52 protein-coding genes (2 of these 52 cut by a window edge) are annotated in these 57,671 nt (G+C 70.5%); 11 read left to right on the forward strand and 41 right to left on the reverse strand.

What is annotated here, in order from left to right; genetic code table 11:
* From ACOQPP_RS04970 to trxA, 5 genes are all read right to left on the reverse strand, one after another.
* A protein-coding gene (locus ACOQPP_RS04970; RefSeq protein ID WP_419166347.1) for an asparagine synthetase B crosses the window boundary here: on the reverse strand, positions 1-682 show its 5' portion. It extends 632 nt beyond the left edge of the window; only the first 682 of its 1,314 coding nucleotides appear in the window; it begins with the start codon at positions 680-682; the stop codon falls past the left edge of the window.
* Positions 682-2,472, reverse strand: a complete 1,791-nt coding sequence (locus ACOQPP_RS04975) for a hypothetical protein (protein ID WP_419166346.1) — start codon at positions 2,470-2,472, stop codon at positions 682-684. Before ACOQPP_RS04975 ends, ACOQPP_RS04970 begins: the two co-directional genes overlap by 1 nt.
* A 1-nt stretch (position 2,473) precedes the next feature.
* Positions 2,474-5,839 (reverse strand): hypothetical protein, encoded by a 3,366-nt coding sequence (locus ACOQPP_RS04980; protein ID WP_419166345.1) that lies wholly within the window; start codon positions 5,837-5,839, stop codon positions 2,474-2,476.
* The gene (rsmI, locus tag ACOQPP_RS04985; RefSeq protein ID WP_419166344.1) at positions 5,832-6,680 is read right to left on the reverse strand and encodes a 16S rRNA (cytidine(1402)-2'-O)-methyltransferase; all 849 of its coding nucleotides are present in this window, start codon (positions 6,678-6,680) and stop codon (positions 5,832-5,834) included. The genes ACOQPP_RS04980 and rsmI overlap by 8 nt, the downstream gene beginning before the upstream one ends.
* Positions 6,681-6,815: 135 nt before the next feature.
* The gene (gene trxA / locus ACOQPP_RS04990) at positions 6,816-7,154 is read right to left on the reverse strand and encodes a thioredoxin (protein ID WP_419166343.1); all 339 of its coding nucleotides are present in this window, start codon (positions 7,152-7,154) and stop codon (positions 6,816-6,818) included.
* A 204-nt stretch (positions 7,155-7,358) separates the two neighbouring features.
* On the opposite strand from trxA, the gene mce reads away from it, so the two are divergent.
* Positions 7,359-7,793 (forward strand): methylmalonyl-CoA epimerase, encoded by a 435-nt coding sequence (gene mce, locus ACOQPP_RS04995; protein WP_419166342.1) that lies wholly within the window; start codon positions 7,359-7,361, stop codon positions 7,791-7,793.
* Positions 7,790-8,533 (forward strand): TIGR04283 family arsenosugar biosynthesis glycosyltransferase, encoded by a 744-nt coding sequence (locus ACOQPP_RS05000; RefSeq protein ID WP_419166341.1) that lies wholly within the window; start codon positions 7,790-7,792, stop codon positions 8,531-8,533. The genes mce and ACOQPP_RS05000 overlap by 4 nt, the downstream gene beginning before the upstream one ends.
* A gap of 4 nt (positions 8,534-8,537) precedes the next feature.
* Here ACOQPP_RS05000 and ACOQPP_RS05005 read toward each other — a convergent pair whose 3' ends face one another.
* Together ACOQPP_RS05005 and clpB are read right to left on the reverse strand one after the other, a co-directional pair.
* On the reverse strand, positions 8,538-8,996 hold the full coding sequence (locus tag ACOQPP_RS05005) for a hypothetical protein (protein ID WP_419166340.1): 459 nt from the start codon (positions 8,994-8,996) through the stop codon (positions 8,538-8,540).
* Entirely contained in the window at positions 8,993-11,623 is a 2,631-nt protein-coding gene (clpB, locus tag ACOQPP_RS05010; RefSeq protein WP_419166613.1) for an ATP-dependent chaperone ClpB, read from the reverse strand. Before clpB ends, ACOQPP_RS05005 begins: the two co-directional genes overlap by 4 nt.
* A 367-nt stretch (positions 11,624-11,990) precedes the next feature.
* On the opposite strand from clpB, the gene ACOQPP_RS05015 reads away from it, so the two are divergent.
* Genes ACOQPP_RS05015 through ACOQPP_RS05035 form a run of 5 tightly spaced genes read left to right on the forward strand, consistent with a single transcriptional unit; the run spans position 11,991 to position 16,879 of the window.
* Positions 11,991-14,048 (forward strand): OPT family oligopeptide transporter, encoded by a 2,058-nt coding sequence (locus ACOQPP_RS05015; RefSeq protein WP_420635934.1) that lies wholly within the window; start codon positions 11,991-11,993, stop codon positions 14,046-14,048.
* Positions 14,009-14,428: a hypothetical protein gene (locus ACOQPP_RS05020; RefSeq protein WP_419166338.1), complete on the forward strand. Its 420-nt coding sequence runs from the start codon at positions 14,009-14,011 to the stop codon at positions 14,426-14,428. The genes ACOQPP_RS05015 and ACOQPP_RS05020 overlap by 40 nt, the downstream gene beginning before the upstream one ends.
* The gene (locus tag ACOQPP_RS05025; protein ID WP_419166337.1) at positions 14,425-15,210 is read left to right on the forward strand and encodes an MlaE family ABC transporter permease; all 786 of its coding nucleotides are present in this window, start codon (positions 14,425-14,427) and stop codon (positions 15,208-15,210) included. The genes ACOQPP_RS05020 and ACOQPP_RS05025 overlap by 4 nt, the downstream gene beginning before the upstream one ends.
* Positions 15,207-15,959, forward strand: coding sequence for an ABC transporter ATP-binding protein (locus tag ACOQPP_RS05030; RefSeq protein WP_419166336.1), 753 nt, complete (start codon positions 15,207-15,209; stop codon positions 15,957-15,959). Before ACOQPP_RS05025 ends, ACOQPP_RS05030 begins: the two co-directional genes overlap by 4 nt.
* Positions 15,956-16,879 (forward strand): MlaD family protein, encoded by a 924-nt coding sequence (locus tag ACOQPP_RS05035; protein ID WP_419166335.1) that lies wholly within the window; start codon positions 15,956-15,958, stop codon positions 16,877-16,879. Before ACOQPP_RS05030 ends, ACOQPP_RS05035 begins: the two co-directional genes overlap by 4 nt.
* Positions 16,880-16,915: 36 nt before the next feature.
* On the opposite strand, the gene ACOQPP_RS05040 is transcribed toward ACOQPP_RS05035, so the two are convergent.
* The 28 genes from ACOQPP_RS05040 to murA all read right to left on the reverse strand — a co-directional run bounded on the left by ACOQPP_RS05040 (position 16,916) and on the right by murA (position 46,210).
* Entirely contained in the window at positions 16,916-17,698 is a 783-nt protein-coding gene (locus ACOQPP_RS05040; protein ID WP_419166334.1) for a Nif3-like dinuclear metal center hexameric protein, read from the reverse strand.
* A gap of 5 nt (positions 17,699-17,703) precedes the next feature.
* Positions 17,704-19,242 carry a glutamine-hydrolyzing GMP synthase gene (gene guaA, locus ACOQPP_RS05045; RefSeq protein ID WP_419166333.1) on the reverse strand — a complete coding sequence of 513 codons (1,539 nt, stop codon included), beginning with the start codon at positions 19,240-19,242 and terminating at the stop codon, positions 17,704-17,706.
* A gap of 25 nt (positions 19,243-19,267) precedes the next feature.
* Positions 19,268-20,593: a histidine--tRNA ligase gene (gene hisS, locus ACOQPP_RS05050; RefSeq protein ID WP_420635935.1), complete on the reverse strand. Its 1,326-nt coding sequence runs from the start codon at positions 20,591-20,593 to the stop codon at positions 19,268-19,270.
* Positions 20,594-20,606: 13 nt separating this feature from the next.
* The gene (locus ACOQPP_RS05055) at positions 20,607-21,029 is read right to left on the reverse strand and encodes a BrxA/BrxB family bacilliredoxin (protein WP_419166331.1); all 423 of its coding nucleotides are present in this window, start codon (positions 21,027-21,029) and stop codon (positions 20,607-20,609) included.
* 10 nt (positions 21,030-21,039) lie between these two features.
* Positions 21,040-22,350: a bifunctional folylpolyglutamate synthase/dihydrofolate synthase gene (locus ACOQPP_RS05060; protein WP_419166330.1), complete on the reverse strand. Its 1,311-nt coding sequence runs from the start codon at positions 22,348-22,350 to the stop codon at positions 21,040-21,042.
* Entirely contained in the window at positions 22,344-23,180 is an 837-nt protein-coding gene (gene accD / locus ACOQPP_RS05065) for an acetyl-CoA carboxylase, carboxyltransferase subunit beta (protein WP_419166329.1), read from the reverse strand. The genes ACOQPP_RS05060 and accD overlap by 7 nt, the downstream gene beginning before the upstream one ends.
* Before the next feature lie 60 nt (positions 23,181-23,240).
* Positions 23,241-24,455 carry a rod shape-determining protein RodA gene (gene rodA, locus ACOQPP_RS05070; protein WP_419166328.1) on the reverse strand — a complete coding sequence of 405 codons (1,215 nt, stop codon included), beginning with the start codon at positions 24,453-24,455 and terminating at the stop codon, positions 23,241-23,243.
* Positions 24,452-26,290, reverse strand: coding sequence for a penicillin-binding protein 2 (mrdA, locus tag ACOQPP_RS05075; RefSeq protein WP_420635936.1), 1,839 nt, complete (start codon positions 26,288-26,290; stop codon positions 24,452-24,454). Before mrdA ends, rodA begins: the two co-directional genes overlap by 4 nt.
* 33 nt (positions 26,291-26,323) lie before the next feature.
* Entirely contained in the window at positions 26,324-26,782 is a 459-nt protein-coding gene (locus tag ACOQPP_RS05080; protein WP_419166326.1) for a hypothetical protein, read from the reverse strand.
* Positions 26,779-27,651, reverse strand: coding sequence for a rod shape-determining protein MreC (locus ACOQPP_RS05085; RefSeq protein ID WP_419166325.1), 873 nt, complete (start codon positions 27,649-27,651; stop codon positions 26,779-26,781). Before ACOQPP_RS05085 ends, ACOQPP_RS05080 begins: the two co-directional genes overlap by 4 nt.
* 45 nt (positions 27,652-27,696) lie before the next feature.
* Positions 27,697-28,731 (reverse strand): rod shape-determining protein, encoded by a 1,035-nt coding sequence (locus ACOQPP_RS05090; RefSeq protein ID WP_419166324.1) that lies wholly within the window; start codon positions 28,729-28,731, stop codon positions 27,697-27,699.
* Positions 28,732-28,913: 182 nt separating this feature from the next.
* Positions 28,914-30,029: an alanine dehydrogenase gene (ald, locus tag ACOQPP_RS05095; RefSeq protein ID WP_419166323.1), complete on the reverse strand. Its 1,116-nt coding sequence runs from the start codon at positions 30,027-30,029 to the stop codon at positions 28,914-28,916.
* Positions 30,030-30,051: 22 nt separating this feature from the next.
* On the reverse strand, positions 30,052-31,269 hold the full coding sequence (locus tag ACOQPP_RS05100; protein WP_420635937.1) for a M16 family metallopeptidase: 1,218 nt from the start codon (positions 31,267-31,269) through the stop codon (positions 30,052-30,054).
* A 155-nt stretch (positions 31,270-31,424) separates the two neighbouring features.
* Positions 31,425-33,521 (reverse strand): polyribonucleotide nucleotidyltransferase, encoded by a 2,097-nt coding sequence (locus ACOQPP_RS05105; RefSeq protein WP_419166321.1) that lies wholly within the window; start codon positions 33,519-33,521, stop codon positions 31,425-31,427.
* A 247-nt stretch (positions 33,522-33,768) separates the two neighbouring features.
* Positions 33,769-34,032: a 30S ribosomal protein S15 gene (rpsO, locus tag ACOQPP_RS05110; protein ID WP_420635938.1), complete on the reverse strand. Its 264-nt coding sequence runs from the start codon at positions 34,030-34,032 to the stop codon at positions 33,769-33,771.
* A gap of 166 nt (positions 34,033-34,198) precedes the next feature.
* On the reverse strand, positions 34,199-34,561 hold the full coding sequence (locus tag ACOQPP_RS05115; RefSeq protein WP_419166319.1) for a hypothetical protein: 363 nt from the start codon (positions 34,559-34,561) through the stop codon (positions 34,199-34,201).
* A 50-nt stretch (positions 34,562-34,611) separates the two neighbouring features.
* The gene (locus ACOQPP_RS05120; RefSeq protein WP_419166318.1) at positions 34,612-35,355 is read right to left on the reverse strand and encodes an ATP-binding cassette domain-containing protein; all 744 of its coding nucleotides are present in this window, start codon (positions 35,353-35,355) and stop codon (positions 34,612-34,614) included.
* Positions 35,352-36,455 carry a hypothetical protein gene (locus ACOQPP_RS05125; RefSeq protein ID WP_420635939.1) on the reverse strand — a complete coding sequence of 368 codons (1,104 nt, stop codon included), beginning with the start codon at positions 36,453-36,455 and terminating at the stop codon, positions 35,352-35,354. Before ACOQPP_RS05125 ends, ACOQPP_RS05120 begins: the two co-directional genes overlap by 4 nt.
* Before the next feature lie 40 nt (positions 36,456-36,495).
* The gene (locus tag ACOQPP_RS05130; protein ID WP_419166316.1) at positions 36,496-37,419 is read right to left on the reverse strand and encodes a bifunctional riboflavin kinase/FAD synthetase; all 924 of its coding nucleotides are present in this window, start codon (positions 37,417-37,419) and stop codon (positions 36,496-36,498) included.
* On the reverse strand, positions 37,416-38,330 hold the full coding sequence (gene truB, locus ACOQPP_RS05135) for a tRNA pseudouridine(55) synthase TruB (RefSeq protein ID WP_419166315.1): 915 nt from the start codon (positions 38,328-38,330) through the stop codon (positions 37,416-37,418). Before truB ends, ACOQPP_RS05130 begins: the two co-directional genes overlap by 4 nt.
* On the reverse strand, positions 38,320-38,676 hold the full coding sequence (rbfA, locus tag ACOQPP_RS05140; RefSeq protein ID WP_419166314.1) for a 30S ribosome-binding factor RbfA: 357 nt from the start codon (positions 38,674-38,676) through the stop codon (positions 38,320-38,322). Before rbfA ends, truB begins: the two co-directional genes overlap by 11 nt.
* 28 nt (positions 38,677-38,704) lie before the next feature.
* A complete protein-coding gene (locus tag ACOQPP_RS05145; RefSeq protein ID WP_419166313.1) occupies positions 38,705-38,989 on the reverse strand; it encodes a DUF503 domain-containing protein in 285 nt (94 codons plus the stop codon).
* A gap of 16 nt (positions 38,990-39,005) precedes the next feature.
* Positions 39,006-41,705 carry a translation initiation factor IF-2 gene (gene infB, locus ACOQPP_RS05150; RefSeq protein ID WP_420635940.1) on the reverse strand — a complete coding sequence of 900 codons (2,700 nt, stop codon included), beginning with the start codon at positions 41,703-41,705 and terminating at the stop codon, positions 39,006-39,008.
* Positions 41,702-42,061 carry a L7Ae/L30e/S12e/Gadd45 family ribosomal protein gene (locus ACOQPP_RS05155; RefSeq protein WP_419166311.1) on the reverse strand — a complete coding sequence of 120 codons (360 nt, stop codon included), beginning with the start codon at positions 42,059-42,061 and terminating at the stop codon, positions 41,702-41,704. The genes infB and ACOQPP_RS05155 overlap by 4 nt, the downstream gene beginning before the upstream one ends.
* A gap of 16 nt (positions 42,062-42,077) precedes the next feature.
* Positions 42,078-43,538: a transcription termination factor NusA gene (nusA, locus tag ACOQPP_RS05160; protein ID WP_419166310.1), complete on the reverse strand. Its 1,461-nt coding sequence runs from the start codon at positions 43,536-43,538 to the stop codon at positions 42,078-42,080.
* Entirely contained in the window at positions 43,535-44,167 is a 633-nt protein-coding gene (rimP, locus tag ACOQPP_RS05165) for a ribosome maturation factor RimP (protein WP_420635975.1), read from the reverse strand. Before rimP ends, nusA begins: the two co-directional genes overlap by 4 nt.
* Positions 44,168-44,234: 67 nt before the next feature.
* Positions 44,235-44,924 carry a polyphenol oxidase family protein gene (locus tag ACOQPP_RS05170; protein ID WP_420635941.1) on the reverse strand — a complete coding sequence of 230 codons (690 nt, stop codon included), beginning with the start codon at positions 44,922-44,924 and terminating at the stop codon, positions 44,235-44,237.
* A complete protein-coding gene (gene murA / locus ACOQPP_RS05175) occupies positions 44,921-46,210 on the reverse strand; it encodes a UDP-N-acetylglucosamine 1-carboxyvinyltransferase (protein WP_419166308.1) in 1,290 nt (429 codons plus the stop codon). The genes ACOQPP_RS05170 and murA overlap by 4 nt, the downstream gene beginning before the upstream one ends.
* 127 nt (positions 46,211-46,337) lie before the next feature.
* On the opposite strand from murA, the gene ACOQPP_RS05180 reads away from it, so the two are divergent.
* Entirely contained in the window at positions 46,338-46,805 is a 468-nt protein-coding gene (locus ACOQPP_RS05180; RefSeq protein WP_419166307.1) for a hypothetical protein, read from the forward strand.
* A gap of 10 nt (positions 46,806-46,815) precedes the next feature.
* Here ACOQPP_RS05180 and ACOQPP_RS05185 read toward each other — a convergent pair whose 3' ends face one another.
* From ACOQPP_RS05185 to ACOQPP_RS05200, 4 genes are read right to left on the reverse strand one after another with little or no spacing between them, the layout of a single operon-like run.
* Complete coding sequence (locus ACOQPP_RS05185; RefSeq protein WP_420635942.1) at positions 46,816-49,116, reverse strand: ATP-dependent helicase; 2,301 nt, start codon at positions 49,114-49,116, stop codon at positions 46,816-46,818.
* Positions 49,113-50,315 (reverse strand): sensor histidine kinase, encoded by a 1,203-nt coding sequence (locus ACOQPP_RS05190; RefSeq protein WP_419166305.1) that lies wholly within the window; start codon positions 50,313-50,315, stop codon positions 49,113-49,115. The genes ACOQPP_RS05185 and ACOQPP_RS05190 overlap by 4 nt, the downstream gene beginning before the upstream one ends.
* Complete coding sequence (gene serS, locus ACOQPP_RS05195; RefSeq protein WP_419166304.1) at positions 50,312-51,634, reverse strand: serine--tRNA ligase; 1,323 nt, start codon at positions 51,632-51,634, stop codon at positions 50,312-50,314. Before serS ends, ACOQPP_RS05190 begins: the two co-directional genes overlap by 4 nt.
* 31 nt (positions 51,635-51,665) lie before the next feature.
* A complete protein-coding gene (locus tag ACOQPP_RS05200) occupies positions 51,666-52,274 on the reverse strand; it encodes a hypothetical protein (RefSeq protein ID WP_419166303.1) in 609 nt (202 codons plus the stop codon).
* Positions 52,275-52,422: 148 nt separating this feature from the next.
* On the opposite strand from ACOQPP_RS05200, the gene ACOQPP_RS05205 reads away from it, so the two are divergent.
* The 3 genes from ACOQPP_RS05205 to ACOQPP_RS05215 are packed head-to-tail and all read left to right on the forward strand — an operon-like array spanning position 52,423 to position 55,489.
* Positions 52,423-53,469, forward strand: coding sequence for a mannose-1-phosphate guanylyltransferase (locus ACOQPP_RS05205; RefSeq protein WP_420635976.1), 1,047 nt, complete (start codon positions 52,423-52,425; stop codon positions 53,467-53,469).
* Positions 53,466-54,662: a putative sugar nucleotidyl transferase gene (locus ACOQPP_RS05210; protein WP_420635943.1), complete on the forward strand. Its 1,197-nt coding sequence runs from the start codon at positions 53,466-53,468 to the stop codon at positions 54,660-54,662. The genes ACOQPP_RS05205 and ACOQPP_RS05210 overlap by 4 nt, the downstream gene beginning before the upstream one ends.
* A complete protein-coding gene (locus ACOQPP_RS05215; RefSeq protein ID WP_419166301.1) occupies positions 54,659-55,489 on the forward strand; it encodes an MBL fold metallo-hydrolase in 831 nt (276 codons plus the stop codon). Before ACOQPP_RS05210 ends, ACOQPP_RS05215 begins: the two co-directional genes overlap by 4 nt.
* Here ACOQPP_RS05215 and rseP read toward each other — a convergent pair.
* A complete protein-coding gene (gene rseP / locus ACOQPP_RS05220; protein ID WP_420635944.1) occupies positions 55,482-56,594 on the reverse strand; it encodes an RIP metalloprotease RseP in 1,113 nt (370 codons plus the stop codon). The genes ACOQPP_RS05215 and rseP overlap by 8 nt on opposite strands.
* A protein-coding gene (dxr, locus tag ACOQPP_RS05225; protein WP_419166299.1) for a 1-deoxy-D-xylulose-5-phosphate reductoisomerase crosses the window boundary here: on the reverse strand, positions 56,591-57,671 show its 3' portion. The gene runs 116 nt beyond the window's last position; only the last 1,081 of its 1,197 coding nucleotides appear in the window; the start codon falls outside the window, past its right edge; its stop codon occupies positions 56,591-56,593. The genes rseP and dxr overlap by 4 nt, the downstream gene beginning before the upstream one ends.

Below are 57,671 nucleotides of genomic sequence, written 5' to 3' on the forward strand. Positions count from 1 at the left end.
CGGCGACCGCCTTCTTCAGCGCGGGCACGTTCGGAAAGCCGAGTTCGCGCGCGATCGTCTCGTTACGCGTGACCTCCTCCTGCAACCATGCCGACGAGGCGTACGTGAGATAGAACTTCGAGTACTGCCCGGTGAAATCCTCGTGGTGCAGGTGAAGCCAGTCGTAATTTTCGAGTTCCTCGGACAGGACCTCCCGGTCCCAGATCTGCTCGTACGGGATTTCCGCGTATTCGAGCGCCATCGTGACGGCGTCGTCCCAGGGTGAGCTGTTCGGGGGCGTGTAGACGGCGATGAGCGGCGCCTTCTCCAGGGGTACGGTCTCCATGTTCCGGGTCTCGATCTCGCGGCGGATCCTCGCCACATCCGCACCGCCGAGCGTCTCCACGGTCACGCCCATGAGGGCGGCCTTCCGGCGGTTGTCGGGGAGATCCGACACGAGGAAGGACCCGGCCCGATAGTTGAGGAGCCACTCGGCGGACTGGCCTTCCGAGAGGATGCCGAACGCATACCCGTACGCCTTGAGATGGTTCTCCTGCTCCCGGTCCATCGGGACGAGGAGTTGCCCCGCAACGTCCGGCGGCGCCGCAAGGAGGAGCAGGCCGGCCAGCCAGATGCGCCACGGGAGGCTCCTCGGCCCGGGCCCGCGGGCGGAACCGGTCCACCGGACGGGGGTCGGGGGCATCAGAGGCCTCCACCGAGTTCGGTCAACAACCGCCGCGCGATCGGCGCCAGCGCACTTCGGGGATACTCCACGATGAGATGTTCGAGCCAAACGGCGGCCGCGGCCGCGGGGGCCGCGCGCGCGAGGTCGAGGAGCGCCGCGGGGGCTTCGGGGCTCCCGGGGTGACGCTCGACGATCCGCCGGCGCAGCCCGTCCGCGATTTCCGCGCGCCCGGCCGCCGCCGACGCGTCGGCCAGGAAGGCGAGGGCCGCGGGCCGGCCTTCCGACGCGGTCGCACCGGCCAGCGTCCGGAGGGCCGGGCCGGGATCGAACGCCTCCGGCGAGCCGAGGAGCCCGAGCGCGGCGGCCCCGACGATGCGCGTCTCGGCCGAGTCCGCCGTCTGCACGAGCGTGAGCAGCGCGAGGCGGCGCGTCCGTTCGGCCGCATCGATTCCCGGGTCGCGCACGCTGCGCCTCGCCCGCTCGCGTGCCGAATCGCGACGCCCCGCGTAGAGCGACAACCGGGCCGCCGCGGCGTCGAGCGGCCCGGTCCAGGCGACGCGCAGCCGCGCGCGCGCTTCGGCGAGGACGGCCTCCCCGGCCGCCAGATCTCCCGCGCGCGCGTGGCCGATGGCCAGCTCGCCCCGCATCGCGGCCTCGGCGGCCGCCGAATCCGGGTACTGCCGCAGGTACCGGGCGAGCACGTCGGTCGCTTCGCCGAGCGATGCGGGGTCCGCCGAGAGGAGACCGAAGAGCCGGCGCGAGGCGGCCTGATGCGGGGCGTCACCCGGATCGCTTTCCCGCGTCAGAGTTTCGAGGGCCCACCGCGCCGAACCCGAGTCGCCCGCCGCCAGCGCCTGCTCCGCGGCCAGGGCCCGCCAGCGGAACCGGTCCACCGGACGGGGGCTGAGTCCGGCCAGGAGCCCCGCCGCCCAGGCGACCTCGCTCGAGAGTCCGGCTGCTTCGGCTTCCCGCGCGTACTCCCGCAGGAACGCCGCGTCTTCGGCCTCGCCGACCCCGCGCCCGCCCTCGGCCAGTTCGCGCGCCGCCGCGGCCCGACCCACGCGGAGGGCGACGATGGCCCCGGCGCGCGCCGCGTCGTCCGTGCGGCCTCCGAGTTCGCCACGCAGCCGGTCGAAGTAGGCTTCTCCGGCCTCGCCCGCCGCCCGGAGGCCCCGCTCCACGTCGTCGGTGGCTGGCGGATCCAGCGCGAGCAATCCGGCCCACGCCGCCGCGAGCCGTTCGGCATCGCCCATGGCGAGGAGGAGGTCGGCGAGACGGCCGAGCACCTCCCCCTGAGGCGCCGCCGCGTCCCCCAGGGTGCGCGCCGCGGCGGCGGAATCACCGTCCGTGAGCTGCACATCCGCGCGGGCGAGCCGGGCCCCCGCGGCGCGGGGCGCCCGCTCGAGCCAGCGGCCCGTCACCGCGAGCGCGGAGTCGAGCAGGCCCGCCCCGGTCAACGCGCGGACCCACCAGAACCGCGCCACCTCGTCGTCCGGCGCCGCGGTGACCGCGGCTTCCGCGTAGGTCACGAGGTCCCTCGCCTCCCCCGCCTCGAGTGCGATTTCGCCCAGCAGCGCGAGGGCGGCCGGCGAGGCCGGGACCCGGTCCAGGTGTTCGCGCAGTGCCGCCGCGGCCTCGGCGGGCCGCCCCGCTTCCCGGAGCCTCTCGGCGCGGGCCACCGTCCGCTGCTCTGACGCCGCGGCCGCCTGCGCGGCGAGTGCGGTTTCGCTCGCCGCCGGGCCCGCCGAGAAAGCCAGAAAAGCCACGGCCGCGCGGACGCCGAAACTCCGCAGGGTCCCGCAGATCACGTCACGGATCCCGTCGCGCTCCGCCGTCCGCCGGCGGCACGCGGTTCAGCCGGTCGAAGTACTCGAAGATCAGCGAGCGGTAGAAGAGCGGCAGCTCCCGCAGGAGCGCTTCGGCCGGGAGCGGGAAGCGCCGCCCCCGCAGCAACTCGGGGTCGATCGGCGGGGGCGCCCGCGGCTCCGCCGTCGCCTCCCTCGATTCCCTCTGGTTCGGGTCGAGGTCCCCGTCCTCGAGCGACCGGCCCGCGTCCAGCATACGCCGGAAGAGCTCCCGCTGGCGTTCGAGCGTCTCCTGCGACGGCCCCTGCAGTTCGAGCTCGCGGGAGAGTTCCGCCGCCTCTTCCGCCAGCTCTTCGGGGCGCCCCAGCAGGTCACCTTCCGGGTCCTCCAGCTGTCCCAGTTCTTCGGCGATCTCCTCTTGGCGGCGCGCCACCTCCTCCCGGCGGCGCTCTTCCCCCGCCGGACGGGGACCGGGCACGAGGAGCGAACTCGTCTGCTGCGTCACCGACTGCTGTTGCTGGGCGAGCTGGTTCATCTGCTCGGCCGCGTCCTGCCCCGCCGACTGCTGTTGCGCCGCCCGCGCCGCCTCTTCGCTCGCGAGCAGGTGTCGAGCAAGCTCGTTCAGCGACTCCTGGATCGCCTCGGCCTCGGCGCGCGCCGGCAGACGTCGCGCGCCGTCTTCAGCCAGCCGCTCCAGCAGTTCATCCATCAGTTCGGCCGCCTCGCCCGCCGCCGCCCCGGTGCGCTGGTCGAGCATGGCGGCCTCGTTCCCGGCCTCGGAGAGCCGCTCGACGAGGTTCTCGAGCCCCTGACGGACCGCGTTCTGCTGTGCCCGCCAGGATTCGGGATCGGCCGTGTCCTCCCCGCGCGTCGCCTCGGACAGACGGCCCTCCTCCTCGGCCAGTCCGAGCGCCTCGCTGCGGGCGCGGGCCAGCGATTCGACCGCGGCCTCTCCCTGCTCGCCGCTCATCTCCTGCTGCGAAGATCCGAGCGCCCCGGCCGCCTGCTCGAGCGCTTCGGCGGCCTCTTCCGCCGCCTGCCGTGCAGCTTCGCCGACCTCGCTCCGGCCGCCACCGCCGGCCTCCGCCGACTGGTTCTGCGCTTCGGCCATCTTCCCGAGCGCTTCCTCCGTCCGTTCCCCGGCGGCACGGGCCGAGTCGGCGGCGGCCCCCCGTTCGGCCGCGGAAAGCTCCTGCTCCAGCTCCTGCAGACGCTCCGCCAGCGCCTCCGCCTGCTCGGCAAGCGCCTCCTGTTCCCGCTGGAACGCCTCGGCGTCGGTCTCCCGGGCCACTTCCCTCTGTTCGCGGGCCAGGTCGTCCGCGTTCGCCTGCGCGGACTTCATCGCCTGCTCGAGCGCGGCCTGCTCCAGCATGCCCAGCGTCTGGTCCACCTGTTCGCGGAGGGCCTCGTAGTCGTCAGCCAGCTGTTCGAGCGCCTCCCGTACCGCCTCCGGGTCGAGGTCACGCAGCGCTTCGGCGAGGGCTTCGATCTGGTCGTCGAGCCCGCTCTCGGTCAGTTCCTCGTACCGTTCCGCCAGCCGCTGCAGCTGCTCCTGCAGCGCGGGGTCCGAGAGCGGCGAGGCCTCCAACTCCTCCCGCAGCGACTCGAGGTCCTCCGAAAACTCCCCGAGTTCCTCCTCCGAGCGCCGGGCCTCGTCGAGCACGCTTCGCGCCTCCTCCGTGGCCTCGAAGCGGACATCCTCGCTGTCGTCGCCGGCGGCGTCCGTCTGGCGAGCCGCATCCGCGGCGGCCTCCGCCAGCGCCTCCATGGCTTCCTCCAGCTCCTGCCCGGCGTCGGACAGCGCCTCGGTCTGTTCGGTACGCTCGTCCCGAATCTCCGTGAAGGTCGGGACGCGCAGCAGGAAGGTGTCAGACACCGCCGGGCCCCGCCGCGGATGTACGTCGAAGGCCTCGAACCGATAGAAGAGGGTGTCCCCCGGGAGGAAGGATTCCGCACTCCGGTCGAGCAGATGGCGGAAGACCGCTCGTTGGGCGCCGGCCGGTTCCGGGGACAGCGGCTCCCGCCGTTCCGCGACCTCTTCGCCCAACCCCGAACGCCAGCTGCGGAGGAACGCCCGCTGGAGCCCGATGTCGTCCTCGATGTCGACGATGATCGGCATCACCCGCTCGTAGCCCAGCGTCGTGTCGGGAGCGGGGTAGAGAAGGTGGATCCGCGGCTGGAGGTCCGGGACGAGGAGCACCCGGATCGGATCCGGGACGATCTGCTCCCCGAGCGAAGACGACGCACGCATCTCCCACGCCCAGGCACCCGTCCGCTCCGGCACCCATGTGGCCGCAAAGCGGGGTCCCGACACGTCGAGGGGGATCCGCGGGCCCTCCTCCTCTTCATTCCCGGCGGCGGGCTGCCAGAGGAGGGCGCCTCCGTCGAGCGGGAGGTTCGCTTCTCCGCTCAGCCGCAACCGCGTCCCCTCGGGAACCACGAGCGGCGGGACCTGGCCCCGGTACGTCTCCGAACCGCGGCCCAGATAGGCTGGATACTCGAGGATGACCTGGAGGTCCTGCACGAGGAGCGGCTCCAGCGGCCGGACGTGCAGGGTGTCGCGCGACGGACCGTCGTCGTCCTCGACCCACACCGTCACGGGCGATACGACGCGGCCGGTGCGGCCCTCGGCCGAACCCGCCGCGGAAACCTCGAGCACCCGCCGCTCGAGTGCCCGGCCGGCGGCGCGCCACACCAGGGTCACGCGGTCCCGCCCCACGGCCGAGATGACGACGGTCGCGGGTTCGCCGCGCGGTACCCCCGCCGCGCCGTCCAGGCCGAGCGGCGGAAGCGGAGCCGGAAAGGCGGTCCGCCAGGGCGCGCTCAGCGCGAAGGCGGCGGAGAGCGTCGGCTGCGGCCGCAGGAGCCCGGCCAGCGAGAGCGCGACGAGCGTGACCGCCACGGAGAGGCCCGACCGGCGCGCTCGCCGACTCCAGCCCGGCCCCGTCACCGGGAGCAGCCGCCGGGGCGCGACGCGCCCCAGCGCCCCGGACACGCGGATGCGGTGGAGCGCCGCGAGCCCGCTCCCGCCCCGCCGCACCGAGCCCTCCAGTTCGAGCGCCACGCGCACGTCGCCCGCCCCCAGGCCGGCCGCCGCATCGGCCTCCTCCGCAACCTCGCGCGGGTAGAGCGCGAGCCATGCTCTGCGGCCCAGCCAGGCCAGCGCGGCCACGCCGGCCCACAGCACGAGCGCGAGCGCGAGCGGAACCAGGGACCCGCGACCCTCGCGCACCGACGCAGGCAACATGGACAGCACGAGCACCAGCGACCCGACCAGCGTGATCGCGGCGGCGGCGGCCGTCGCGGCCGCGCGTGCCCGTGCCGCCAGGCACACGGCGGCCAGCCGTTCGAAGCCGAATCCGTCAGTCATCCGAGGGCGTCCCTTCGACCCGCAAGCTCACGCGATAGGCCTCGTTCCGGCTCAACCCGCATTCCGCGGCTAGGCGGTCGGCGACCTCGCGCCGACGCAGCCCTGCGCGCGACAAATGTCGCGCCTGTTCCATGATGACCGCCAGATCGGGCCCTTCGTTGCCCGCCGGCGCACCGGCGAAGACCAGCGTCACCTCACCCCTGGCGGTCCGGCTTGCCCAGTCCGTTGCCAGTTCCGCCACCGAACCGGCGATGATTTCCTCGTGGAGCTTCGTCATTTCTCGGCATACGACCGCGTGCCGCTCCGACAGGCCGGCGTGCGACAGTTCCTCCAGGAGGGCGCCGACCCGCCCCGGCGCCTCGAAGACGACCGCGGTGTCGGGGCACGCGCGGAGGTCGTCGATCCACGCGGCGCGCGCCCTGCCCCGCCGCGGGACGAAGCCGAGAAACAGGAAGCGGTCCGCCGGCAGACCGGAGACGGACAAGGCCGCCAGAATGGCAGATGGCCCCGGGATCGGGCACACGTCGTACCCCGCCTCGCGTACCGCGGCGAGCGCGCGTCGCCCCGGGTCCGACACTGTCGGCGTCCCCGCGTCCGAGACGAGGGCAACGGACCGGCCGGACTCCAGATGTGCGAGGAGTTCGTCCACGCGGGAGCGCTCGTTGTGCCGGTGGAGCGACCGGAGGGGGACGTCGGCCTCCAGCCGCGCGAGCAGGGTACCGGTACGCCGCGTGTCCTCGGCGTAGCACACGTCGGCCGTACGCAGGATGTGCGCCGCCCGACCCGGCATGTCGTCCAGGTTGCCGATCGGCGTCCCTACCACATAAAGGGTTCCCGTCACGACGCGCGTTCCTCGCTTCCCGTTCACCGCCCGACGCGCCCGCGCCCCCCGGAGCCAGGCCGGCCGCGGGGGGCGCGAGGTCTCCTCTGTGCGGCGAGCAGCCGGTCTCGGCCGGCGGCGGCAAGACGACGACTGCTAGGCGTGCTCGAGAATCTTGTTCTCGAGCGAGGTCCGCGGGTGCGCACCCACGATCGTATCCACGACCTCCCCACCCTTGAAGAAGAGGATGCTCGGAATCGAGCGGACGTTGAAACGGAACGCAGTCTGCGGGTTCGCGTCGACGTCTAGCTTCCCGATCTTGACGCGACCCGCGTACTCCCGCGCCAGCTCGTCGACGACCGGCCCCACGAGACGGCAAGGTCCGCACCACTCCGCCCAGAAATCCACCATAGAGAGCCCCTCGGCCGCTTCGATCTCGTCCGCGAAGTTCGCGTCCGTGATTTCGACGGGTCCGCCATTCCCTGCGTCAGTCATTCAGATCTCCCCCCGGCATCCGGGTCCGTGTATTCGTTTCGTCCATTCCGTGCCCCCCTCACCGCCTCCACCCCGGCACCACGGGCCTCGCTGGCTCCGGTTCCGTCTCGCGGGTACGTTCCCGGACGCTCGGCCCGACCCGGGTTCGGCGGCCCGAGTCCTCGACCTCGGTACCATGCGATACAAGGAGGGGTTCCCGGCCGCGTGAACGACCGCAATGAGTCTCCGGAAGCGCCCATAATCGATCACGTCGGAATCGCGGTCAACTCGCTCCGCGAGGCCGCCGCGCGGTGGTCCGCCATCCTGGGTGAACCTCCGGCCGGAGAGGAGACCGTCCCTTCCGAGGGGATCCGCGCCGCCTTCTTCGGCGAGGGGCCGGCCCGGGTCGAGCTCCTCGCGCCGCTCACGCGCGAATCGCCCATCGCCCACTTCCTCGAACGACGCGGCCCCGGCATCCACCATCTGTGCGTGCGAGTCGCGGACCTCGAGGCCGCCGTCGAGCGGGCCGAGCGCTCCGGAGCCGAGGTGATTCCGCCGCGCGTCCGGACCGGCGCCGGCGGGGCCCGCATCGCCTTCCTGCACCCGCGCTCGGTCGGCGGCGTCCTCCTGGAGATGCGGGAGGATCCCGCGGCCGGGTGACCCGAGATCGAGGGCGAGCCGCGGCGGAAGCCGGGACGGGAGGACACGCCGGGCCGGAATTCTCCGCCATCGTCCCGACCCTGGACGAAGAAGCACAACTCGAAGAAACGCTCCGGCGGGCGAGGTGCGCGCTCGGGCCGGAGACCGAGTTCATCATCGTCGACGGCGGCAGCCGGGACCGGACGCCGGAAATCGCCGCGCTCTACGGGCGGCTCCTGATCGCCCCGCGCGGCCGGGGCGTTCAGCTCGCGGCCGGGGCGCGGGAGGCGACGGGAAGGGTCCTCGTGTTCCTGCACGCGGACACGTGGCTCCCGGAGGGAAGCGCGGCGGCGTTGCGGGAGTCCGTGCTGGCCGGCGCGGGCGCGGGGTGCTTCCGGTTCGCCCTGCACCCGCGGGCACGCGAGGTGCGCTACCGAGTGCTCGAGTGGGGCGTGAACTGGCGCACCCGGCGCTTCCGGACCGCGACGGGAGACCAGACGATCTTCGCCTCGCGCGGCGCGTACGACGCGTGCGGCGGCATCCCCGCCCTTCCCCTCTTCGAGGACGTAGCGTTCGTCCGGGCCGTGCGCCGCGTGACCCGGTTCGAGCCGCTCACCGAGGCGGCCCGCACGTCGAGGAGGCGCTGGGAAGGCGCCTTCCTGCGCACGATCGTGCGGCACTGGGGCCTCCGGGCGGCGTTCGCGGCGGGCGTGAACCCGCACCGCCTGAGCCGCTATCACGAGCGCGGGGCCCCGCCGTAGACGGTTACGAACCGACCAGCGCCTCCGTCAGGATCCGCTCCACGAACCAGCGCCCCCGATATGAGACGGTGATGAACGGCACGGTCGCGGCGCCGCGACGGGTCCCCGTCAACTTCACGACCCAGCGCGATGTCCCGGCGGCATCTCCGACCGGCTGCGCACGGAGCGTACGGGAGCGGTGCGCGAGGAGACCCGCGAGGACGAACATCCTCTGCTCCGTCTCGACCCGGCCCCAACGCCGCTCGGCCGGCCCCTCGGCCGTGCCGAAGAGGCGGGCCATCGCCGGATAGTCGCGCCCCCGCACGCCGTCGAGGAACTGTGCCACCGCCGCCTCGGCCGATGGCGCCCCGTACTCCGGCGAGGCTCCCGCCCCCCCGGCACCCCGTCCCGACGCGCACCCCATCAGGGCGAGGCCCGCCAGGACGGACAGCGACGCGCGCTTTCGACATCGGAGCCCGGTCATGCGCCCCCCTCCCCCTCCGCATCGGCTGCGGCCGGATCCATCTTCACGAATCGAAGCTCTTCTCCCCCGGCATCGACATCGATCCGCAGCGCGTCGCCCTCCGCGACACGTCCCTCGAGGAAGGCCATGGCGAGCGGGTTGGCGATCAGCCGCTGGATCGCACGCTTGAGCGGACGCGCCCCGAAGGCGGGATCATATCCCACCTCCGCGATCCGCCTCCGGGCGGCGGCGCTCACGTCGATCAGGATGTCCCGCTCCGCGAGCATACGCGCGACCCGGGCGACCTGGAGTTCGACGATCGACTCGAGGTGTTCCCGGCTCAGGGGGCGGAATACGAGGATCTCGTCCACGCGGTTGAGGAATTCCGGCTTGAAGCGCCCGCGCAGCGCGTTCTCGACCTCGGCTTCGGTCTCGGCCCAGGGGTCCCCGGCCTCGGAACGCGCCAGGATCCTGGCGCTGCCGATGTTGCTCGTCATGATCAGCACCGCGTTCCGGAAGTCCACCGTCCGCCCGCGCCCGTCCGTCAACCGGCCATCATCGAGGACCTGCAGGAGCACGTTGAACACCTCGGGGTGCGCCTTCTCGATCTCGTCGAACAGGACCACGGTGTAGGGCCGGCGGCGCACGGCTTCGGTAAGCTGGCCGCCCTCCTCGTAGCCGACGTAGCCGGGCGGCGCGCCGATGAGCCGGGACACGGCGTGCCGCTCCATGTATTCCGACATGTCGATCCGCACCATGGCCGTTTCCTCGTCGAACAGGAACTCGGCCAGCGCACGCGCGGTCTCGGTCTTCCCCACCCCGGTCGGGCCGAGGAACATGAAGCTCCCGATGGGACGGTTCGGATCCTGGAGCCCCGCCCGGCTGCGCCGGACCGCGTCCGACACGGCCGTGACCGCGTGTGACTGGTTGACGACGCGCCGGTGCAGGTGCGCCTCCAGCGTCGCGAGCCGATCCTTCTCATCATCGAGCATCCGCGCCACGGGGATGCCCGTCCAGCTCGCCACCACATCGGCGATATCCTCCGGACCCACCTCCTCGTTGAGGAACGAGCCCTCCGCCTGGATCGCGGCCAGCTTCGCCTCGGCCGCGGCAAGCTCGGACCTCCGCTTCGGCAGTTCGCCGTGCAGGATCTCCGCCGCCCGCTGGTGATCGATCCGCCGCTGCGCCTGCGCGGCCTCCACGCCGAGTTCCTCGATCTGCCGCTTGCTGCGCTGGACGGCCTCGATCATTTCCTTCTCGCGGATCCAGCTGGCGTTGAGGCCCGCGAGCGATTCCCGCGCCGCGGCGAGATCGCCCTCGATCTCCGCGAAACGCTCCCGGCTCCTGGCATCGTCCTCGTCCCTGAGGGCCTCCCGTTCGATCTGGAGTTGGGTGACGCGGCGGTCGAGTTCGTCGATCTCCTCCGGCATCGAGTCGATCTCGATGCGGAGCCGGGACGCCGCCTCGTCGACGAGGTCGATCGCCTTGTCGGGCAGAAAGCGGTCTCCGATGTAGCGGTCCGAGAGCCGCACCGCGCTGACGAGGGCCGGGTCCGTGATGCGGACGCCGTGGTGCACCTCGTACCGCTCCTTGAGTCCGCGCAGGATGGCCACGGTCTCGTCGAGCCCCGGTTCGTCGACCAGCACCGGCTGGAACCGCCGCTCCAGGGCAGGGTCCTTCTCGATATGAAGACGGTATTCGTCGAGCGTCGTCGCACCCACCATGCGGAGCTGCCCCCGGGCGAGGGGGGGCTTGAGCATGTTCCCCGCATCGACCGCGCCCTCCGCCGCCCCGGCACCGACCACGGTGTGCAGTTCGTCGAGAAAGACGACGTACCGGCCGCCGGATTCGGTGATCTCCTTCAGCGTCGCCTTCAGGCGCTCCTCGAACTCGCCCCGGTACTTGGCCCCGGCCAGCAGCGCGCTGATGTCGAGCTGCACCAGCTGCTTGTTCCGGAGGGACTCCGGGACGTCCCCGGCGACGATGCGCTGAGCGAGACCTTCCACGATCGCCGTCTTGCCCACCCCGGGATCACCGATCAGGACCGGATTGTTCTTCCTTCGCCGGGAGAGGACCTGCATGACGCGCCGAATCTCGGCATCCCGGCCGATGACCGGGTCGAGCTTCCCCGCCCGGGCCTCCGCGGTGAGATCGACACCGTACCGTTCGAGGGCACGGTACTTCCCTTCCGCATCTTCGTCCGTCGCGCGATGCGGCCCCCGCACCTCCTCGACCGCGCGCCGCGTCCGCTCCGGGTCGGCCCCCGTCCCGCGAAGCAAGGGGCCGGTCGTCGACGCCTTCGGGCCGGCGAGGGCGAGGAGGAGGTGTTCGGTCGTCACGAAGGTGTCGCCCATCTCCCGGGCGGTGGCCTCCGCGTCATCGAGCACGCGCTCGAATTCGCGGCTGGGCGTCGGCGACGCGTCGCTCTGGCGCGGCAGACGGTTCGCCGCCCGCTTGAGATCGGCCTCCAGCGCGCGCGGGTCGACGCCCACCGTCTGGAGGACGGGCACGGCGACGCCGCCTTCCTGGGCGAGCAGCGCCGCGAGCAGATGGGTGTCCTCCACGGCCGGATTGTCGGCCCGGCGCGCCGCGCGCGCCGCCTCGGCCAGCGCCTCGCGGGCTTTCAGCGTGAGTCGGTCGGTCGGGATCATCTTCTGTCCGCCAGCTTCGTTCTCATTCGACTGCGTTCAACTTGTACGCCGGGTTCGCCGTCCCCGGGGGATACCGGGAACCCGGTGCAATTCCCGTGCCCGGAGCGGAGCGCGCGCCGGACTCCGCCTTCGCCGGGGGGACGGGCCCCGGACCGGATCCGGCCGGCGCGACCCCCTGCCATTCGGGCGGACGCACGCCAGTTCGGCAGGTGCGCGCCTCCGGGACCGCGAAGAAAGGTTTTTCCCGCGGTGTCCCCTGTTGACCCTCACGGGAGGCGCGACTAGCGTCCGGACGGTCGATCCCGCCCCACGAGGATTCGATCGCCGCCCGAGTTGCAACCCGGAACCACGTGGAGGGATGCCCATGCCGGACCAGGTCGCGGGCGCTTCGAACACCCGCGCTCACCAGCCCTACATCCCCGCCTCGCAGTCGCTGCCCGAGATCACGGTCAAGGCGATCGTGCTCGGCATCCTCCTCTCGGCCGTCCTCTCCGGTGCGAACGCGTACCTCGGGCTCAAGGTAGGGCTCACGGTGTCCGCGTCGATCCCGGCCGCCGTAATCTCGATGGCGATCCTCAGGATGTTCCGCGAACACAACATCCTCGAGAACAACATCGTCCAGACGGCCGCATCGGCCGGTGAGTCGCTCGCCGCGGGCGTAATCTTCACCCTCCCCGCCCTCATCCTCCTGCGGCACTGGGCGGGGTTCCCCTTCCTGCCCACGATGGGGATCGCGCTCTGCGGCGGCGTCCTGGGGGTGCTGTTCACGATCCCTCTGCGCCGGGCACTGATCATCGAAGCCGACCTGCGCTTCCCCGAGGGGGTCGCGACGGCCGAAGTGCTGAAGGCGGGGGCCACGGGCGGCTCGGGCGCCAAGCTGATCGCGCTCGGCGGGGCGGCGGCCGCGCTGCTCAAGCTGTCACAGACCGGGTTCAAGATCGCCGAGGGTTCCCTGCACGGATCCATTGCGGCCGGCCGCTCGATCTTCGGCATCGGGAGCGACCTCTCGCCCGCCCTGCTCGGCGTCGGGTACATCGTTGGGCCCCGGGTCGGCAGCCTCGTCCTCGCGGGGGGCGCGATCTCGTGGTTCGCCGCCATCCCGATCTACCTCGCCGTCACGGACCCCGCGACGGTGGCCGGCGTCGTGGGCGGCGAGACCGGCTACGCCGCGGCGCAGTCGATCTGGAGCGCACACATCCGCTTCATGGGCGTCGGCGCCATGGTCGTGGGCGGCGTGTGGGCGCTCGTCTCGCTCCTGGGCGCCGTCCGCGACGGCGTGCGGTCCTCGATCGAGGCGCTCCGCGCCGCCCGAGTGGCGGAGGGAGGCCCGGAAGTCCCCCGCACCGAGCGGGACATGCCGATCAACCTCGTCGCGGTGGGCACCGTCGCGCTCGCGGCGCCGATCCTCGCCGTGTTCGTGCTCGTGATCGACCGATCCGCACTCGGGATCACGCCCGGCCTCTACTGGATCGTGCTCGCGCTGGGGACGGTCTTCGCACTGGTCGCCGGGTTCCTGTTCGCCTCGGTCGCCGGCTACATGGCCGGTCTCGTCGGCTCCTCGAACAACCCGATCTCGGGCGTCACGATCGCGACGATCCTCACGATCTCCCTCATCCTCTATCTCCTGCTCGGATCACAGATCGACTTCACGGTCTCGGGCGCGCAGGCGCTCGCGGCGGCGGCGACCGCGATCCTCGTGGGCGCGGTGGTCGCGTGCGCGGCGGCGATCGCCGGCGACAACATGCAGGACCTCAAGGCCGGGAGGATCGTCGGGGCCACGCCGCGCCGCCAGCAGATCATGCAGGTCATCGGCGTCGTCTCCGCGGCGTTGGTCATCGCGCCCATCCTCGGGCTCCTGTACCAGGCGTACGGCCTCGGCGGCGTCCTTCCGCGCGAGGGGATGGACCCGAACGAGATGCTGCAGGCGCCGCAGGCGACCCTCATGGCCTCCGTCGCCGACGGCGTGTTCTCGAGGAACCTGCCCTGGGGGATGATCGCGATCGGGGCGCTGATCGCCGCCGCGGTCATCGCCCTCGACCAGATCCTCAAGGCGCGAGGCTCGAACCTCCGGGTTCCGGTGCTCGCGGTGGCGGTCGGCATCTATCTGCCGATCGAACTCGAGGTGCCGATCTTCGTCGGAGGCATCGTGGCGTGGCTCGTGAGCCGGGTGGTGCGCCGCCGCGACGGCGAGGCCGAGGTGGAACGGGCGAGCCAGCGCGGTCTGCTCTTCTCTTCCGGCCTCATCACGGGGGAGGCGCTCGTGGGGATTCTCCTCGCGATCCCGTTCGCGGCCTTCCAGAGCACGGACGTACTCAGCCTCGCGCCGGAGGGCTTCGGGACGATCTCGAGCTGGATCGGGGGGGCGGCGGCGGTGGGATTCACATGCTGGCTCTACCGCGTATCGGTTCGCTCGTCCGGCTGATGAGCCCCGGGCCGCGGAGGGGGCGTGCGATCCTCGTGCTGCTCGCCGCGAGCCTCCTGGCGGGCGGCTGCGGCGACAGGGTGGGCAGCCTCGACGAAGACACCTACGTCCAGGTCATGGCCCACCTCAACTACGCCCGTGAGCGCTATGCGAACACGGCCGAGGACGACTCCGCCCGGGCCGCGGTCCTCGAGGAGTTCGGCGTTTCCGGCCCGCAGGTCGAGGAGTTCACGTCACGCCACGGAAGCGATCCCCAGCTTATGAACCGGCTGTGGGAGCGGATTCGACGCGAGGTCGAGGTGCTGCACGGCGTCCAGCCGCCCGAGTCACAGGCGGACGATGCGGGGAACCGTCCCGGAGAGCGGCGGGGAGGCCGATGAGACCGGCCGGTCTCCTCGCCGCGACCGGACGCCAGGGGCGGTCCGCGGCGCTTCACGCCGGCCGGATGGGGCTCCTCGGCTGGGCCACGTTCTGTTCGCTGGGTCGCCCGCGCGCCTATCTGCGCGAGACGATCGGACACGTGAAACACATCGGGGTCGAGAGCCTGCCGCTCGTGCTCCTCATGGGGGCCCTGTCGGGCGCGGTCATGGCCCAGCAGACCATGTACCAGCTCTCACCGGGTCTGCCACGTGAGATCGTCGCGGGCGGCGTGGTCGGCGGCATGCTCACCGAGTTGGGGCCGGTGCTCACGGCGGTCGTGCTCGCCGGACGCGTCGGGGCCGGCATCGGCGCCGAACTCGGGGCCATGAAGGTGACGAATCAGATCGACGCGCTCCTCACCATGGGCCGTGACCCCGTGCTCGAACTCGTCGTCCCCCGGGTCGTCGCCGGGACGCTTATCCTCGTCCCCCTCGTCATGCTGGCGAACGTCATGGGCGTCTTCAGCGGCTACGTCACCTCGGTCGGGATCCTCGGGCTCACGTCGGGCGAGTACGTCGACGGGGCCAAGGGCTACTACCACCACGGCGCGCTCCTCTTCTCGCTCGTGAAGGCCGTCGCGTACGGCTTCGCCATCACCTTCATCGCCAGCTACGTCGGGCTGCGGGCGAGTGGCGGGGCTGCGGGCGTGGGGCGCACGGCCACGCGGGCGGTCGTCGCGATCATCGTCTCGATCATGGTCCTCGATACCGTGCTCGGACCCGTCTACAAGGCGCTGACGTGATCGAGATCATCGGGGTCCACAAGAGCCTCGGCGGCCGACCCGTGCTGGAGGGCGTCGATCTGGACGTCCGTGAGGGGGAGACGCTCGTCATCATGGGACCCTCGGGGACCGGAAAGAGCGTGCTCCTGAAGCACATCGTGGGCCTCTTCGACCCGGATGCCGGAGACATCATCGTGGACGGCATCTCGGTGCCGTCCTCCAGCCGGGAGGAGATCGCCGCCATCCGCGCGAAGATCGCCTACGTCTTCCAGAATTCGGCGCTCTTCGACTCGATGACGGTGCGCGGCAACCTCCTCATGGGACTCCCCCCGGGCTCCTACCAGGACCGCATGGCAGAGTGCGAAGAGCTGGCGCGGACCGCACTGAATCACGTGAACCTCGCACCCGACGTGCTGGCGCTGTACCCGGCGGAACTCTCCGGGGGCATGCAGCGACGGGTCGCCATCGCCCGCGCGATCATCGGCAAACGCCACTACGTACTGTACGATGAGCCCACCACGGGGCTCGATCCCGTCAACGCCACGAGAATCAACAGGTTGATCGCGCACGTGAGCCGCGAAGTCGACGCCACCAGCATCGTCGTCACGCACGACGTGACGTCCGCCTTCTTCCTCGCCGACCGGATCGTCCTCCTGTCCGATGGCGTGATCCAGGCGGAAGGCACGCCCGAGGAACTGCGGGTCACGGACAACCCGGCCGTACGCCAGTTCCTCGACGCGGCCCCCGGGGCCGGAGTGCGAGGCGCATGAGGGATCCCGGCCTCCGCGACCGCGGCGTCGAGATCCGGGTCGGCATCTTCCTCATCCTGGCCGCGATCGTTTCCGTGGCCGGCCTGTTCTGGATCGCCGACTCGCCCTTCCGGGGACCGACGATCCACGTGTGGGGCGTCGTGGGCGACGCCGGCCAGATCACCCCCGATTCGCCGGTACTCCTGCGCGGCGTCGAGATCGGGACGGTCGACGAGGTGGGACTGCAGGCGGAGCGCGCGGTGATCGGGATGACGATCTCCACGCGGATCGCGCTCCCGGCCGACACGCGGGGCACCGTCAGGCCCTCCGGGTTCCTCGGACAGCAGCTCATCGAACTCATGCCCGGCGCCGGCACGCGGGCCCTCGCCGAGGGGGACACCATCTCCCTCGACCGCGCATCCGACCTGGTATCGCTCGCCTCCAGCTTCGGCGAGGAGACCGGCGGGCTGATCGAGCGACTCGATTCGATCCTCACGGAGCAATTCGCCGAGAACGTGGCCGCCGGCTCGGAAGCACTCGCGCGCGCCATGAGGGAGCTGGCGGGGCTCCTCGAGGCCGAGCGCGGTTCCATCGGCAGCATGCTCGCGAACATGGACACGCTCTCGGGCCGGCTCTCGGGACTGGCCGGATCGGAAGAGGTGGACCGCACGCTCGCCAGCCTCGATACGCTCTCGTCCCGCCTGGCGGGGGCGAGCGACGACTTCGCCGCCACCGGCAGGTCTCTTGCCGAGATCACCCGCCGGCTGGAGGCCGGAGAAGGCACGCTCGGGAAGCTGCTCGGCGAGGACGCCGTCTACGACGGGTTGCTGGAGACACTGGAGACGCTTCGCGCCGCCGGCGAGGAGTTCGGGCTCCTGATGCGAGACATCCGCGAGCGGCCGGACCGCTACCTGGAGGACATCAAGATCTCCGTCTTCTAGCAGCGGACGGGCCGGCGGAGGGCGCGTGCCGCCGGATCAGAGGCCCGTGGGTACGTCGAAGAAGAGGTGCTCGGCTTCGAAGTGGTCCGCCGCGCGGCGGGCGAGGGCCCGGACGCCCAGGGTCTCGGTGGCGTAGTGGCCGGCGTAGATCACGTTGATACCGAGTTCGAGCGCCTCGTGATACGTGTGGTGGCTCCCCTCGCCGGTGAGGAAGGTGTCCGCGGCGGCCGCGGCGGCGGCCTCGATCATGGAGCCGCCGCTCCCTGAAAGGATCGCCAGGCGCGCTGCGCGCTCCGGTCCCCCGGCGATGACGACCGGAGACTGGCCGCACACGGCCTCCGCGCGAGCCGCGAGTTCCGCACGCGACGCATCCACGGTCCCGATGACGCCGATCCCCTCGTTTCCCCTGAACGACCCGAAACGCTCGACCCCCTCGAGGGCGAACTCGGCCGCGAGGAGGGCGTTGTTTCCGATGCGAGGGTGCAGATCGAGCGGGAGGTGCGCCGAATACAGGCCCATCCCGCTCTCCACGAGCCGGCGAAAGCGCTCGTAGAGAGGGCCGACGAAGGGGCGCAGGCCGCCCCAGAAGAGTCCGTGGTGCACGAGGAGGAGGTCGCACCCGCCCTCGACCGCGAGGTCGATCGTCGCCCGGCAGGCGTCCGTTGCCGCCCCGATGCGGGCCACTTCCCGCCGTCCGTCGACCTGCAGTCCGTTGAGCGCGAAGGGGTAGTCGTCGACCTCCGTCACGCGCAGGAGATCGTCCAGCCAGGCCGCGATTTCCCGGCAGGTTGCCCCGCTTCGGGCACGAGATGTCGCCACGGACGCTACTCCCATTCGATGGTCGCGGGCGGCTTCGAGGAGACGTCGTAGGTCACCCGGTTCACCCCCTTCACCTCGTTGATGATGCGGTTCGAGATCCGGCCCAGCACGTCGTGCGGGAACTGGAACCAGTCGGCCGTCATCCCGTCGAGAGAGGTCACGGCCCGGAGCGCGACGACGTTCTCGTAGGTGCGCGCATCGCCCATCACGCCGACGGACTGCACGGGGAGCAGGACGGCGAAGGCCTGCCAGATCTCGTCGTAGAGCCCACCCTCCCGGATGCCCTCGAGGTAGATCGCGTCCACCTCCCGCAGCGTGTCGAGCTTCTCCCGCGTGACGTCGCCCAGGATGCGGATCGCGAGGCCGGGGCCGGGGAACGGGTGGCGACCGACGATCTCCTCCGACAGGCCCAGTTCGCGGCCCACCTGGCGCACCTCGTCCTTGAACAGCTCGCGCAGCGGCTCGACGAGTTGGAACGGATGGTCGGGCCGCAGCCCCCCCACATTGTGGTGCGACTTGATCTTGACCGACGGTCCCCACACGGACACGGACTCGATCACGTCGGGATAGAGCGTCCCCTGCACCAGGAAGCGGGCGTCCCCCCACCGGCCGGCCGCCTCCTCGAACACGTCGATGAAGGTGTGGCCGATGATGACCCGTTTCTCTTCCGGCTCCGCCACTCCGGCGAGCCGCTCCAGGAAGAGATCCGCCGCGTCGACGACCTCGAGCCGCATCCCCATGTGTTCTCCGAACACGGCCTCCACCGAGCCGCGCTCGTCCTTCCGCAGCAGGCCGGTGTCGACGAAGATGCAAGTCAGCTGGTCTCCGACCGCCTGCCGCACGAGGGCCGCGGCCACGGAGCTGTCCACCCCGCCGGAAAGGCCGCAGATGACCTGCGCGTCCCCCACGTCGTCCCGGATCGCGGACACCTGGTGGTCGATGATGTTGGCCGCATTCCAGCTCGTGTCGCAGCGGGCGACCCCGAACAGGAAGTTCCGGAGCATCTCTCCGCCGCGCGCGGTGTGGGCGACCTCCGGATGGAACTGGACACCCCAGATCCGGCGTTCCTCGGACCAGATCGCCGCGATGGAGTTCTCCGTGGTCCCCAGCACGTCGAAACCGGGGGGCGGCGACCGGAGGGAATCGCCGTGGCTCATCCACACCTGCGTGGTTTCACCCTCCGAGAAACCCTCGAAGAGTCCGTCCGTCGACCGGACCCGCAGCTCCGCCCGTCCGTACTCGCGGCGGTCCGCACCGTGAACCTCTCCCCCGGCGAGGTCCGCGACGAGCTGCATCCCGTAGCAGATCCCGAGGATCGGAACCCCCATGGTCAGGATCTCGGGGCTCGCCCTGGGGACCCCCCGTTCGTACACGCTCGCCGGCCCCCCGGAGAGGATGATGGCGGCCGGCTCGTACGCCCGGACCCACCCGGAGCTCCGCGTCGGCGGGTGAACCTCGCAGTACACCCCCTCCTCCCGGATGCGGCGCGCGATGAGTTGGGTGAACTGGGACCCGAAATCGAGGATGAGTACGCGACTCACCAAACCTCCTCGGCCTTCACTCGCTGCTTCACTCGCTGCTCTCGGGGGACGCCCGCTCCACCTCGGCCGCGGCCGCGCGCGTCAGGGCTTCGATCGCGATTTCGCGCTCGGCGCCGGACGCCATGTCGCGGAGCGAGACGACCCCGCGTCCCACTTCTTCCGGGCCGAGCACGATCGTCCGCGCCGCCCCCGCCTGGTTTGCGGCCTTGAACTGGCGTCCGACCCCGCGTGCGCGCAGGTCGTACAGGACGTGGCGCCCCTGGTCCCGGAGCGCCCGCGCCAGGCAGAGAGCCGTGGGGCGCTCGTCCTCGGACACGCAGATGATGTAGTCGTCCACGCGGCGCAGCTCCGAGGGCACCAGGCCCCGGGCCCGGAGCAACTCCGCCAGCACCACGTCCCCCATCCCGAAGCCAAGGGCCGGAAGGTTCACACCCCCCAGCGCGCGCAGGAGGTCATCATAGCGACCGCCGCCGCAGATGGCCCTCAGTTCGTCGCGACGGTCCCAGATTTCGAACACGGTCCCGGTATAGTAGGCCAGCCCGCGCACGAGGCGGGCGTCGAAGCGCACGAAGTCGGCGAAGCCCGTCGCGTCGAGGTACGAAAACACGGTCTGCAGCCCCGCGGCCGCCTCCTCCAGCGGCCTCTCTCCGCCGTGCGCCGCCATCAGCTCCGCGAGCGGGAGCCTCAGCGCCTCGAACAGCCGGTCCGCCCGCTTTCCGCCCACGCCGGCCGCGGCCAACCGGCCCCGGATGGGGTCTTCCCCTTCCCTTTCCAGGCGGTCGATGGCGGCGAACACCGCGAGGTGCTCGCGGACGGGGATGCCGAGGGCGTCGAGGAGCGCCGCCACGAGCCGCCGGTCCGAGACGCGGACGACGATATCGGCCGCCCCGAGCCCGAGTTCCCGCAGCGCGTCGATGCCAGCCGCGATGATCTCGGCATCGGCGAGGGGATCCGTCTCGCCGACGATGTCCATGTTGAGCTGGAAGTGCTCGCGCAGCCGTCCCCGCTGGGGCCGCTCGTAGCGGAACAGCTGAGGGATCGAGAACCAGCGCACCGGCTTGGGGAGCCCCGCGGCGCGCGCCGCCATCATGCGCGCGAAAGTCGGCGTCATCTCCGGCCGCAGGGCGACGTCGCGTCCACCCTTGTCCTCGAATGCGTACAGCTGCCCGACGATCTCCTCGCCCGACTTGCGCGTATAGAGTTCGAGCGGTTCGAGGGGCGGCCCGTCGTATTCCGTGAACCCGTAGCGCGCGCCGACCCGACGCCAGGCGGAGAAGATGTGCCGGCGAAGGGCAAACTCCTCGGGGAAGAAGTCCCTGAAGCCGGGAAGGCCCCGGATTTCCCCCGAACTCACGACCCCGGGACTGCTAGGACGTTGCGCAGAATTCGTCGTACGCCTTCGTGATGTCGGCGGCGATCTGGTACGCCTCGCGTCCCTCGATCTGGTGCCGCTCGAGCATGAACTGCAATTCCCCGCCGGAGAGAAGCGCGATCGACGGCGACGACGGTCGCACGCCGGCGAAGTAATGCCGCGCTCGGGCCGTCGCTTCGGCGTCCTGTCCCGCGAAGACCGTCACCACCCGGTCGGGCTGCACTTCGTGGCGCATGGCCAGCGCCACGGCCGGGCGGGCGTTGCGGGCCGCGCAGCCGCACACGGAGTTCACGACGACCAGGGTGTCCCCCTCGGCGTCGAGCACTTCATCCACGTCGCCGGAGGTCCGTAACTCACGCACGCCGAGGCGCGTCAGTTCGTCCCTCATCGGCTGTACCAATCTCGGATCGTAAAGCATTTTTCGCTCTCTATTCTCCCATTCGCGCCCCGGCCAGTTCCGGCAGCGCCCTGGCTTCACCCACCGTGTAGGCGGACCCCGTCACCAGCAGGGTCCCCGAACCCGCGAGCGCACACCCGCGGACGACGGCCTCCGCCACGTCAACGCATACCTCGACAGACACGTCAGGCTCCCGGGACAGCCACGCCCGCGCCTCGTGCGGGTCCCACTGCCGTCCCCCGGCGGCGGCCGGCCGGGCGAGGATCATAACGTCCATGTCAAGCGCGAGACGGGAGAGCACGGCCCTCCAGTCCTTGTCGGCCAGCATCCCGACGACCGCGATCCGCGGCCGCGCGAGGGCCATGCCGGCAGCGGTCTGACAGAGGACTTCCGCAGCCGCCGGGTTGTGCGCGATATCGAACACCAATGTCGCCCCGCCGGGCCCCTCCCGCCACGTCTCGAAGCGGCCGGGCAGGCGCGCAGCCGCGACACCTTGCCTCACGCGTGCTTCACCGTAGCGGTAACCCGACCGGTCCAGCATCAGCAGGGCGAGCGCCGCGTTGTCGGCCTGGTGGCGGCCCGGAAGCCGGGTGGCGAGCGAGAGGCCCTTCGGCCGGTCGCGGGAGGCGTAGCGAAACCGGGTCCCCGCGGGACCGACGCGCACATCCGACACCTCCGCTTCCCTGCCGAGGCGAGCGACGGGCGACCCCGTCGTGCGCGCGATCCGCTCGAGCGTGTCGAGCGCTTCGCGGGGCATCCGCCCGAGGCTGACGGAGACATCCCGCTTGAAGATCCCGGCCTTCTCCGCCGCGATCGCGGACAGCGACGGGCCCAGAAGCTCCATGTGGTCGAGCCCCACCGGCGTGATGGCGGCCCCGATGGGGCGGAGTACGTTCGTGGCGTCCAGGCGCCCGCCGAGGCCCGTCTCCACGACCGCGACGTCCACCCCGCTCTCCGCGAAACAGATGAAGGCGAGCGCGGTCGTGACCTCGAAGTAGGTACACGCGCCGCTCGCCTCGCAGGCGAGAATCAGGGCCGCGGCCGTCTCGATCAGCGACTCCTCGACCCACGCCCCGTCCACGAGAAAGCGTTCGCGCACGTCGGCGAGGTGAGGGGAGGTGTACAGACCCGTGCGCAGTCCGCCCGCTTCGAGGATTCCCGCGGCATAGCTCGCGGTCGAACCCTTTCCGTTCGTTCCCGCGATGTGGAAGGCCTCGAACGTCCGCTCCGGACAGCCGAGCTGTTCCAGGAGGGCTTCGATTCTGTCCAGACCCGGGAGCACTGCGGCCATGGGACGGGGGTCGAGGAGGGCCGCGAGCGCCCCCTCGCCTCCGCTCAGCACATGTGGTCCAGAAGGGTCGAGACCGCCCCCCGCAGCCGGGCCCGTGGGACGATGCGGTCGATCATCCCGTGTTCCTCGAGGAATTCCGCGGTCTGGAATCCTTCCGGCAGGTCCTGCCGGATCGTCTCCTTGATGACTCGCGGCCCGGCGAAGCCGATCAACGCGCCGGGTTCCGCGAGAATCACGTCGCCCAGCATGGCGTATGAGGCGGTGACGCCGCCCGTGGTCGGGTTCGTGAGGACGCTGAGATAGGGGATGGCCGCATCCGAGAGCTGTTCGAGGGCGGCGGCGGTCTTGCCCATCTGCATCAGGGACAGGATGCCTTCCTGCATCCGCGCCCCGCCGGAGGCCGAGATGATCACGAGAGGCGTCCGGGCCGCGAGCGACCGGTCGGCGAGGCGCCGGATCTTCTCGCCCACCACGGATCCCATCGAGCCTCCGATGAACCGGAAGTCCATGGTCCCGAGATGCACATCCCTCCCCGCGATGCGGCCGCGCCCAGTGCGTATCGCGTCCTGGTCCCCTCCGCGCTTCTCGGCCTGCTGGACGCGGTCCACATAGCGCTTCGAGTCTACGAACCCGAGCGGATCCGCAGAGCGAAGCGTCTGGTCGTAGAGGACTTCGAGCCCGCCTCCGTCGAGGAGCAGCGCCTCGTAGGATTCCGCGGTGATACGAAAGTGATGACCGCAGTTCGGGCAGACGTGGAAACTCTCCTCGAGTCGGCCGCTGTACAGGATCTCACCGCAGCCGGCACATCGATCCCACATGTCGCCCGGAAGCTCCCGCTTCTGGGAGACGAGTTTCTGCTTCGGTTTGCTGAACCAGGACACCCTGCCTCCGGCGTGTCGGTTACGGCGGCCCGGGCCGCCGGGTGATGGGCGGCGAACAAGCTACTTCTCCCAGGCCACCCGCTGCACCATCCCGAACCCTGCGTACAGAACGACGAGGAAGCTCCCGCCGTAGCTGACGAGCGGCAAGGGCAGCCCCGTGATGGGCAGCATTCCAATGGTCATCCCGAGGTTGACGGCCAGGTGCGCGAAGAGTACGGCGAAAACGCAGAAGGCCACGGAGCCTCCGAAATCGTCTTCCGTATCGACCGCCGTCTGCAGCACCCTGTACAGGAGCAGCGCGAAGAGCACCAGAAATACCGCCACTCCGACGAAACCGAGTTCCTCCGCGACGACGGAAAAGATGAAGTCCGTGTGTTGCTCCGGGAGGAAGGCGAGGCGTTTCTGTGGGCCCTGCGCGAACCCCGCACCGAGCAGACCTCCCGACCCGATGGCGACCTTTGACTGGACCAGCTGCCAACCCGAACCGAGAGGATCGACCTCCGGATCGAGGAAGACCAGAAGCCGGTTCCGCTGGTAGTCGGCGAGCGAGTTCCAGACCGGGAGGGTGAGCGCGCCGGCCGCGACGTTCGCGAGGAGTACGCCCATGGAGTCCGGCAGGTAGGGACGGTCGATGTATAGACACGTCGCGACGATCAGAAACCACCCGCCCCACACGATCCAGTTGAAGCCGAGCAGCAGACCGACACCCGGCGTCACGAGCAGGAAGATCCTGAACAGCGGGACGCCGGCCCAGAAGAGTGCGGCGATGAGGATGACCGCGAACACGAGGGCGCTCCCCAGGTCCGGCTGCCGCAACACGAGACCGAGGGGAACGACGACGAGCAGGACGGGTTTCCAGAGCAACACCAGCCGGTCGTATCCGCCGCGGTCACCTCCCAGAACCCGGGCCAGCATCAGGATCGTCGCCAGCTTGGACACTTCCGCCGGCTGAACACGTGCGGGGCCCAGTTCCAGCCAGCTCCCGCTCGGGCCGGTCCCGATGACGAGCACGAGGAGCAGAAGCAGGATCGACGCCGCGTAGAACCACGGCGTGAGCCATTCCAGGAAGCGGATCGAGAAGCGGGAGGTCACCGCGAGGGCGACGATCGCCACGGCGAACCATGTGAGCTGGCGGAGCCAGATGCCGGTGGCCAGCGACCGGATGTCCACCTGCCCGGCCGAGTAGATCATGGCGATCCCCAGCCCGGTCAGAAGGACGATCAGGGCCAGGAGCGTGGGATCTCCGATCCCGGGGATGCGGCGCGACACGGTCACCCGCCAGTCTCGACCGAGGCCACCGCAGAGAGACGGACACCGGGCGTGGCTTCGGGCGGCAGGCCGAGGGTCTCCAGATGGCGGTCGACGATTCGGGATGCCAGAGGCACGGCGAGGGAGGGCTGGTTGTCGGGATGCCCGTGCTCGACGATGGCCGCAATCACGATCCGCGGATCATACGCGGGCGCGAAACCCACGAACCAGGAATGGGGTTCGCCGTGCGGATTCTGCGCGGTCCCTGTCTTTCCGGCCAGCGTCCAGCGCGAGAGGCGGCTGCCGTACGCGGTGCCGCCGGGCTGGTTGACGACGCGAACGAGCGCGTCGACGAGCTGCTGCCGCTGGGTCTCCGACAGATCGAGCGTCCAGTCCACACGTCGTTCCGCGAGCAACTCGTCGCGCGCGAGGTGCGGCTGGATCGGCGATGCCCCCGTCGCAAGGGCGGCGTAGAACTGCGCCATCGTGAGCAGACTCTGCGCGTTTTCTCCCTGTCCGATCGAGAGGCTCATGATCGCGGACTCGAACCAGCCGCTCGGTCCGTACCGCTGGTCGTACCACTCTCTGGAGTCCGGGAACCTGCCGCTGATCTCGAACGGGAGATCGATGCCCGATGGGCGGTCGAAGCCCAGCACCGCCGCCTCCTCAAGGAGCCTGTCGAGCCCGATCCGTTGTCCCGCCTGGTAGAACCAGACGTTGCAGGAGCGCTGAATCGCCTCCGCCAGATCGAGCCGCCCGTGTCCGCGCGACAGCCAACAGCGGAAGACGCGGCCCTGGTAGGCGAGCCCGCCCGCGCACGGGTGCGTGTGGTAGGTGTCGATCGTGAGGTCCCCCGTCTTCATCCCGATGGCGGACATGACGAGCTTCCAGGTCGATCCGGGCGGATACTGGGCCAGGGTGACCCGGTTCAGGAGCGGCTTGTCTTGGTGCTCGCGCAATGAATCCCAGAGATCGAGCGGGATGCCTCCGATGAAGGCGTTGGGGTCGAACGTGGGGTGACTGTAGAGGACGACGACCTCCCCCGTGGCGGGGTCGATGGCGACCACGCCCCCACGCATACCCGCCGGGAAGATCGAGTCCGCGAGCAGCTGCAGGTCGAGGTCGATGCCCAGGTGGAGATCGTCGCCGGGTTGTGAGTTCAGCCCCTGCGCGACGCCGAGGTCCCGAACGATCGTGCCGAGCGCATTCACCTCCACGTACCGGACCCCGTTTCGTCCGGCGAGTCGGCTCTCGTACTGCGCCTCGAGACCCGCCTTCCCCACCGTCTCACCGGCGGCGTACTCGACGTAGTCGGGCCGCGCCAACTCCTCTTCGTTGATCTCTCCCACATACCCGATGAGGTGCGCGACGGCGGAGCCCGCCGGATACCGCCGGTGGGGACGCTGTGCCACGGTCACGCGGCGGAACTCCGGGCGGCGCTCCTCGATGAAGGCCACCTGGTCGAAGCTCGCGTTCTCGCGCACGACCAGCGATTCGTAGGGCCGGGCGCGATTCCGCTCCAGCAACTCCGCGCGCCACTCGGGAGAAAGCTCCAATTGGTCGGCGAGGCGGTCGAGACCGGCGGCAATCGCCTCGCGCGGGCCCGGAAGGAGCGAAAGGTCGTAGCCCGGTACGTTGTCCGCGATGGCGCGCCCGTAGCGGTCGTAAATCGTCCCGCGCGGCGCCGGAACCGTGACGCTCCGGAGGCGATTCTCGCTCGATTGGAGCGTGTATCGATCCCCGCTGAAGAACTGCAGGCGAAGAAAGCCCCACGCCAGCAACAGCAGGAGAGCGAACAGCGCGCCGGCCGCCCCGCGCCCGCGCCGTCTCCGGAGCTGCGGATCTCCGTTACCACCCCTCATCTCAACCCCTCCCCGACCGGCCGTGACGAAGCGTCAGGCTCCCGCCGATACGAAGCGATCGACCAGCCAGCACACGACCGTGGTCAACGCGGCCGACGCCGGCGCGTTCACGAGAAGCGCGCCCATCGAGGCGTCCTCCTGGACCAGCAGCGCCACCGAGGCCCGCAGGGCCCACGTCCCAAGGAACATGGAAGCTACCACGAAGGTGTCCGAGTCAGAATATACGATGCGGCGCAGCCAGCCACCGATGCACGCGAAGATGGAAAAGAGAAACATGGTCAGGCCCAGGGGGCCGAGGGAGATCGACGCCTCGAGCAGGCCCAACAGACACCCGAACACGGCGGCTCGACCCCAACGCAAGAGAAATGAACCCAGCAGGAGTCCGCCCGCGAGCAGATCGGGCCCGATCGGCCAGCGGCTCCACAGCGGGTGGAGGGCGAAGTGCAGCAGCAGCAACAGAAGGACGGCGAACCACTCTCTCCGAGCACTCATCGACGGGCCGGCACCGTGTCCGTCTGATCCCGTACGACCTCGGGCTCTTCTTCCCCGGGGAGATCGGGACGCTCCCAGACGAAGACGTCACTGACTTCCTGCGGCCACACCGCCGGCTCGACCACGTAGCGCTTCATCCACCCCGCCTCGGGTTCCGACGGCTCCCGGACGTGCCCCACCGGAACGCCGCGCGGGTAGACGGCGCCGATCCCGGTCGTCAGGAGCAGCGTTCCCGAGGGGATTTCGGCCTGGAAGGGCGCACCCTCGAGCAGCAACAACGGCTGTCCGCCCTCGAGGCGCATCGGCCTCACGAATCCCGACACGGCCCCGTCTTCCGTCATCACGCTGACGCGAAAGTCGGCGTGGCTCCAGAAATCTCCGCTGACCCCGCGCCCTTGCGGTGCTCTCGCGACGCCCACGAGACCGAGTCCGGTGAACACGCCGACGGGCAAGTCCAGCTCCGAGGGATCAGGGCCCGACAGGAAGAAGACGTCGGGATTCCCTATCTGAGGTCGACCCGGATAGACGACGGCGGGCAGCGTGGATCCGATCCGCCGCGCCGCGAGCCCGCTGTCCGGCGGCGCCTCGCCGGCGGACGCGGGCCGCGCGCGATATCGCATGAGAAGTTCCGTCAGCGAATCCCGCTCCGCGACGAGCACCCGGTTGCGCTGCTCGATCTGCCCGCGCTCCGAAACGACGCGATGGAGCCGGAGGAACGGATAGAGCACCGTCCCCCGGACGGCGGACTCGATCTGGCCCTGCTGTTCCCGGGAAAGGCTCGCGGCGATTCCGCTCATGCCGAGCACGACGACGAGGGCGACCAGTTCGAGCGGCCGGCGGCGCGGAGGACGGGCGCCCGGATAGCTCACGGTCGCCGGGAGCCCCGTCTCCCGGTTCCGGCCCTCGGGGCACGGCTAGCTGGTAAGCACTCCACGGTATCGCCCGAACTGATCGAGGATCTTGCCGCACCCCCGGACCACGCAGGTGAGAGGCTCCTCATCGACGTGGATCGGGAGCCCTGTCTCTTCCGCCAGGAGCGTGTCCAGGCCGCGGACCAGAGCTCCTCCTCCGGTCATCACGACGCCCCGGTCCACGATATCGGATGCGAGTTCCGGCGGGGTGATTTCGAGCGCGCTTCGGACCGCGGCCACGATCTGCTGGATCGGCTCCTGGAGGCACTCGCGGATCTCGGCCGAATGGACCCGGACGGTCTTCGGGATCCCGGACACGAGATCCCGGCCCTTCACCAGCATCTCCCGGTCTTCGCCCGTGGGATAGGCCGATCCGATCTGGATCTTGACGGCCTCCGCCGTGGGCTCCCCGATGAGGAGATTATAGTTCTTGCGCAGAAACGATACGATCGTCGAGTCGAGTTCGTCGCCCCCGACGCGAATCGATGTGTCGGCGACCGAACCGGAAAGCGCGATCACGGCGATCTCGCTTGTTCCGCCCCCCACGTCGATGATCATGTTGCCCGTCGGCGTCTCGACGGGCAGTCCGACGCCGACCGCCGCCGCCATCGGCTCGGCGACCATGTAGACTTCCTTGGCACCGGCCGCGTGCGCGCTCGATCGGACGGCCCGACGCTCGAGTTCCGTGATCCCCGAGGGCACACCCACCACCACGATCGGCCGGATCTTGAAGAACCTCGACGTCAGTACCTCCTTGAGGAAGTAGCGAATCATCATCTCGGTGATGTCCACGTCGGCGATCACGCCATCCTTCAGGGGTCTGACCGCTTCGATCGCGCTCGGGGTCCGGCCGAGCATGCGCTTGGCAGCGAGGCCTATTCCCTCGATCCGTCCGCTGTCCTTCCGAACGGCGACAACGGAGGGTTCGTTGAGCACGATCCCTTCGCCTTCCACGTGGACGAGGGTGTTCGCCGTGCCGAGGTCCACTCCGATCTTGCTGACCGGGAGGAAGCTGTTCCGCAGCCACCACCTTCTCATCTAGGAGTTCGGACCTCGGAGGAACTCCGAGGCTGCGCGACTGCGGGACACGGGAGGCGGGCCTCCGAGGCGGCTGGTCTCATCGGGAGCACCCTGCCGAGGGCGCGGGACGCAGTAATGTATGGGTGCTTTCGGGTGCGGGAAAGTCGGTTTTGGGGCCCTTCCGGGCGCCGTGTCGGAGATCAGCCCCGCAACCCTTCCAGGGACGTGTGCTCCAGGTGGAAGGCGTCGGCGACCGCCCGATAGGTGACCCTTCCCCGGGCGACGTTCACGCCGAGGGCGAGACCGCGGTCGGCCAGACAGGCCGCCTCCCAGCCCTGGTCCGCAAGCCTGGCGAGGTACGGAAAAGTCGCGTTCGTGAGCGCCAGGGTGGACGTGCGGGGTACGGCCCCCGGCATGTTGGCCACGCAGTAGTGGATCACACCGTGGACCGTATACGTCGGGTCGTTGTGCGTCGTCGGCCGGGCCGACTCCACGCAGCCTCCCTGATCCACCGCCACGTCGACGATCACGGAGCCGTCCTTCATGTGCCGCAGGTCGTCGTGCCGGACGAGTTTCGGCGCCTTCCCGCCGGGGACGAGGACGGCTCCGATCAGGACATCGGCGCGCTCGATCTGCTCGAGGATCGAATGCCGGTTCGAGTACAGGGTATCGACGTTCGGCGGCATCACATCCGCCAGGTAGCGGAGCCGCGGCAGGCTCACATCGAGGACCGTCACGTGGGCGCCGAAGCCGGCCGCGATCGTGGCCGCGTTGGATCCGACGACCCCGCCCCCCAGGATGACGACCTCGGCCGGGAGCACGCCGGGCACCCCGCCGAGCAGGATCCCGTATCCGCCCGAGGTCCGCTCCAGGTACTTGGCCGCCTCCTGAACGGCCATGCGCCCCGCCACCTCCGACATCGGCGTGAGGAGAGGCAGTTCGCCCGTCGGAAGCTGCACCGTCTCGTAGGCGATCGCGATGCAGCCGCTCTCGATCGTGCGCTGCGTGAGCCGCTCGTCGGCCGCGAAGTGGAAGTAGGTGAAGATGACCTGTTCCCGCCGCATGAGGTCGTACTCGGCCTCGATGGGATCCTTGACCTTGACGATCAGCTCCGCCCGTGCCCACACCTCCGACGCCGAGTCGAGCATCTGGGCGCCGGCGGCCCTGTAGAGGTCATCCGGGAAGCCACTGCCAAGACCCGCGTCGCTCTCGACGCAGACCGTGTGGCCGGACAGGACGAGCGACTGGGCCCCTGCGGGGACGAGCGCCACCCGGTTCTCGTCCGTCTTGATCTCCTTCGGCACACCGACGATCATTTCGTTCGCTCCGGGTGAAGGATCACCTTCCGACCGGTGCGGATCCCGCGAGGGCGGGCTCAGGCGCCAATTCGAGCGTGGCGAGCCGGTCGGGGGCGAAGTAGGCGGCGGCTTCGAGACATTGGTCCCGGTCGACCGCGTCGAGCCGGAAGGCCACCTCATCGAGTGTACGATAGCGGTGCCCGTACAGGGCGATGCCTGCCAGTCGGCTCATTCGCGCGACGGGAGATTCGAGTGAAATCAGGAACTGGCCCTTGAGTTGGCTCCGGGTGTCGTCCAGCTCGGCTTCCGTCAGCCCCTCCCGCGCGAGACGAGCCAGTTCCCCGATCAACGCCTCCCGCGCTTCGTCCGCCGTCTCGGGCCGGGTGCCGACGTAGGCGCCCACGTGCCCCGCCCGCGAGAAGAAGGCGTGGAAGCTGTATACGGAGTACGCGAGCCCGCGCTCTTCGCGGATGTGCTGGAACAGCCGTGAACTCATCCCCCCGCCGAGCGCGGTCGACGTGACGTAGATCGCGTAGCGCAGCGGGTGGCGGTACGGGATCGAGAGTCCGCCCATCACGATGTGCGTCTGCCCGCCACCCGGGCTCCGGAGACGCCGGAAGCCGGTCCCGCCGACCGGCGCGGGGGGATCCTCGGGGGCCGATCCAGGCGCCCGGTCGGGGAGCCACCGCGCTAGCCCGGCCACCAGAGCCTCGTGCTCGACCGCTCCCGCCGCCACGACGACCACGTTGTCCGGGCGGTACGCGCGCCCGTGCGCCGCCGCGAGCGCGGTCGCCGGGAGCGACCGTACCGACGCCCGGGTCCCGAGGATCGGCTCGCCATACGGGTGTCCTCCATACAGGAGGCGGGCGTGTTCCTCGAACGCGACATCCTCGGGGACCTCCGCGGCGGCCGCGATCTCCTCGAGCACGACCTCCCGTTCCACCTCGAGATCGCGCTCGTCGAGAAGGGGCCGGAAGGCGAGGTCGCAGAGCACGTCGAGCGCGACATCCAGTTCGCCGGCCGGCACCCTGGCCTGGAAGGCCGTGGACTCGTGCGTCGTGTACGCGTCGAGCGCACCCCCGAGGCGTTCCAGCTCCCAGGCGAGATCCCGCGCGGAGCGGCGGCGCGTCCCCTTGAATACCATGTGCTCGAGCAGGTGCGACACGCCGCTCTCGGCCGGATCCTCGTGCACGCGCCCCTGCCGCACCCAGAGACCGAGAGCCACCGAGCGAACCGAATCCAGACGCTCGCTCAGCACGGTCATCCCGTTCGGCAGACGGGTCCGGTGGACCGCCCGGTCCAGGCGCTCCGATCCCGCACGGCCCGGGTGGGGGTCTCCGCCGGCCGCCGCGACCGGCTGCGCGCTCCCGGCGGGCCCGCGCGGTCGCGAGCCCGCGTGGGCCCTGGCCCTGCTCAGCCCTTGCCCGCGGACTCGAGGGCCGCGCGGCGGGAGAGCTTGAGGCGTCCGCGATCGTCCACGGCCAGGAGCTTCACCCGCACTTCGTCTCCGGGTTTCACGACGTCTTCCGTCTTCGCGGTACGCCCTTCCTCGAGTTCGGAGATGTGGCACAGCCCCTCGACGCCGGGGATGATCTCCACGAACGCTCCGAAGTCCGTCGTGTTCTTGACCACGCCGCGGTAGATGCGTCCGACCTCGGGCTCCTGCACGATGGCCTCGACCATCTCGCGCGCGCGCTCGGCGCCCTCGCCCGTGGGGGCCGCGATCGTCACCACCCCGGTATCCTCGACGTTCACATCCGTTCCCGTCTCCTCCTGGATCATCCGGATCGTCTTCCCCTTCGGCCCGATGACCTCGCCGATCTTCTGGGGGTTGATCTGGACGGTCACGATCCGCGGCGCGTGCGGCGACATCTCCTCGCGCGGCGAAGGCAGCGTCTCGTTCATCCTCGCCAGGATCTGCAGTCGCGCGTCCCGGGCGCGGGCCAGCGCCTCCCGCATCGTATCGACGGACAGCCCGCCGGCCTTGATGTCCATCTGGACGGCGGTGATGCCTCGCTCGGTCCCGGCGATCTTGAAGTCCATGTCGCCGAGGGCGTCTTCCACACCGAGGATGTCGGTCAGGATCTCGACTTGGTCACCCTCCTTGATGAGCCCCATGGCGATCCCCGCGCACGGGGCTCGCATCGGAACGCCCGCGTCCATGAGGGACAGCGAGCCGCCGCAGACCGAGGCCATCGAACTCGATCCGTTCGACTCCAGAATGTCGGACACGATCCGGATCGTGTACGGGAAGTCCTCGTACGCCGGGAGCAGCGCCTGGAGCGCACGCTCGGCCAGGAGCCCGTGACCCGTCTCGCGTCGGCTCGTCCCCCGGAACATCCGCACCTCGCCCGTCGCGAAGCCGGGAAAGTTGTAGTGGAGCATGAACGACTTCGAGGTCTCCTCGCGGACATCGACCGAGTCGATGCGCTGCTCGTCTCTCACCGACCCGAGGGTCGCCACGGCAAGCGCCTGGGTCTGCCCCCGCGTGAACAGGGCCGAGCCGTGCGTTCGCGGCAGGAGGCCGACGTCGCAGGTGATGTCGCGGATGTCGTTCACGCCCCGGCCATCGATCCGCTCCCCGTCATCGAGGATGCGCCGGCGCATGATCTCCTTCTCGAGCTTCCGCAGGGCCGCGCCGACATCCTTCCCGCAATCGGGGTGCTCGGCGTCGAGGCGCTCGGTGACCTCCGCGCGCAAGGTGGAGAGCGCCCGCCCGCGTTCATCCTTCTCGGCGATCCGCAGGGCGTCGCCCACCGGGCCGGCGGCCTCCGCCGTGACTTTCGCGACAACGTCCGCATCCGGCCCCACGGGCTCGTACTCGAACGTCTCCTGCGCCCCGGCCATCGCCACCAGCTCACGCTGGAGGCCAATCAGCTCGACGATGGCTTCCCGTCCGACGCGCATCGCTTCCAGAAACTCATCTTCCGTCGCCTCGAGACAGGCGCCTTCGACCATCACGATCGAACTCTCGGATCCGGCGACCACGATCTCGAGGTCGCACATCTCGAGGTCGTCGAACGTCGGGTTGACGAGCCACTGGCCGTCCATCCTGGCTACGCGGACGCCGGCGATGGGTCCGTTCCAGGGGATCGGGGAGAGGAGAAGCGCGGTCGAGGCCCCCAGCAGACCGATCACATCGGCATCGTTCTCCTGGTCGGCGGAGATCACGAAACAGACGACTTGGGTATCGTTCTGATAGTCGCCGGGGAACAGCGGACGCAGCGGGCGGTCGATCTGCCGCGCCGACACCGTCTCCTTGTCGCCGGGGCGTGTCTCCCGCTTGATGAAGCCGCCGGGGAACTTTCCAGCGGCATAGGTCTTCTCCCGGTATTCGACCGTGAGCGGGAAGAACGGGAGGTGCGTGGGCTTGCGGTCTGCGGTGGCGGTGACCAGCAGCGCGGTCTCTCCGTATTGAACGTAGACGGCGCCGTCCGCCTGACGGGCCATGCGGCCCGTTTCCAGGATGAGGGGCCGACCATGGAACTCGGTTTCGATTCTGTGCGTCATTCTCTTCTTCTCTTCTCTTGTCTTCGATGGCGCCACGGGCTTTCCGGGCGCCGCGCCGGCCCGCGACGGTCGCGGGGGCTCATGGCGTGTCTTCGTGTCCTTGCATCAGCTTCTTTGCGTCAGCGCAACTGGCGCGGGCGGGCGAGACTCGGCTCCGGCGGCCCGAGACGAGGGAAAAACGGCGGGTGGCCCGAGGAAGCGTGCCATTGGCGGCGGACGGCGGAGAGCTTGGGGGCCGCACGGCGCCTCAACGACGTAGTCCGAGCTCCTCGATGACCGACCGGTAGCGGTCGAGATCGGTCGTGCGAAGGTAGTTAAGCAGCCGGCGGCGACGGCCGACCATCTTCAAGAGCCCCCGGCGGCTGTGATGATCCTTGGGGTGGTCCCGGAAGTGCCCGGTCAACTCCTCGATACGAGCCGTGAGCAGCGCGACCTGCACCGGCGCCGACCCCTGATCGTTCTCGCGCCGCGAGAACTTCTCTATGATCCCCTGCTTCTTCGTCTTGTCCACGTCGTTCGATATCCCTCGGTCCCTGCCCCTCATGCGCGCGGAGGAGCCGGGAGAATTTACCCGGCCGCCCATCCGGTCCGTTTCAGATACAATCCGTAAGTGTAGAATCGGCGCTCGTCGCTGTAAAGGTACACGCTTACGCGGCGCTACGCCCGCATGGCCCTGTTCACCGAAGCCACCCCGAAGTCACGACCGCCACGATCTCCAGACTCAGGCACGTGCCCGCCCAGAGGAGAAACGCCCCTCGCGGTCCGATCCCCAGGTTGGCGAGCCAGGAGGCCCCGCCCCGGCGGCGCTGGTTGATCCACGCCAGGAAGACGCAGACCGCGACGAGGGGCAGCGACACGTTGCTCACGAGCACCGATCCGGTCGCGCCGCCCTCTTCCGGCAACGGGACCGCGCCGCGAAACGCCGCGAGCACGGCCCGGAGCGTGGCCCAGATCACGGCCGCCGACGCCGCGACCGGCAGCCGGACCCGTACGGCGCGCCGAAGCCACGCCGCCCCGCGCTGCGGAACGCCGACCGGCACGGGGCGGGCGAGGCTCGCCGCAACCGGGGCCGGAGCGGAGGCTGCGGCGCTCAGAGAGGGGAGTCTCGAGGTCGGCGACGGCCGAGGTATTGGCCGGCGAACTCGGGATGCGCCCAGGCCTGCTCCGGAGACCCCAGGACGCGCGTCCCGCCGGCGACGATCCACACGACTTCAGCGGCCACGGCCAGCAGCAACTCGACCTCGTGTCCCGTGGCCAGCACCGCCGCGCCCCGCCGTGCCGCATCGCGGATGGCTCGGGCCGTCCGGATCTGATGGGCGGGCGACAGTCCCGCGAGAGGCTCGTCGGCGATCAGGCAGACCGGATCACGAAGGAGGGCCAAGGTGAGCTCCACACGTCGGCGCTCTCCACCCGAGAGTTGCCAGATCCTGGCGCCCGCGAAGGGAGCCACATCGAGCGGATCCTGATTCGCCGGCGGTTCGGACCGCGGAAACGCCGCCCGCAACGTCTCGAGGTGCGTCTCCTCGCGCGGCCGCGGCACCGCGAGGCCGCGGTCGGGCAGGAAGAAGAGGCCTTCGCGCGCCATGCGGGCGAGGCGGGGCCGGAGCGTCGCGTCGCCCCACCAGATCACGCTCCCGTTGTCCGCGGCCAGGAGCCCCAAGCCACAACGCACCAGCGTGCTTTTGCCCGACCCGTTGCGCCCCAGCAGCACGGTCACGCGCCCCGGCCAGGCCCGTACGGCGGCCGCCCTGAGCACTTCCGCGTCTCCGAGACGCTTGACGAACCCCTCCGCCGCGAAGACCGGCCTGACCGCTTCCTGCCGAGTCTCGCTCACATCCCGGGGGCTTCCGGCGAACGGCAACCGGGCCCATCGAGGGACGGGGTGTAGAGCACCGCGCGTGGAACCACATCGTCCTCCCGGACACCGAAGACGAATCTTTCGTCACCCGTGATCCGCAGAGCTTCCTCGTGTCGCATCCGTGCGACGAGTTCTCCGTTCGCCGGGTCGATGACCTCGAGCATGGTGTCCAGCACGCGGTTGAGCTGGAGCTCGGCGGGAGTCACGTCGGCGTTGTCCCGCCAGTTCGCGTCCGCGACCCACGTCGCGATCCACATCAAGCCCTCGGCGAAGCGAAGGCTCATCACGACCGACGGCGTCGGCGCGGTGATCGGCGCGCCCGGCTGAGGCGGGCCGGGATCGAACCAATCGGCCTCGCCGGCCAGCCGAACGACCGGATCGCCGCCTCCGTCCGTCTCCCACGCCTCGAACGCGTACGCTCCCGGCTGCGCCGACCATGCCCTGCCGCGATCGTCGAGGGCCACCGGGGCGCGGAAGAAGTTCACGATCCACGGCTCGGCAGGCACCGCCCCGAGAGCGGCGAGCGTCGCTCCGTCGCCGTCGACCACCTCCGTCGACACGCTCAGACCGGCCGCGCCGACTCCGAAGCCGGACACCACGAAGCGCGCGCCGGCATCGATCGTGACGAAGTCCAGGGCCTGAAGCGTGCGTACGTCCACGGCCTCCAGAGCCTCGCCCCCGGGCGACACGTGCGTGATGCGGCGATTGCCCAGGTCCAGAATCAGCAGGGTCCCGTCGAGGCCCGGGCGAATGCGGCCCGGTGCCCGAAATTCTCCGGGGCCGTCGCCGGCCCGACCGAACGTCCGGCGGAACCGGCCCTCCGCATCGTAGACCAGCAGTTGCCCCCGGTTCTCCGGGCTCGCGACGATGAATTCTCCGTCCCGGGTGCGTGTGATCTCCGGACGAACTCCGATCGTCCCGGCGTCTTCGAGTTCGCCGAGGGAAAGCACCTCGCGCAACCCGACGGCACAATCCGGGGGATCCGTCGAAATGGAGACCAGTTCCTGGGCGGAAGCGGCCGCGGGAAAACCGAAGACTCCGGCCGCGCTCGTGCCCGCCAGGGTCGCCAGAAGCATGTCATGAAGTCTCACCGGCCATCACCGTCGTACATGGCGCTCATTTTCTCGCGAAGAACTCGCGCCCGGCCTCCAGATCTCGTCGCATCTGCTCGATCAGTCCGGCCTGCGTCGCGAACGGTCGCACCTCGCGCAGCCTGTGGAGGAACTCCACGACGACCCGCTCGCCGTAGATGTCCCGCTCGAAGTCGATCAGGAACAGTTCGATCGTGGGGGGCAAACCCGCGAAGGTCGGCCGCGGGCCCAGGTGCAGCAGCCCCTCCCTCAGTTCGGTGCCTACACTCGCGCGCACCGCATAGATCCCCTCGGCGGGGAGCAGCTTGTCGGGCGGGGGGGGAGCGAGGTTGGCGGTCGGGAAGCCGAGCGTCCGGCCGCGTCCCAGTCCGTGGATCACGGTCCCGCGCAGCGAGTAGGGACGGCCCAGTCCCGCGGCCGCGGCCTCCATGTCGCCCTCACCCACCGCGCACCGGATGCGGGTGGAAGAGACGGCCCCGCTGCCTACCCGCACTCCGCCCACGACGGCAACATCGAATCCGTGCACGGCCCCGAGCCGCTCGAGCACGTTCACGTCGCCGGCGCGTCCGCGCCCGAACCCGTGGTCGTATCCGATGACGAGTGCCGACGCGCGGAGCCGCCGCACGAGAATCTCTTCCACGAACCTTTCCGGCGAATACCGGGAGAACTCGGTCGTGAAGGTGACGAACGCGACGTAATCGAGGTCGAACTGGGCGAGGATCTCCTTCTTCTCGTTCGGCAGCGTGAGCAGTTGCGGGGCCGCGTCGGGGCGGACGACCCGCAGCGGATGCGGATCGAACGTAAGGAGCACGGACGAGCTCGCGCGCGCCCGCGCACGCCTTCGCACCTGTCGGAGGATCGCCTGGTGGCCGAGGTGGACGCCATCGAAGGTCCCGACGGTGACGACGGTGGTGTTCACGTGCGCCGGAAGCCCGCCCACGCCGCTCACGCCGGGAACACCTTCCTGGGGAAGAGCCGATCGTCGCGCGCTTCCGCGACGGCCACGAGAGTGTCGCCGGCGACGAGGGCCACCGGGCCCGCCTCGGGCTCCGCGGACGTGAGGTCCGGCCACAGCGGAGGGAGCAGATCGCCCCGTTCCACAGGCCGTCCGTTGCGCACCCCGGCCTCTTCCCGGCCGCTCAGCCGGCGTTGGACGACCCAGGGCAGGGCTCCGGGACCGGGGCGCCAGGCGGGAAGCGCGGCCGTCACCGCATTCGCGGCTTCCTCGGGGCCTACCGCTTCCGCCAGCGGGAAGGGACCGATCCCGGTGCGGCACAACGCGGTCAGGTGCGCGCCGGCGCCGAGGTCCCGCCCTATGTCGCGGGCCAGCGCGCGTACGTAGGTACCGGTAGACACGCGGGCGCGGAAGCGGACGCGCGGCAAGTCGACCTCCGTGACCGTGAGTTCGTGGAAGACCACTTCGCGGGCCTCCAGAGCCGGCCGGTCTCCGCGACGGGCCAGATCGTAGGCACGCTCGCCGCCGACGTGCCGCGCCGAATACACGGACGGCACCTGACGTCCCTTCCCCACACGGGCGGCGAAGGCGGCTCGGACCCGCTCTCCGTCGCAGTCCCGCCAGGCGGGGCTCTCCGAAACGGTCACCCCCGTGAGGTCGTCCGTGTCGGTCTCCCGTCCGAGTTCCAGCGTGGCCTCGTAAGACTTCGGGAGGGCGTGAAAGAAGTCCGCGAGCCGCGTGAACGCTCCCACCAGCGCCAGGAGCAGCCCGGTGGCAAAGGGATCGAGCGTCCCGGTGTGGCCGACCCGGCGGACGCCGAGCGCGCGCCGCAGCCGAAGCATGATGTCGTGCGAGGTGGCGCCGGCCGGCTTGTCCACCAGGAGCAGACCCGCGTCAGGCCTCACTCGGCCCGTCGCTCTCGCGCACCCGGCGGAGGAGCGCTTCGATTCGGCTGGCGTGTTCCGGCGTCTCGTCCGGCAGGAAGCGGAATTCGGGAATCTTCCGGAGCCGGAGTGACCGCCCGAGTTCGCGGCGAATGAAGCCGATCGCGTGCTCCAGGCCCTCGATACCCTCCGCCACATCACCATCGGACCGCACATAGACGGTGGCGAAGGAAAGGTCCCTCGTCGCTCGCACGTCCGTCACCGTCACGCCATCCAGCCGGGGATCCTTCAGCGGACCCAGGAGCAGCCGCGAAAACTCCCGCCGGAACAGCTCGCCCAGGCGCTCGCCCCGGTGGCGGTGGCTCACTTCCCCGCCCCCGCCCCACGCCGCCGGATCAAAGGAACTCCCTCTCCGACTCGACGACGTGCGCCCGAGGGTCCGAGCGCAGGAAGCGGTCCACGCCGCCCAGCACGGACTCGGCCTGGCGGCGATCGCCGGAGACGACGGAGACCGTGATCTCGGCCATCGACGCGCGGTCCTGCAGGCCGGTCTCTGCGGCCGAGACCCGGAACTTCCCGATCGCCCGCTCGCGGAGGCCACGGATGACCGAACGCTTCATCTTGAGCGACCGGCAGCCCGGAAGGTGAAAGACCCAGCGACCCACCCCGATGACGGCCACGACACCTCGCGCGGCGTCAGCCGGCCGGGGCTCCGGAGAGGGTGCGGGCCACTTCCACGACCTCGAAGCACTCGATCACATCGCCGGTCTTGATATCGTTGTAGTTCTCGATGGAGATGCCGCACTCGTACCCGCCCCTGACCTGGCGCACGTCCTCCTTGAACCGCCTCAGACTCTCGACCCGCCCCTGGTAGATCTGGATCTGGTCGCGGAGCAGGCGGATGGGGAGGCTGCGCCGAATCTCGCCGGACTGGACGTAGCAGCCGGCGATCGTCCCCGCCTTGGGGACGCGGAAGAGTTCCCGGATCTCGGCCATCCCCACCGTGATCTCCCGCTGTTCGGGCACCAGCAGGCCCTCGAGGGCGAGGCGGATCTCCTCGACCGCCTCGTAGATCACGTTGTAGATCCGGATCTCGATCGATTCGCGCTCGGCCGTGGCCGCGGCGCCAGCGTCGGGACGTACGTGGAAGCCGACGATGATCGCCTGCGAGGTCGAGGCGAGGAGGATGTCGGACTCGTTGATGCCGCCGACCGCCCGGTGGATGACCTCGACCGAGACTTCGTCCGTCGAGAGGCGCTCGAGGCTGTCGGAGAGCGCCTGCACGGACCCGTCGGTGTCGCCCTTGATGACGATGTTCAGCCGGGCGCGCTCGCCGGCCTTGACCGCCTCGAACACGTCCTCGAGACGCGTCCCCGTAGCCTTGCGGCGAATGTCCTTCTCACGCTCGAGCTGCTGTCGTCGGCTCACGATCTCGCGGACGCGCGCCGCGGGAAGGACGACGAGGGAATCACCGGCCTGCGGGACGCCCTCGAGCCCGAGCACCCGCACCGGGATGCCGGGCCCCGCGCGGTTCACCTTCCGGCCACGCTCGTCGAGCAGCGCCCGGACCCGTCCGGCGTGCAGCCCGCACACGAAGTCCGCGCCGACCCGCAGCGTGCCACTCTGGATCAGGACCGTCGCCACGGCCCCCATGCCCTTGTCGAGCTGGGCCTCGACCACGGTGCTGCGGGCGTCACGATCCGGGTTCGCCCCCAGCTCGAGCAACTCGGCCTGGAGGAGAACCTTCTCCAGCAGGTCTTCGAGTCCGGCACCCGTCTTCGCGGACACATCCGCGCTCAGGACGTCGCCGCCGAACTCCTCGAGCACGACTTCATGCGCGAGCAGTTCCCGCTTCACCTTGTTCACGTCGGATGTCGGGAGATCGATCTTGTTGACCGCCACAACGAGCGGTACGCCCGCGTTCCTGGCATGGCTGATCGCTTCGATCGTCTGCGGCATCACGGAGTCGTCGGCCGCGACGACCAGGATCACGACATCCGTCACCTCCGCGCCACGCGCGCGCATGGCGGTGAAGGCCTCGTGACCCGGCGTGTCGAGAAACGTGATCGTGCGTCCCCCGGGGAGTTTCACGTGATAAGCGCCGATGTGCTGCGTGATCCCTCCCGCTTCGCCCGCGATCACGTTGGTCCTGCGAATGCGGTCCAGCAGCGAGGTCTTTCCGTGGTCGACATGACCCATGACGGTCACGATCGGGGGCCGCGGCGCGAGCTTGCCCTCCTCCTCGGCGTCGCCCTCGTCAACGGTGGCGAGGTCCGCCTCGAAGGCCTCCTCGCGGATCGCGGTGTAGCCGGCTTCCTCGCAGATGAGCTCGATCTGCTCGAAGTCGAGACGCTGGTTAATGGTCACCATCAGACCGAGGTTCTTGAACGCCGATGTGATGATCGCCTGCGGGGCGACCTCGATGAGATCGGCGAGTTCGGACACGGTGAGGAATTCATTGACCCGTACCGTGGCCTTCTCCACCTCCCGCTCGAGTTCGCGCTGCTCCTTCTCGGCCTCGCGCTGCTGCTGCTGCGTATCCCGGCGCCGCTTCCGCGTCGGGGACTGGCCCATCGCGGCGAGCGTCTTTCTGAAGTTCTGCTGAACCGCGTTCCGGTCCACCCGGCGGCGCTTCTTCCGTTCCCCGCCCCGAGCCTTGCGACGTCCGTCGACCGTGTAGCCCGCGGCCGAGATTCTCACCTTGCCTCCCGGGCCGGCCGAGGCGGTCGGCCCCGACACGGCGGCGGCCGGCGGCGCGTCCGCCGGCATGTCGCGTCGCACCGGCTTGGGTCGGCGCGCTCGGCGGGACGGTGCGGGCGGCCCTTCCGCAGCGGGTTCCGGCGCGTCCCGGGCGGCATCGGCCTGGTCGATTTCCGCTTCGACCGGCTCGGTAGGCTCCGCGTCCGCGGACTCCTCCTCCGGCTCGACGATCGCCTCGGGCTCCGGCTCCGGCATCTCCTCCACGGCAGGGGGTTCGACGGCCGCCGGGGTCTCGACCACGGAATCGACGGCCGCCGGGACCTCCACGACGGCCTCGACCGGCGGCTCGACCACCGCCACTTCCGTCGTGTCCGGGGCAGGAGCCGGATCGGCCGCGGGGTCGGCGGACGGCTCCACCGCCTGGGCGACCTCGGTCGCGGGGGTGTCCGACGGTGTGAGCGAGGGGGGCGTCGCGCGGCGACGCCTCCGACGGCGGCGCACACGGGTGGCGGTTCCCGCCCTGGCTTCGCCGCGGCGTTCGCGCTCCAGCCGAGCGTGAAGGCGCGCCACGTTCGTCGGATCCACGGTGGACATGTGGCTCCGCACGGGCACATCCATTTCGCGAAGCATCTGGATGAGGTGACTCGTCTCGAGTCTCAACTCCTCCGCGACCTCGAAGACACGTTTCTCTGTCAAGGCACCTGCCCTTCCGGGTCTCCTGCCGACCCGGAGCTGTGATCGCCCCCCGCGGGAGCACACTCCGCTTCGATAATCCGCGCGGCCAGCGCCACATCCGTGACGCCCGCTACGGCGACATCGTTCCTTCCGAGCGCCCGTCCGAGCGCCTCCCGGCTTGCGACCGTGACCCGCGACGCCGCGCGGGCTTCGGGCGGCAAACGGCCCAGCGCATGTCGTGAGGCGTCAGACGCCACCACGAGCAACGCGAGCCGCCCTCTCCGCGCCGCACCATCCACCGCGCGGGTGCCGAGCGCCACGCGGCCCGCCCGCATCGCGATCCCGAGCAGACCGAGCCTCCCGTTCGCGACCGTCATCGCGGGCCGCCTCGACTCAGCCGGTCGCCTCCCCGGAAGTCGCCGCGCTCTCCAGGGCCTCCGGGGCCATCTCGCTGCCGACCACGTCCGCCGTCTCGCCAGCCTCCTCCTCCGTCTCGCCGGCCACATCGGCCGTCTCGCCAGCCGCCTCCTCCGCCGCCTTCCCGGCCACGGCCGCGTCCGGGGACGTCTCGTCGACGACGGTCAGCTCGTCGACCAGCGCTTCGAGCGTATCCGCCTCTTCCCCTCCGATCCCGGGGACCTGGAGAAAATCCCCCCGGTCCATGTCCAGCAGGCCGTAGAAGCTGCCGATTCCCGCCGCCTCGAGCGCGGCCAGCGTTGCGGGCGCGATTCCCTCCAGTTCCGAGAGCGGGAAATCGGAGATCTCGTAGTCCTCCCCGCCCCCGAACAGGCCACTCTGGCCGCCGCGCTCAATCCAGTCCCGGCTGGAGTAGAGATCGATCTGCCACCCGATCAACTGGGACGCCAGGCGCACGTTCTGCCCATTGCGTCCGATCGCGAGCGACAGCTGGTCCTCATCGACGATCGCGGTGATCACGTGCCGCTCCTGATCGGAGATCACCTTGGCCACCCGGGCCGGAGCCAGCGCCCGGCGAGCGAAGATCTCGGGATCGGGGTGCCAAGGGACGATGTCGATGCGTTCACCGCTCAGTTCGGAAACCACCGCCTGCACGCGTGATCCCTTGAGGCCGACGCACGCTCCCACTGGATCGACGGATTCGTCACGGGACGCGACGGCCACCTTGGTGCGCCCGCCGGCTTCCCGGACGATTTCCTTGATCTCCACGATGTTGTGGTAGATCTCCGGCACTTCGAGCGCGAACAGGGACGCGACGAACTGCGGGTCCGCCCGCGACAGGATGAGCCGCGGACCTCGAGACGTCTCCTCGAGCAGCTTCAGCACGGCGCGGATCGGCTCGCCCTGGCGGAAACGCTCCCGGGGATTCTGCTCTCGCCACGGGATGATGGCCTCCGCTTCCCGGGAACGATTCAGCATCACGACAAGCTTGCCCCGCTCGCTGGCCTGCACCTCGCCCGACACGAGATCCCCGACCCGATCATTGAATTCCATGCGAATCCGGTCGCGCTCACCTTCGCGAATCCGCTGGATGATCCGCTGCTTGGCTGCCATCACGGCGCTGCGCCCGAATTCCCTGAAGTCGACCGGGATTTCCATGAGGTCGCCGACCTCGAAGTCGGGATCGTCCCAACGCGCCTGCTCCAGGGTGACCTCGCGTGCGGGGTCCTCAACCTCCGCCACGACCTCCTTCAGCACGACGATCGAGATGTCCCCTTCGTCCGTGACGTCGATCTCCGCTTCGACCGGGCCTCCGAACCGACGAGCCAGCGCGGCATGGATCCCCTCGCGGATGAGACCATGCAATTCCAACTCCGTCAGCGACTTGTTGGCCGCCATCATGCGGAACGCCTCAACGACCGGGATCTGATCGCTCATCTCTTTCCCTTGTCTCCCTCGCCGCCTCCCACCGCGTCCCAGTCGTAGACCAGGCGCGCGGAGGCGACGGCCTCCAGCGGGATCTCCACGCGATCCCCATCGACCTCCAGCGCAAACGCCTCCGAGGGCCCGGCGGCCAGCCCGAGGAGCGTCCCGTCGAGCCGCCGCCCGCGCTCCGCCAGCGGCGCGTACCCCTTCACGCGAACCCGCGACCCCGCGAAGCGCGCGTAGTCCGCCGCCTTCACCAGCGGCCGGTCGACTCCCGGGGAGGAGACTTCCAGCACCCAGTTCTCGTCTCCCCCGTTCGCTTCCGCCGAACGGGCGCGGACTTCCCTCGCGACCGCCGCGCAATCCTCCACCGTGACGCCCGAGCGGCCGGCCGAAACGCCCGGGCGGTCGATCCGGAGCCGGAGCAGCGGCCGGCGGCGGCCGCCTCCGCGCTCCAGCTGCACGACCTCGAACCCCAGGGCCTCGACGGCCCGCTCGATGTGCGCCGCGTCCAGAATGGTCGACCTCCGGCGGCCCGCAGCCGCGCACGGTAACCGTTTATCAGCAAAAAAAAGTGGGGCCCGTACAGCTTCCCCACTTCGAGTAACGCCATCGCCCGCCGGGCCCGCGCGGGACGGTATGTGGACCTGCGGCTGTCAAGATAGGGCGGACGCAAACCGGCGGCAACCAAGCCCGGCGGAGGTCGCCTCAGTCCGTTCGGCGCCCCAGAAACGCGGCCATCCGGCCCGCCTTGCCGCCACTCGCGCGATGGGAGTGCAGGGGGATCGGACCGCAGGCGGTACAATGCCGCGAACTCGAGATCGAGGCGCGGTCCACGCCCGCCGTGAGAGCCTGCCCGGCCAGCAGGCCCCTCAGATCAAGGCGGGCGCGCACGAGGATCCCCGCCGCGGCCCCTCTCCACCCGGCGTGGACGAGGCCCATCCGTCCCGTCGCCCGACTCCAGAGCGCGATGGGCGCGCAATCGGCCGCCGTGGCGGCGAGCAGGCACCCCCGGGCGCCCGTGACCTGGCCATCGACGCGACCCGCCCGTTCGACGACGGGGACCGCACCCTCCGCACTCTCCGCGCCCGAACGGCGCGGCACCTCGTGGATCGCGGTGCCGTGGACCTGCGTCGGCACCGATACGCGGCCGAAGCCGAGTCTGCGGGCCAGCGTCCCGTAGGCCTCCGCCACCCGCGCCGGTGACGAGACCGCAACCCCGAAATCTCCCCCGGCGGCCGTCGTGATACCACACACGATGTTCGGATCCAGCGCCTCCCACGGCGTCAGCCTGAGGACCCCCTCACGCGAGACTTCCTCGACTTCGAGCCCATCGAGCGCCCGGGCACCGATGATTTCCTCCGGGGTGTCCCCCGCCGCGACCCGCCCGGGCGTCACGGGCCGTCCGGCGCGACGCGTTCGATCCGGGCGCCCAGCGCGCCCAGTCGTTCGTGGATGCGCTCGTATCCGCGCTCGATCTGGCCGATGTTGTGCACCTCGCTCGTGCCTTCCGCCGCGAGGGCCGCGATGAGCAGCGCCATCCCGGCGCGAATGTCGGGACTCTCCAGCCTCGCTCCCCGCAGCGGGGACGGCCCGACCACGACCGCGCGGTGCGGATCGCAGAGGACGATTCGGGCCCCCATCGCGATCACCTTGTCCACGAAGAACATCCGGGACTCGAACATCTTCTCGTGGATGAGCACGGTGCCGCGGCATTGGGTCGCGGTCACGAGGGCGATGCTGGTCAGGTCGGCGGGAAAGGCCGGCCAGGGTCCGTCGTCGAGCTTGGGAATCTGGCCGCCGAGGTCGGGCCGGATCTCGATTTCCCCGGCCCCGTGCACGAGCAGGTGGTCGTCGCGCCAGCCGAACTCCACCCCGAGGCGCTGGAATCCGACCCGCAGGGGGTCGAAATGGGTTCGGTCCACCTCCGCGATGCGGAGGTTCGAGCCGGTCGCCGCGGAGAGACCGATCATGCTCCCGACCTCGATGTGGTCGGGCCCGAGCCGGAAGGTCCCGCCTCCGAGGGCGTCCACCCCCTCGATGCACAGCCGCGGGGTCCCGATCCCCTCGATCCTGGCCCCGAGCGTGGCGAGAAAGCGGCACAGGTCCTGGACGTGCGGCTCGGTCGCCGCGTTACGGAGTTCCGTCGTCCCCTCCGCCGTCACCGCCGCGAGCACGGCGTTCTCCGTCCCCGTGACGGAGGGCTCGTCGAGGAAGATCGAAGCGCCGCGGAGTCCCCGGGTCCGGAGCAGGTAGCCGTCTCCCACGTTCACCGTCGCGCCCAGCGCCTGGAGCGCGAGCATGTGCGTGTCGAGACGGCGCCGACCGATGAAATCGCCGCCCGGCTGGACGAGTTGAAACGTGCCGATGCGGGCGAGCATCGGGCCGGCCAGAAGCACCGAGGCCCGGATGCGTCCGACGACTTCCGGGTCGAGCGTAGCTCCCGGATCGACGTCCGCGGCGCTCAACTCGAGGACGCCCGGGCCGGCCCAGCCGCCGCGCACACCGAGATCCTCGAGCAGGCGGAGCAGCGTCTCCACGTCCTGGATGCGAGGGACGTTCTCCAGCCGGACGGGTTCACGCGCCAGGAGGACTCCGGCGAGGACCGGAAGGGCGGCGTTCTTGTTCCCGGCCGGCGTGAACACGCCGCTCAACGCGTGTCCGCCCTCGATCCGAAAGTGCATCGCGTCTCCTCCCACCCGTCCCTCGACCGCGCGGAAAGTAGCCGGTGGGCGGAGGGCGGCAAGCGATGTTGAGCCCCTCGGGGGCCGGGCCTATACTCCCCTCCAACTTCCCCCGTAAGGAGTGGCGGTGTCCACCTTCGAGATCGCGGTCGTTGTCGGCATGGCGCTATGGGTCATCTTCGCCATGGTGATCCTCATCATCCTGGTGTACGGAATCCGGCTGCTGCGCGACGTGCGCGAGCCGCTTGCCCGCGTATCCGGCGCGGTCACCGACCTCAACGAGCGGCTCCGGCCGGTGCTGCGCAACGCCGAACAGGCGAGCGACCAGGCCCGACAGATCGCGGCGCGCCTGAAGCGCGATGTGGACGACGTGAGCGACGCCATCGGCAACGCGACCGAGTCGACCGGACGCATGGTGGAACTCGTCGAGGAACGCGTGGTCGAGGTCGCGGCGCTCGTGGCGGTCATCCAGGAGGAGGCGGAGGCGACCTTCGTCTCCACGGCCTCGCTCCTGCGCGGGCTACGGCGCGGAAGCCGCAAGGTATCGGGCGAAAAGCCGGGGGGGCGCGCCATCGGGGACCGCCGACCCGGCTGACCGTCCCGATTCAGGCCGGCCGCAGCCCCGCGTAGGCGACGACGACCTTCTTGCGGCCGGCGTCGTCGAAGTCGATGTCGACCCTCGCCTCGCGCCCGTATCCATGCACCTGAAGGATTTCCCCCGCCCCGAAGCGGGGATGCACGACCCGAACGCCCGGCGCCAACGCCAGCGGCTCCTGTGAATCTTCGTAGTCGTACCGGAGTTCGCCCTCCTCGCCGGCATCCCCTTCCCGACCCGGTGAGCGCGCGGGGCCCTGTCGCCACGAGTACGAGCGGTCCGCACGCGTCGCGTCCGGGCGCGTGGCCGCCCCGCCGCCCGCGAAGGAACGCCGCCGGGAGGCCGCGCCGCTCCACCGTCGCCGGGCGCGCAATCCGAGCCCGGCGCCGAGCCGCGACCGCACGTGTTCGGCCGGCAGTTCGTCGAGGAAGCTCGATGGCGCCGAGCGGCTCGACATCCCGGCCCTCCAGCGCGTGTCGGCGTAGGTCAGATTCAGATGATCCATCGCCCTCGTGACGCCGACGTAGAACAGGCGCCGCTCCTCCTCGAGCCCTTCCGGGGTCTCGATCGCCCGGGAGAGGGGGAAGAGCCCCTCCTCGAGTCCCGCGAGGAAGACGACCGGGAACTCGAGTCCCTTCGCATTGTGCAGGGTGATCAGCGTCACGGCTTCGCCCTCGAAATCCGCCTCGTCGAGGTCCGAGCGCAGCGAGACGGACTGCAGGAACAGTTCGAGATCGGCCGCTTCGTCGACCGCATCCTCGGCATCCTCTCGCTCGAACGCCTCGGCCGCGGCGAGCAGCTCGCTCACATTCTCGAGGCGGTCCGCGCCGTCCTCTTCCTCCGCGAGCGCCGTCGCCAGGCCGAACGTGGCGACGCAGGCCTCCATCGCCTCGCGCGCCGTGCGGTCCGCGAGCGAGGCGCGCACCTGCCGCAGTCCTTCCACGAAGTGCCGAAGTCCGCGCAGGGCCGCGGGCGGGATCCCGTCGCCGCGCTCGGCCCGCTCCGCGGCCAGCGCGAGCGGCTCATCGCGCCGGTCGGCGACCTCCTCCAGGCGCTCCAGGCTCTTCGCCCCCACGCCCCGGCGCGGCCAGGCCACGGCCCGCACGAAGGCGACGTCGTCGGCCGGGTTGACCAGAAGCCGAAGGTAGGCGAGGACGTCCTTCACCTCGCGTCTCTCGTAGAACGGGACTCCTCCCACGATGCGGTACGGGATACCGGCGCGCCGGAACGCCTCCTCGAACGCGCGCGACTGTGCGTTCGTCCGGTACAGCACGGCGAACTCGTTCAATCCCCGATCGCCGCGCTCGCCCTCGATCCGCGATGAAACCCACGCCGCCTCGTCGCGCTCGTCGCCGCACCGGACCACCTGAATGGGATCGCCCATCTCCCGTTGGGCGCGGAGCCGCTTCGGCTTGCGCGAGAAGTTCTGCGAGATGACGGCGTTCGCGACTTCGAGGATCGACCCCGTGGAACGGTAGTTTCGCTCCAGCCGCACGACGTGGGCGCCGCTGAAATCGGCCTCGAAGTCCAGGATGTTCCGGATGTCGGCCCCCCTCCATCCGTACACGGCCTGATCGTCGTCCCCGACGACGCAAAGGTTCCGGTAGGCGGCGGCCAGCGCCTTCACGATCCGGTACTGGGCGTGGTTCGTGTCCTGATATTCGTCGACCAGCACGTGCACGAAGCGGTCGGCGTATCGTTCCCCGACGCCCTCCGCCCCCTCGACCAGCCGGACGGTTTCGAACAGGAGATCGTCGAAGTCGTAGGCGTTCCGCCGTTCGAGTTCACGCCGATACGCGGGGTAGACCGCGGCCACGATCTTCCCGAACGGGTCGAACGCGTCCGCGGCGTATTCGGAGGGCCCCACGAGGGCGTTCTTGGCCGAGGAGATCCGGGTTCTCACGGCACGGGGCGGCCACCGTTTGGGATCGTGCCCCAGCGACGACATCACATCCCGGATCGTGCGGACGGAGTCATCTTCATCGTAGATCGTGAAGGCGCGCGAGCGGGTCGTGAACGGCGCTTCGATGCGAAGGAGCCGGGCGGCGATCGAGTGGAAAGTCCCGATCCAGAGGCCGCGCGTCGATCGCCCGATGAGACCCTCGATCCGCTCCCGCATCTCGCCGGCCGCCTTGTTCGTGAACGTGACGGCGAGAAGGCGGCCGGGGGCCAGGCCTTCGCGGATCAGGCGGGCGGCCCGCGCCGTGAGCACGCGTGTCTTGCCGGACCCCGCGCCGGCGAGCACGAGGAGCGGACCCTCGGGGTGTTCGACCGCCTCCCGCTGCTCGGGGTTCAGCCGAAGCCCGCTCACCGCCGCGGCTTCCGCGCGGGACGATGGCGCGGGAGTTCGATCCGGAAGCTCGCGCCGCGCGTCGTGTCCTCGAGACGGATGGACCCGTCGTGCATGTCCTCGATGATGCGGCGCGTGAGAGAAAGGCCGACACCCCAGCCGCGTTCCTTCGTGGTGACGCCGATATTGAAGATCTTGTCGCCCAGGGCCGGAGGGATCCCGGGTCCGGTATCCCTCACCCGATAGACCGACCGCTTCCCGTTGGGACCGAGATGGGAGATCCCGATCCGTCCGCCCTCCGTCGCCAGCGCATCCACGGCGTTGCGGACCAGGTTCTCGAACGCCCACTCCAGGAGGGTCTCGTTCCCGAGCACATCGGGAGCCTCGGGGTCGATGTCGACGTCGATCTCGATCTTGCTCGCGCTCGCCAGCGTGGGAAGCCGCGCCTCGAAGTACTGCCTGAGACGGACGACCGTCGCGCGCACCGAGACCGGTTCGAGCTTGGGCTTGTGGCCGATGAGTTCGAAGCGGCGGGACACCTTCTGCAGGCGGTTCACATCCGCCGCCATCTCGTCGATGAGATCGGGCTGGCCCACCCGGGCCGCTTCCGGGCGAGGCCGATGCTCCAGAACCTCGAGCCAGCCGACGAGAGAACTCAGCGGAGTCCCCATCTGGTGGGCCGACTCCCGGGCCATCGCGGACCAGATGCGTTCTCTCTCGCTCCTGAACGAGGTGAGGAGGAGCCACGCGCCGCCGCCCACGATGACGACCAGGGCGGCCGCCGCCAGCCACGGGATCCACTCCAGGCGGCGGAGAAACTCGGGATCGCCGAAATGCACCTGCAGGCCGGGCGCCTCGAAGTGAGACCGCAGCGCCTGTTCGTCGGGTTTGCCGTCGGGGCCGCGCGGGAAGTCGTCGGGCAGGTGGGCCCAGCTCGTCGGGTTCCCGAGCGTGTCCGAGACCACGACGGGGATCTGAAGCCGCTCCACCTGGGCGAGGACTTCCGCCGAGGCCCCGTTCCACAGTTCGATGACCTCCTCCACTGAGAGGTTGCCGGCGGCGGCCGCTACGCTGATGGCCCGCAGCCGCCCGAAGACCGCCGCGTCGAGACGCCGCTCCTCGGCCTGCTGCCGGGAGAAAACGACGAAGGAGAGCAGGACGCCGGAGGAGAGGATCGCGACGAGAAGGGCGGCCACGCGACGGGTCCAGAACCGGGTCACCGGCAGATCTCGAGGCGCTCGAAGCCGAGATAGGGGTGCAGGATCTCCGGGAGCAGGACCCCCTCGCCCCGGCGGAATCCGGTCTCGAGCAGGACGACGAGCAACCGGGCCAGCGCCACCGCCGAGCCGTTCAGCGTGTGGACGTGGGCGGGACGGGCACCGGGCCGGGGCCGATACCGGATGTCGGCCCGCCGCGCCTGATAGTCCGTGTAGGATGAGCAACTCGACACTTCGAGCCACGCCTCGACGCCGGGCGCCCAGATCTCCAGGTCGTACGTGATCGCGTTGGCGAAGCCGAGATCCCCCAGCGGGAGCAGCACGCACCGATACGGGATCTCGAGGAGTTCGAGCACCCGTTCGGCGTGGCGGGTGAGAAGTTCGAGTTGCGCCTCCGATTCTTCCGGCCGGCAGATGCGGACGAGCTCGACCTTGTCGAACTGGTGGACGCGCAGAAGCCCGCGAGTATCCCGGCCCGCGGCGCCCGCTTCCCGCCTGAAACAGGGCGTGTGAGCGACGTAGGCGAGCGGGAGGTCGGCGTCGGCCAGGATCTCGCCCCGATGCAGGTTCGTGAGGGGGACCTCGGCCGTCGGTACGAGGAAGAGGTCGTCGGGATCCGTGCGATAGGCGTCGTCCTCGAATTTCGGGAGATGCCCGGTACCCGTCATCGAGTCGCGGGAGACCATCAGCGGAGGCAGCACCTCCAGATACCCGTGCTCGCGGACGTGGAGGTCGAGCATGAACTGGATGAGCGCGCGGGAGAGCCGCGCTCCACCCCCGACGAGCAGCGGGAAGCCCGAGCCCGCGATCCTCGTGCCGCGCTCGATGTCCAGAGCGGGGGTTCGCCCGCCCGGGAATCCCGCGCCGCCGGGATCCGTGTACCCGTGGGTGGCGCCGAGTTCCCAGTGCGGCGGGATGTCGTCTTTCCGCGGGCGACCCCACTCCGCGATCGTCGGCCCCTCCCCCTCCTCTCCCGGCGGCACGCGGGGGTCGGGGATGTTCGGGATCCGGAGCAGGTTCTCGCGAATCCCGGCCTCCGTACGGGCAAGGTCGACATCGAGGGCCTTGATGCGCGCCGCCACGCGCCTCATCGTCTCGATCTGCCGCGATGCGTCCTCGCCGGCCTTCTTCGTCTCGGCAATCGCCTTCGACGCCGCGTTCCGTTGGGCCCGGAGGACTTCCACCTCGTGGATGAGGCGTCGTCTCGCCTCGTCGGCCCCGAGGGTCTCCTCCACGAGCCGCCCGGCCCGCTCATCGCCGCGTCGCGCCATGGCGTCGAGAACGCGGGCGGGAGCCTCTCTCATGGCCTTCAGGTCGAGCATGGCCAGGCGGGCGCGGGCGCGGAGGCGGGCATCATAGCGACCCGTGCTCCCCCGGTTCGAGCACGGTGTCGCCGCAGTTCGGATTCACGAGGTGCTCGAAGGTGAGCGTGCCCGCCTCCAGGTCGACATCGAGGATCCGGAGCTTCGCGTATCGGCTGCAGGCGAGGAACTGGGTCGGGTCGACCCGGCTGCGCCCGATGAGCACGTCGCCGGGGCGGACCGGCACGGGGCTGTTGAGCGTGTACCCCTCCTCCGGGGCCTCGAGGACCTCCTCGAAGCGCTCGTCCGACACCTGGAGGCCCGAATCCGTCACGCTGTCCGCCGCCGCCGAGAACGGGACCAGTTCCGGCACGCCGGCACGGATCTGGAACAGGAAATCCCAGTGGAGCGTCTGGTCGACGCGCGCCGGGACGGCGCGCACGATGTCGAAGGCCGGGGGATCCTGGATACGCGCCGTCCGGTAGTCGAACAGCGTGGTCTCCGTGGGCGTGAGGGGTACGTCGCCGAGGAAGGCCGCGAACGGATCGTCGCAGGCGGCCACGGCGAGCACGAGAATCAGCGCCGCCGGGAGAGCGGCGGGGGGCCTTCGGTCGCGGGGGAGCATGGCGCGGAAACTGGCGTTCCGCCGTGTCTCGGGCAAGAAAAAAGGGCTTCCGCGCGGCGGGGACACCGGCGTGGCGTCGGGGGTGGGGCGAGCGTAGCTTGGCGACGGCGTGGCCGGCCCGCGACGGGGAGGCTCCCGGCGCGCGAGAGGGGGCGGAACGGAGGACGGGAGGGAGTCCTTGTCGGTGCATTTCGACGCGTACTGCACGGTCCTCGCGGGCGGGATCGGACGTCGGTTCTGGCCCGCTTCGACCCCCGACCGGCCCAAGCAGTTCCTGCCCCTCGCCGGTCCCACACCCCTTCTCGATGAGACCTTGGCCCGGGCGACGGGTCTCGTCGGCGCGGGCCGGGTGCGGATCCTCGCGTCCGAACACCTCGTGCGGCTCATGCGGCCGCCTCTGGAGGGCTCCGGGATCCGCGCGCTCGTCGAACCGCGGGCGCGCGGCACCGGCCCGGCGCTCGTGTGGGCGGCGAGCGAGATCGAGCGGGAAGACCCCGGCGCCGTGATGATCTCGCTGCACGCGGATCATAGAATCGCGCCGGAGGCGGCGCTGCGGGATACGCTGGAATCGGCCGTGCAGGCCGCCCGGGAGGGATATCTCTGCTGCGTCGGCGTGCGGCCCGACCGGCCGGAGACCGGGTTCGGCTACGTGGAAGTGGGACGGGAGATGGCCTCGGGCGCGCGCGCGGTCCTGCGCTTCGTGGAGAAGCCCGGCCCCGGGACGGCCCGGGAGTACGTGGAATCCGGGCGTTTCCTCTGGAACTCGGGCATCTTCGTGTGGAGGGCGGCCGATCTGCTGGCGGTCGCCCGGGCGCACGCGAGCGAACTGGCGGCCGGCTGGGCGGCGCTGGAGGACGGGAACGCGCGCGAGTTCTTCGCGCGGGCCGAGGCGACCGCCATCGATGTCTGCGTCATGGAACGCGCGGATCGCGTGGCCACGGTCGAGGCGAGCTTCGCCTGGGATGACCTCGGAGTGTGGACCGCCCTTGCACGCGCGCGAGCCGGCGACGATGCCGGGAACGTCGTCACGGGCCCCGCCCGCCTGCTCGATGCGGCGGACAACGTCGTGTGGACGGAGGCGCGCCGCGCGACGGTCATCGGAGTCTCCGGCCTCGTGATCGTGGAGGCGAACGGAGAGGTGCTCGTGATGCCGCGTGAGGAGGCCGCGGCGCTCGATGCCCACCTCCGCCGGCTCGAAGCGGAGGAGCCGCCCCCCGGGCAGCCGCCTTGACCGCACTCGTCATGTTCGACGACGAACTCGCGGACGGGTGGGCCCCTTTTTCGCTCACCCGGCCGTGTGGGGAACTCATCTTCGGACGCTGGACGCTGCGCGAGCGACTGGAGCGTGTGGCCGGTACGCGCGTGACGGGTCATGTGACCCGCCCCTGGCTGCGCCGGTACGCCGAGGCCGGGGCGCCGGCGAGCCTCGGACCGGACCGGCTGCCCGACGCCGCCACCTACTGGAGTTCGCGGGCCGTGCCGGCGCTCGACGCGGCGTGGGGCCGCTCGCCCGCCAACTTCTGGGTCGCGGGGCAACTCGCCGGTATCCGGCTCGCGCCCGGGGGGCGGCCGCCGCGGCCGGACTGGTTCGCCGCCCCGAGCCCCGAACCCGGGCTCGCCGACCGCACCTTGCCCGGCGAATGGCTGCTCCATCCGTGGGACCTCGTGTCCGGCGGTCCGGCCCGGCTGGCCGACGATCTGGCGGCGACGATCGGTACGGCCGTGTGGGACCTGCCGGACGGCTGCCGGCGGCTCGGCAGCGAGGCGATCCGACTCGGAGAGGGCGCGCGGGTCGAACCGGGCGTGCTCTTCGATGCGCGCGAGGGCCCGATCGAACTGGGTCCCGGCGTCGAGGTGCGTACGGGGGCCCGTCTGGCCGGTCCCCTCTACGCGGGCCCCCGCTCCAGGCTCCTCGGCGGCGCCCTCTCCCGCTTCAGCGGCGGACCCTTCTCCTTCGTGCGGGGGGAAATGGACGGCGTCACGGTGCTCGGATATTCGAACAAGGCGCACGACGGATACCTCGGCCACGCCTACGTGGGGCGCTGGGTCAACCTGGGCGCCATGACGACGAACAGCGACCTCAAGCACACCTATGGAACGGTCCGGATCGGCCCTCCGGGAGCCCGGACCGACACCGGGCTCGTCAAGCTCGGTTGTCTCCTCGGAGACCATGTGAAGACCGGGATCGGAGCTCGCCTCGATACGGGCACCGTCGTCGGCGCCGGCTCGAGCCTGTTCGGGGCGGAGATGCCGCCCACATGGGTCGAGCCCTTCTCCTGGGGCCCGGGCCGGACGCGGGAGCGCTGCCGCCGGGAGGCGTTCATCGCCACCGCGACCCGGGTCGTCGCGCGACGCGGCCTCGAGGCCGACGCGCCGTTCCGGGGCTGGCTCGGGGACGTGTGGGACGAGGCCTGCGGGCCATGACGTTCTCCGTGGCCTCGCTCGGGACCGGGAGCCGCGGCAACGCCTTCCTCGTCGAGGGGGGGCGGGCGCGCGTGCTCGTGGACGCCGGCTTTTCCGGTGTTCAGCTCGCACGGCGGCTCGAGGCGCTCGAGGTGGAGCCCGAGGCGATCGACCTCGTCGTCGTGACGCACGAGCACCGGGACCATTCGGCCGGGATCGGGATCGGGGCGCGTCGCTGGGGCTGGCGGCTCGCCATGAACGCGCCCACCCACCGCGCCTGCCGAGCGCTCCTGCGGGGTGGCGAGGCGTGCCGGGACCTCTCGTCAACCGGCCTCGAGGTGGGGGACCTCGCGATCGAGGCGGCCCCGACCCATCACGATGCGGCGGCCCCCGTGGCGATCACGGTCCTGCACCGGCCCACCGGACTGCGCGCCGGGATCGCCACGGACCTCGGGAGGCCCACCACGCCCGTCCGCCACGCGCTGCGTGGATGCGCATTCCTCGTCCTGGAGGCGAACCACGACGAAGGACGGCTCCGGGCCGCCTCCTATCCCTGGCGCGTGAAGCAACGGATCGGGGGCAGCCGCGGGCACCTGTCGAACCGTCACGCAGCCGACTTCGCGCGCGAACTGGCGCATCCCGGACTGGGAGGCATCCTCCTCGCGCACCTGAGTCACGAGTGCAACGACCCGGAACTGGCCCTCGAGAGGGTCTCCATCGGACTGGAGCCGTCGCGATACGGCGGACTCCTGGAGACCGCCGGGCAGGACCTTCCCGGTCCCCGATACGACGTGGCCGAGCTCGTGAGGAGCCGCGGCGATGGCGCGCAGCTCTCGCTGTCTATCTGAGGATCACCCTCAGCACGTCATTCCCGACGGCCCACAGCATGAGCGCGAGCACGAAGACCATGCCCACCGTGGTGAAGCGCATGCGCTGCTGGACGCTGAGGGCCCTGCCGCCGCGCAGGCCTTCGATCCCCAGGAAGAGGAGGTGCCCCCCGTCGAGGATGGGGATCGGCAGCAGATTGAAGATGGCGAGGTTGATGCTGATGACCGCCATGAAGCCGAGCAGCTCCCAGATCCCGGCGCGCGCCGCCCGCCCCGAGATCTCGCCGATCATGATCGGCCCGCCGATCTCGCGCGCCGAACTCCGCCCCGTGACGAGATCGGTCAGGAACTGGACGACGGCGCCACTCCAGTAGGTCGCGCTCGACCAGCCCCGTCCGAGCGCTTCGATCGGCCCCGCCCGCCCGCCATCGGCCCCGAGGCGGATGCCGATGCGACCGACCGTGCGAGAGTCGCCGGTGAGGTCGGAGAACTGCTCGACCGCGTCCGGCGTGGCGACGAAGGTGAGATCCTCCCCGTCACGCTCGACGACGATGTCGACGGATTCGCCGGCCCGCCGTTCGATCCGCATCGTGACCTGGGTCGGATCGTGCACCGAGACCCCGTCGACCCGCCGGATGAGGTCGTTGTCCCGCAGACCGGCCTCGGCGGCGGGGGAACCCGGGGCGACCTCCACGATGCGCGGCTCGAACACGCCCTGCCCCATGGCGATCGCGGCGAACGCCACGACGGCGAACAGCCAGTTCATGATGACGCCCGCCGAGATCACCATCACCCTGGCCCAGAACGGCTTCGCGTCGAAGTCACGGGGTGAGGTTCCCGCCGCGCCGCGCTCCTCCGTTCCGGGCGGACTCTCGGTCCCGCCCTCGAGCTTCCCGGCGACTTCCTCATCGGCCACCCCGGCCATCTTCACGTAGCCCCCGAGGGGGATCCACGACAGCACGTACTCGGTCTCCCCGCGCCGGAAGCCCGCCATCTTCGGGCCCAGCCCGATCGAGAACCGCGGCACCTCGATGCCGACGCTCTTGGCCGCCGCGAAATGCCCCAGTTCGTGCACGAAGATGAGCACGCCGAGGACGATGACCGTTACCAGGATGGTGATGATCACTCGTTGGTCTCCCGACTCGTTGACACCCGATTCCGGCTTCGCCGACTCCGCGCGCCCGGCGCTTCCCGGGCGATCCCGCGCGCCCGGGCGTCGATCCGCCGTACGTCCTCCACCGACTCGATGGCGCGCGACGAGAACCCTTCAAGGGTACGGAGCACGACTCCGGAGAGTTCCTCGAAACCGATCTGTCCGGCGAGGAATCTCTCGACCGCGACCTCGTTGGCCGCGTTGAAGGCCACGGGAAACTCGCCTCCCGCCTCTCCCGCCGCGACCCCCGCCCGGAAGAGCGGGAACGCGTCCTCCCGCACGGGTTCGAACTCCAGCGGTCCGTCCCGTATGGGATCGAAACCCGGCTCGACGCGCGCGTCGTCCAGCCGCTCCGGATACCCGAGCGCCCACAGGATCGGGATCTCCATCGACGGCCGCCCAAGCTGGGCGAGCGAGGAGCCATCGCGGAACTCCACGACCGAGTGGACGATCGACGTCGGATGTACGACGACGTCGATGCGTTCGTACGGGATGCCGAACAGGGTGTGGGCTTCGATGACTTCCAGCGCCTTGTTCGCGAGCGTGGCGGAGTCGATGGTGATCTTCGACCCCATCGCCCACGTGGGATGCCTCAGCGCGTCGGCCGGACGGACGGCGGCGAGCCGCGCGGCCGGCCACGTCCGGAACGGACCGCCGGACGCCGTAAGGGTGATGCGCGCGATCTCCGCCGCGGGGCGTCCGGCGAGGCACTGGTGGACGGCGGAGTGCTCGCTGTCGACCGGCAGCAGTTCGCCGCCTCCCTCGCAGAGCGCCCGGAGCACGAGGTCGCCCCCCGCCACGAGGGATTCCTTGTTGGCCAGCGCGAGCCGCTTCCCCGCCCCGAGCGCGGCGAGCGTCGGCCCGAGGCCGGCGAAGCCCACGAGCGCGTTGAGCACGAGATCGGCGCGGGGGGAGCGCGCGGCATCCTCGAGAGCATCCGGGCCGACGCGCCACTCGCCGGACCAGCGCGGCGTGAACCCGTCCGGCGGCGGCGTCCCGAGAACGACGAACTCCGGTTCCCACTCGAGGGCGAGCGCGTCGAGCGCCTCC

The sequence above is a fragment of the Candidatus Palauibacter sp. genome (genome assembly GCF_965222475.1).
Taxonomy (GTDB): Bacteria; Gemmatimonadota; Gemmatimonadetes; order Palauibacterales; family Palauibacteraceae; genus Palauibacter.

Bases quoted from the DNA above. Each gene is read 5' to 3' on its own strand.
- ACOQPP_RS04980 (WP_419166345.1), bottom strand. From the start codon at position 5,839: ATGACTGACGGATTCGGCTTCGAACGGCTGGCCGCCGTGTGCCTGGCG.
- trxA (WP_419166343.1), bottom strand. From the start codon at position 7,154: ATGACTGACGCAGGGAATGGCGGACCCGTCGAAATCACGGACGCGAAC.
- ACOQPP_RS05005 (WP_419166340.1), bottom strand. From the start codon at position 8,996: ATGACCGGGCTCCGATGTCGAAAGCGCGCGTCGCTGTCCGTCCTGGCG.
- ACOQPP_RS05015 (WP_420635934.1), top strand. From the start codon at position 11,991: ATGCCGGACCAGGTCGCGGGCGCTTCGAACACCCGCGCTCACCAGCCC.
- ACOQPP_RS05020 (WP_419166338.1), top strand. From the start codon at position 14,009: ATGCTGGCTCTACCGCGTATCGGTTCGCTCGTCCGGCTGATGAGCCCC.
- ACOQPP_RS05025 (WP_419166337.1), top strand. From the start codon at position 14,425: ATGAGACCGGCCGGTCTCCTCGCCGCGACCGGACGCCAGGGGCGGTCC.
- ACOQPP_RS05035 (WP_419166335.1), top strand. From the start codon at position 15,956: ATGAGGGATCCCGGCCTCCGCGACCGCGGCGTCGAGATCCGGGTCGGC.
- ACOQPP_RS05055 (WP_419166331.1), bottom strand. From the start codon at position 21,029: ATGCTTTACGATCCGAGATTGGTACAGCCGATGAGGGACGAACTGACG.
- mrdA (WP_420635936.1), bottom strand. From the start codon at position 26,290: ATGAGGGGTGGTAACGGAGATCCGCAGCTCCGGAGACGGCGCGGGCGC.
- ACOQPP_RS05080 (WP_419166326.1), bottom strand. From the start codon at position 26,782: ATGAGTGCTCGGAGAGAGTGGTTCGCCGTCCTTCTGTTGCTGCTGCTG.
- ACOQPP_RS05090 (WP_419166324.1), bottom strand. From the start codon at position 28,731: ATGAGAAGGTGGTGGCTGCGGAACAGCTTCCTCCCGGTCAGCAAGATC.
- ald (WP_419166323.1), bottom strand. From the start codon at position 30,029: ATGATCGTCGGTGTGCCGAAGGAGATCAAGACGGACGAGAACCGGGTG.
- ACOQPP_RS05105 (WP_419166321.1), bottom strand. From the start codon at position 33,521: ATGACGCACAGAATCGAAACCGAGTTCCATGGTCGGCCCCTCATCCTG.
- ACOQPP_RS05125 (WP_420635939.1), bottom strand. From the start codon at position 36,455: ATGCTTCTGGCGACCCTGGCGGGCACGAGCGCGGCCGGAGTCTTCGGT.
- ACOQPP_RS05155 (WP_419166311.1), bottom strand. From the start codon at position 42,061: ATGACGGTCGCGAACGGGAGGCTCGGTCTGCTCGGGATCGCGATGCGG.
- nusA (WP_419166310.1), bottom strand. From the start codon at position 43,538: ATGAGCGATCAGATCCCGGTCGTTGAGGCGTTCCGCATGATGGCGGCC.
- murA (WP_419166308.1), bottom strand. From the start codon at position 46,210: ATGCACTTTCGGATCGAGGGCGGACACGCGTTGAGCGGCGTGTTCACG.
- serS (WP_419166304.1), bottom strand. From the start codon at position 51,634: ATGCTCGACCTGAAGGCCATGAGAGAGGCTCCCGCCCGCGTTCTCGAC.
- ACOQPP_RS05215 (WP_419166301.1), top strand. From the start codon at position 54,659: ATGACGTTCTCCGTGGCCTCGCTCGGGACCGGGAGCCGCGGCAACGCC.